The 55106-nt window shown below is 39.0% G+C and carries 53 protein-coding genes and 2 other annotated features; of the genes, 48 read left to right on the top strand and 5 right to left on the bottom strand.

All coding sequences use genetic code 11. The annotated features are described in order from the left end of the window. Window positions 1–48: 48 nt before the first annotated feature. Both rpsD and FD44_RS03040 read right to left on the bottom strand, forming a co-directional pair. Window positions 49–660, bottom strand: coding sequence for a 30S ribosomal protein S4 (gene rpsD / locus FD44_RS03045; RefSeq protein WP_010620671.1), 612 nt, complete (start codon window positions 658–660; stop codon window positions 49–51). A gap of 195 nt (window positions 661–855) precedes the next feature. Next, window positions 856–1323: a GAF domain-containing protein gene (locus FD44_RS03040; RefSeq protein ID WP_010620672.1), complete on the bottom strand. Its 468-nt coding sequence runs from the start codon at window positions 1321–1323 to the stop codon at window positions 856–858. 177 nt (window positions 1324–1500) lie between these two features. Between FD44_RS03040 and ezrA the strand changes: the two genes are divergently transcribed. From ezrA to trxA, 41 genes are all read left to right on the top strand, one after another. Then, the gene (gene ezrA, locus FD44_RS03035) at window positions 1501–3207 is read left to right on the top strand and encodes a septation ring formation regulator EzrA (protein WP_010620673.1); all 1707 of its coding nucleotides are present in this window, start codon (window positions 1501–1503) and stop codon (window positions 3205–3207) included. Window positions 3208–3338: 131 nt separating this feature from the next. Next, complete coding sequence (locus FD44_RS03030) at window positions 3339–4499, top strand: cysteine desulfurase family protein (RefSeq protein WP_010620674.1); 1161 nt, start codon at window positions 3339–3341, stop codon at window positions 4497–4499. Window positions 4500–4521: 22 nt separating this feature from the next. Continuing rightward, a complete protein-coding gene (gene thiI / locus FD44_RS03025; RefSeq protein ID WP_010620675.1) occupies window positions 4522–5739 on the top strand; it encodes a tRNA uracil 4-sulfurtransferase ThiI in 1218 nt (405 codons plus the stop codon). A gap of 102 nt (window positions 5740–5841) precedes the next feature. Next, the gene (gene tpx / locus FD44_RS03020) at window positions 5842–6351 is read left to right on the top strand and encodes a thiol peroxidase (RefSeq protein ID WP_010620676.1); all 510 of its coding nucleotides are present in this window, start codon (window positions 5842–5844) and stop codon (window positions 6349–6351) included. Window positions 6352–6379: 28 nt separating this feature from the next. Continuing rightward, window positions 6380–6589 (top strand) — a binding site (T-box leader). A 59-nt stretch (window positions 6590–6648) separates the two neighbouring features. Then, window positions 6649–9306 carry a valine--tRNA ligase gene (locus tag FD44_RS03015; protein ID WP_010620677.1) on the top strand — a complete coding sequence of 886 codons (2658 nt, stop codon included), beginning with the start codon at window positions 6649–6651 and terminating at the stop codon, window positions 9304–9306. A 67-nt stretch (window positions 9307–9373) separates the two neighbouring features. Continuing rightward, the gene (locus FD44_RS03010; protein ID WP_010620678.1) at window positions 9374–10684 is read left to right on the top strand and encodes a bifunctional folylpolyglutamate synthase/dihydrofolate synthase; all 1311 of its coding nucleotides are present in this window, start codon (window positions 9374–9376) and stop codon (window positions 10682–10684) included. Window positions 10685–10732: 48 nt separating this feature from the next. Further along, complete coding sequence (locus FD44_RS03005) at window positions 10733–11356, top strand: JAB domain-containing protein (protein WP_010620679.1); 624 nt, start codon at window positions 10733–10735, stop codon at window positions 11354–11356. A 165-nt stretch (window positions 11357–11521) separates the two neighbouring features. Next, complete coding sequence (locus FD44_RS03000; RefSeq protein WP_010620680.1) at window positions 11522–12526, top strand: rod shape-determining protein; 1005 nt, start codon at window positions 11522–11524, stop codon at window positions 12524–12526. A gap of 68 nt (window positions 12527–12594) precedes the next feature. After that, entirely contained in the window at window positions 12595–13446 is an 852-nt protein-coding gene (gene mreC, locus FD44_RS02995; protein ID WP_010620681.1) for a rod shape-determining protein MreC, read from the top strand. Between the two features lie 11 nt (window positions 13447–13457). Continuing rightward, window positions 13458–13979 carry a rod shape-determining protein MreD gene (gene mreD, locus FD44_RS02990; RefSeq protein WP_010620682.1) on the top strand — a complete coding sequence of 174 codons (522 nt, stop codon included), beginning with the start codon at window positions 13458–13460 and terminating at the stop codon, window positions 13977–13979. Window positions 13980–14004: 25 nt separating this feature from the next. Beyond that, window positions 14005–14676, top strand: a complete 672-nt coding sequence (locus FD44_RS02985) for a septum site-determining protein MinC (protein WP_010620683.1) — start codon at window positions 14005–14007, stop codon at window positions 14674–14676. A gap of 2 nt (window positions 14677–14678) precedes the next feature. After that, window positions 14679–15482, top strand: coding sequence for a septum site-determining protein MinD (minD, locus tag FD44_RS02980; protein WP_010620684.1), 804 nt, complete (start codon window positions 14679–14681; stop codon window positions 15480–15482). Window positions 15483–15528: 46 nt separating this feature from the next. Next, window positions 15529–15768, top strand: a binding site (T-box leader). A gap of 82 nt (window positions 15769–15850) precedes the next feature. Next, window positions 15851–16492, top strand: coding sequence for an amino acid ABC transporter permease (locus tag FD44_RS02975; RefSeq protein ID WP_010620685.1), 642 nt, complete (start codon window positions 15851–15853; stop codon window positions 16490–16492). 12 nt (window positions 16493–16504) lie between these two features. Further along, on the top strand, window positions 16505–17143 hold the full coding sequence (locus FD44_RS02970; RefSeq protein WP_010620686.1) for an amino acid ABC transporter ATP-binding protein: 639 nt from the start codon (window positions 16505–16507) through the stop codon (window positions 17141–17143). An 11-nt stretch (window positions 17144–17154) separates the two neighbouring features. Next, window positions 17155–18009 (top strand): amino acid ABC transporter substrate-binding protein, encoded by an 855-nt coding sequence (locus tag FD44_RS02965; RefSeq protein ID WP_010620687.1) that lies wholly within the window; start codon window positions 17155–17157, stop codon window positions 18007–18009. A 117-nt stretch (window positions 18010–18126) separates the two neighbouring features. Continuing rightward, a complete protein-coding gene (yfmF, locus tag FD44_RS02960) occupies window positions 18127–19398 on the top strand; it encodes an EF-P 5-aminopentanol modification-associated protein YfmF (protein WP_050899338.1) in 1272 nt (423 codons plus the stop codon). A 2-nt stretch (window positions 19399–19400) separates the two neighbouring features. Then, window positions 19401–20690, top strand: a complete 1290-nt coding sequence (yfmH, locus tag FD44_RS02955) for an EF-P 5-aminopentanol modification-associated protein YfmH (RefSeq protein ID WP_033445295.1) — start codon at window positions 19401–19403, stop codon at window positions 20688–20690. A gap of 115 nt (window positions 20691–20805) precedes the next feature. Further along, window positions 20806–21762, top strand: a complete 957-nt coding sequence (locus FD44_RS02950; protein ID WP_010620690.1) for a helix-turn-helix domain-containing protein — start codon at window positions 20806–20808, stop codon at window positions 21760–21762. A 67-nt stretch (window positions 21763–21829) separates the two neighbouring features. Further along, window positions 21830–22417 carry a CDP-diacylglycerol--glycerol-3-phosphate 3-phosphatidyltransferase gene (gene pgsA / locus FD44_RS02945; protein WP_010620691.1) on the top strand — a complete coding sequence of 196 codons (588 nt, stop codon included), beginning with the start codon at window positions 21830–21832 and terminating at the stop codon, window positions 22415–22417. Between the two features lie 47 nt (window positions 22418–22464). Continuing rightward, window positions 22465–23199: a nicotinamide-nucleotide amidohydrolase family protein gene (locus tag FD44_RS02940; RefSeq protein WP_010620692.1), complete on the top strand. Its 735-nt coding sequence runs from the start codon at window positions 22465–22467 to the stop codon at window positions 23197–23199. Window positions 23200–23288: 89 nt separating this feature from the next. Next, on the top strand, window positions 23289–24431 hold the full coding sequence (gene recA / locus FD44_RS02935) for a recombinase RecA (protein WP_010620693.1): 1143 nt from the start codon (window positions 23289–23291) through the stop codon (window positions 24429–24431). Between the two features lie 206 nt (window positions 24432–24637). Then, on the top strand, window positions 24638–26197 hold the full coding sequence (gene rny / locus FD44_RS02930; RefSeq protein WP_010620694.1) for a ribonuclease Y: 1560 nt from the start codon (window positions 24638–24640) through the stop codon (window positions 26195–26197). A 105-nt stretch (window positions 26198–26302) separates the two neighbouring features. Continuing rightward, complete coding sequence (locus FD44_RS02925) at window positions 26303–27106, top strand: TIGR00282 family metallophosphoesterase (protein WP_010620695.1); 804 nt, start codon at window positions 26303–26305, stop codon at window positions 27104–27106. A gap of 57 nt (window positions 27107–27163) precedes the next feature. Beyond that, window positions 27164–29770 (top strand): DNA mismatch repair protein MutS, encoded by a 2607-nt coding sequence (mutS, locus tag FD44_RS02920; RefSeq protein WP_033445298.1) that lies wholly within the window; start codon window positions 27164–27166, stop codon window positions 29768–29770. Between the two features lie 19 nt (window positions 29771–29789). Next, window positions 29790–31766 (top strand): DNA mismatch repair endonuclease MutL, encoded by a 1977-nt coding sequence (mutL, locus tag FD44_RS02915; protein ID WP_010620697.1) that lies wholly within the window; start codon window positions 29790–29792, stop codon window positions 31764–31766. Between the two features lie 72 nt (window positions 31767–31838). Beyond that, complete coding sequence (gene ruvA, locus FD44_RS02910; RefSeq protein ID WP_010620698.1) at window positions 31839–32426, top strand: Holliday junction branch migration protein RuvA; 588 nt, start codon at window positions 31839–31841, stop codon at window positions 32424–32426. A 27-nt stretch (window positions 32427–32453) separates the two neighbouring features. Beyond that, the gene (gene ruvB / locus FD44_RS02905) at window positions 32454–33473 is read left to right on the top strand and encodes a Holliday junction branch migration DNA helicase RuvB (RefSeq protein WP_010620699.1); all 1020 of its coding nucleotides are present in this window, start codon (window positions 32454–32456) and stop codon (window positions 33471–33473) included. Window positions 33474–33483: 10 nt separating this feature from the next. Then, on the top strand, window positions 33484–34518 hold the full coding sequence (gene queA, locus FD44_RS02900; protein ID WP_010620700.1) for a tRNA preQ1(34) S-adenosylmethionine ribosyltransferase-isomerase QueA: 1035 nt from the start codon (window positions 33484–33486) through the stop codon (window positions 34516–34518). A gap of 114 nt (window positions 34519–34632) precedes the next feature. After that, on the top strand, window positions 34633–35775 hold the full coding sequence (tgt, locus tag FD44_RS02895; protein WP_010620701.1) for a tRNA guanosine(34) transglycosylase Tgt: 1143 nt from the start codon (window positions 34633–34635) through the stop codon (window positions 35773–35775). 105 nt (window positions 35776–35880) lie between these two features. After that, entirely contained in the window at window positions 35881–36255 is a 375-nt protein-coding gene (yajC, locus tag FD44_RS02890) for a preprotein translocase subunit YajC (protein ID WP_050899340.1), read from the top strand. A gap of 70 nt (window positions 36256–36325) precedes the next feature. Then, on the top strand, window positions 36326–37432 hold the full coding sequence (gene dinB / locus FD44_RS02885) for a DNA polymerase IV (RefSeq protein ID WP_010620703.1): 1107 nt from the start codon (window positions 36326–36328) through the stop codon (window positions 37430–37432). A gap of 70 nt (window positions 37433–37502) precedes the next feature. Beyond that, a complete protein-coding gene (locus FD44_RS02880) occupies window positions 37503–38462 on the top strand; it encodes a DHH family phosphoesterase (RefSeq protein ID WP_010620704.1) in 960 nt (319 codons plus the stop codon). Further along, window positions 38459–39814, top strand: coding sequence for a DEAD/DEAH box helicase (locus FD44_RS02875; protein WP_010620705.1), 1356 nt, complete (start codon window positions 38459–38461; stop codon window positions 39812–39814). The genes FD44_RS02880 and FD44_RS02875 overlap by 4 nt, the downstream gene beginning before the upstream one ends. Window positions 39815–40079: 265 nt before the next feature. Then, window positions 40080–42725 (top strand): alanine--tRNA ligase, encoded by a 2646-nt coding sequence (alaS, locus tag FD44_RS02870; RefSeq protein WP_010620706.1) that lies wholly within the window; start codon window positions 40080–40082, stop codon window positions 42723–42725. 103 nt (window positions 42726–42828) lie between these two features. Next, window positions 42829–43098 (top strand): IreB family regulatory phosphoprotein, encoded by a 270-nt coding sequence (locus tag FD44_RS02865; protein ID WP_010620707.1) that lies wholly within the window; start codon window positions 42829–42831, stop codon window positions 43096–43098. Then, window positions 43095–43535 carry a Holliday junction resolvase RuvX gene (gene ruvX, locus FD44_RS02860; RefSeq protein ID WP_010620708.1) on the top strand — a complete coding sequence of 147 codons (441 nt, stop codon included), beginning with the start codon at window positions 43095–43097 and terminating at the stop codon, window positions 43533–43535. The genes FD44_RS02865 and ruvX overlap by 4 nt, the downstream gene beginning before the upstream one ends. 9 nt (window positions 43536–43544) lie before the next feature. Beyond that, the gene (locus tag FD44_RS02855; RefSeq protein ID WP_010620709.1) at window positions 43545–43874 is read left to right on the top strand and encodes a DUF1292 domain-containing protein; all 330 of its coding nucleotides are present in this window, start codon (window positions 43545–43547) and stop codon (window positions 43872–43874) included. A gap of 130 nt (window positions 43875–44004) precedes the next feature. Further along, the gene (locus FD44_RS02850) at window positions 44005–44265 is read left to right on the top strand and encodes a cell division protein ZapA (protein ID WP_010620710.1); all 261 of its coding nucleotides are present in this window, start codon (window positions 44005–44007) and stop codon (window positions 44263–44265) included. A gap of 9 nt (window positions 44266–44274) precedes the next feature. Next, window positions 44275–44799 (top strand): CvpA family protein, encoded by a 525-nt coding sequence (locus FD44_RS02845; protein ID WP_010620711.1) that lies wholly within the window; start codon window positions 44275–44277, stop codon window positions 44797–44799. A 158-nt stretch (window positions 44800–44957) separates the two neighbouring features. After that, a complete protein-coding gene (locus FD44_RS02840; RefSeq protein WP_010620712.1) occupies window positions 44958–47315 on the top strand; it encodes an endonuclease MutS2 in 2358 nt (785 codons plus the stop codon). A gap of 76 nt (window positions 47316–47391) precedes the next feature. Then, window positions 47392–47706, top strand: coding sequence for a thioredoxin (gene trxA / locus FD44_RS02835; protein WP_010620713.1), 315 nt, complete (start codon window positions 47392–47394; stop codon window positions 47704–47706). Window positions 47707–47740: 34 nt separating this feature from the next. Here trxA and FD44_RS02830 read toward each other — a convergent pair whose 3' ends face one another. Continuing rightward, window positions 47741–48259 carry a DUF2507 domain-containing protein gene (locus FD44_RS02830; protein ID WP_056973799.1) on the bottom strand — a complete coding sequence of 173 codons (519 nt, stop codon included), beginning with the start codon at window positions 48257–48259 and terminating at the stop codon, window positions 47741–47743. A 146-nt stretch (window positions 48260–48405) separates the two neighbouring features. Between FD44_RS02830 and racE the strand changes: the two genes are divergently transcribed. The 4 genes from racE to cbpB are packed head-to-tail and all read left to right on the top strand — an operon-like array spanning window position 48406 to window position 50841. After that, window positions 48406–49224: a glutamate racemase gene (gene racE / locus FD44_RS02825; protein ID WP_010620715.1), complete on the top strand. Its 819-nt coding sequence runs from the start codon at window positions 48406–48408 to the stop codon at window positions 49222–49224. A gap of 12 nt (window positions 49225–49236) precedes the next feature. Beyond that, window positions 49237–49842, top strand: a complete 606-nt coding sequence (locus FD44_RS02820; protein ID WP_010620716.1) for an XTP/dITP diphosphatase — start codon at window positions 49237–49239, stop codon at window positions 49840–49842. Next, window positions 49842–50354 (top strand): metallophosphoesterase, encoded by a 513-nt coding sequence (locus FD44_RS02815; protein WP_010620717.1) that lies wholly within the window; start codon window positions 49842–49844, stop codon window positions 50352–50354. The genes FD44_RS02820 and FD44_RS02815 overlap by 1 nt, the downstream gene beginning before the upstream one ends. 13 nt (window positions 50355–50367) lie before the next feature. After that, the gene (cbpB, locus tag FD44_RS02810; protein ID WP_010620718.1) at window positions 50368–50841 is read left to right on the top strand and encodes a cyclic-di-AMP-binding protein CbpB; all 474 of its coding nucleotides are present in this window, start codon (window positions 50368–50370) and stop codon (window positions 50839–50841) included. 39 nt (window positions 50842–50880) lie between these two features. On the opposite strand, the gene FD44_RS02805 is transcribed toward cbpB, so the two are convergent. After that, window positions 50881–51762: a mechanosensitive ion channel family protein gene (locus tag FD44_RS02805; RefSeq protein ID WP_010620719.1), complete on the bottom strand. Its 882-nt coding sequence runs from the start codon at window positions 51760–51762 to the stop codon at window positions 50881–50883. Window positions 51763–51933: 171 nt separating this feature from the next. On the opposite strand from FD44_RS02805, the gene FD44_RS02800 reads away from it, so the two are divergent. Both FD44_RS02800 and FD44_RS02795 read left to right on the top strand, forming a co-directional pair. Then, on the top strand, window positions 51934–52341 hold the full coding sequence (locus FD44_RS02800) for a DUF948 domain-containing protein (protein ID WP_010620720.1): 408 nt from the start codon (window positions 51934–51936) through the stop codon (window positions 52339–52341). 18 nt (window positions 52342–52359) lie between these two features. After that, window positions 52360–52725: a YtxH domain-containing protein gene (locus FD44_RS02795; protein ID WP_010620721.1), complete on the top strand. Its 366-nt coding sequence runs from the start codon at window positions 52360–52362 to the stop codon at window positions 52723–52725. A 39-nt stretch (window positions 52726–52764) separates the two neighbouring features. Here the strand turns inward: FD44_RS02795 and FD44_RS02790 are convergent, their stop codons facing one another. Continuing rightward, window positions 52765–53862, bottom strand: coding sequence for a M24 family metallopeptidase (locus tag FD44_RS02790; protein ID WP_010620722.1), 1098 nt, complete (start codon window positions 53860–53862; stop codon window positions 52765–52767). A 196-nt stretch (window positions 53863–54058) separates the two neighbouring features. Here FD44_RS02790 and ccpA point away from each other — a divergent pair, with 196 nt between their 5' ends. After that, on the top strand, window positions 54059–55060 hold the full coding sequence (ccpA, locus tag FD44_RS02785) for a catabolite control protein A (RefSeq protein WP_010620723.1): 1002 nt from the start codon (window positions 54059–54061) through the stop codon (window positions 55058–55060). Window positions 55061–55106: the final 46 nt, after the last annotated feature.

Here is a 55106-nt window from a genome sequence, read left to right as displayed (position 1 = left end):
ACAGGATTTGACAAAGAGCCAAATTTTGAAGTGATTTTTTTATGACAATTATGATAATTGGTTGTAGTATTCAACGATTAATGATTCGTCGATATCAGCTTCCAATTCTTCACGTTGTGGTAAACGTGAAAGTGAACCTTCAAGCTTGTCTGCATCGAACTCAACGTATTGAGGACGACCAACAACTGCTTCAACGGCATCCTTGATAATTTGTAAGTCTTTTGACTTCTCACGAACGCTGACAACTTGGCCAACTGTAACTTCGTATGAAGGAATATCAACGCGCTTGCCATCCACAGTAATGTGACCATGGTTAACAAGTTGACGAGCTTGGCGACGAGTTGTTGCTAAACCTAAACGGTAAACAACGTTGTCAAGACGACGTTCGAGTAAGATCATGAAGTTAACACCATGCTTACCTTCACGAATCTTACCAGCTCTAACGAACAAATTATGGAATTGACGTTCAGTCATTCCGTACATGAAACGAAGCTTTTGCTTTTCACGTAATTGAGTTCCATATTCTGAAAGCTTTTGACGACGGCCTTGACCGTGATCGCCAGGAGCGTATGGACGACGTGATAATTCTTTACCTGTACCTGAAAGTGAAATGCCAAGACGACGTGAAATACGCCAGCTTGGTCCTGTATAACGTGACATAAAGTAGTTCCTCCAATATTGTATTTGGAGTAAAATAATCCTCTGTGAACTTAGTATTCGTGCAGATCGCTTTGCAACTTTCGCCATATGCAGCCGCAGGTTACTTATTGAACCGCCTATTGGGCAGTGATCTGTTGACGAGCTTACCGCTCACCGCTGCATTATTTTACACAAAGAGCAGTATAACGCGACTAACTAGGCAATGTCAAGGTGTGATGCTAGGACTGACGCAAATTTAGTCAGTCCTGCTTGATCATCGTCAGAAAATCGATCGAGCGATTTTGAATCAATATCCATGACACCGATTAACTTTCCGGATACTTCAAGGGGAACAACGAGTTCAGCATTGCTGTCGGAATCGCAGGCAATGTGTCCAGGAAACTCGTGAACGTTTTTAACTCGGGTAACGGTGTTTGTTTTAAAAGCAGTTCCACAAACTCCGCTGCCGTTATTAATGTGCATGCAAGCAACTTTTCCTTGAAAAGGTCCAAGGTCCAAAGCTTCGGTTTCTTCATTATATAGATAGAAGCCAGCCCAGTTAATGTCGGTAATGGTATCAAATAAGAGCGCGGATGCATTTGAAAGATTTGCAACGGGATTAGTTTCTCCCGTGAGTAAGGCATCAATCTGTTCGTTTACAATTGAAAAATCAGTTTCAGTCAATTTTGAGTCCTCCGATAGTCATCAATTTAATTAATATCAGTAATAATGCCAAATTCAGATGAAGGTAAGCGCTTATCTATGATATAATTTAGATTAGCTTAGATTTTAGTGTGAAAATTCAAAAAAAGCAACAATAGTACATAATTTTATTATGCTGTAATAAAGGATGGGGTCCAAATGATAAGGGTTCTTGTGGGAATCATTGTTTTGGCCATCGTCATCTACATTGGCGTTTTGGCATATCAACATCACGTGAATCAGCAACTTAAAGAGTTACGTGATCGAAAAGAGAAATTAGATAAAGAGTCATTGAGTGCAGATATCAAAAAAGCGAATCGGCTTAGTCTAACTGGGAAGTCGTTACAGGATTTTAATGATTTGCAAAAAAGCTTTGAAGATATTGATTCAAATCGTGAAAAGCAATTTTCTGAACAACTAGAAGCTGGAGAAGCACAAACGAAAAACTTCCAGATTTTTGCTGCTAGGGAAACGCGCAATAAATTAGCAGAGTTAGTCACCGTAATGGAACAAGAATTCAATTCTGTGAAAACTGGATTGGCAGACCTCCAAGAAATTGATCGTCAACACCGTCAAGCAGTGTCTGATTTGGAAAGCAAGTATCAGGAAATTCGTAAAACGTTACTTGCTAAGAATTTTTCATATGGTCCGAGCATTGATAAGCTTGAAGATATGCTCAGTGGATTAGAAGCGGACTTTGATGACTTCTCTAAGTTTACGAGTGAAGGGGATCATGAACACGCTGAGAGTATTCTCGAAAGCTTAAGAACGGAGACGGGACGGCTAGAAGAACTTCTTTCTGCAATACCTGGTTTGTATAAAGATATTGCAACAGAATTTCCTGCTCAGCTTACTGAAATCAAAACTGGTAGTCAGCAAATGATGAAGCAACACTTCAATTTTCCTAAAATGGACTTTGAGCGGGAAATCGCTGGGCTTGGCAAACAAATTGAAACAAGTAAACAAGCACTTGAAGGTTTAAAAATTGAAGATGCTAGTGCTGCAAATGCGAGAATTGAAAAACAAATTGATCGCTTGTACGCCGCAATGGAGACTGAGTATCAGGCAAGAGGTCCTGTTGAAGAAAACTTGGACGTGCTTTCAAGGTTCATTGCACATGCTCAAAACCAAAATAGGGTGTTATTAAGAGAACTTGAACGACTTAATCAAAACTATACGTTAGATCATGATGAAGTTGCGACCGCAAGGGGATTAACAGAGCAATTGAAGCAGATTAACGATGGTTATCAACTAGATATTCAAAGTTTAACGGAAAAATCAGCTGTTTATTCTGAAATTCTAAAGAGACAAGAAAAACAAAAAGTAGAATTAACTCAAATTGAAAAGCAACAGACTGAAATAAATGATAGCGTTTCTGCTTTGAGTGACGAAGAAAAGAAAGCGAGAGAAACACTTCAACGCTTTGATTTCGAAATGCATAGTTTAAAGCGAAATATTGAGAATTTGAATTTACCAGGGCTGCCGAAAGATTACTTAGATTATTTCTTTGTTGTCAGTGATGAAGTTGATAAGTTGGCGGATGCTATTGGTCAAGTTCAAATAAATATGGAAGAAATCACGAAGCAATTAATCATGATTCAGTCGGATTTAGATACCTTAAAAGAGAAATCAACTGATTTGCGAGACAGCGCCAAACTGGCAGAACAGTTAATCCAATATGCTAATAGATTCCGATTATCTAAACCAGAAATTGAAACCGCAAGCCAAAAGGCAAAAGCTCTTTTTGATAGAGAGTACAAGTATACCGAAAGCCTTGAAACGATTGCGACGGCATTAGATAAAGTAGAACCTGGGTCATACAAACGACTAGAAGATAGTTACTATAAGTCGATACAAACCAAATAAGACGTCGAGCAACTAATGCTAGGCGTTTTTTGTTTGAAATCGGAACCCTTGAATGAAGTGACATATCTGTTATAATTGTTAGGATTTCGATTGGAGTCGAACCAATCTAAATAAAGAGGAATTTATATAAGATGATATATTTTGATAACAGTGCAACAACGCAGGCTGACCCAGAAGTCGTTTCTACATATGACGCGGTTAGCAAACAAATTTGGGGCAATCCTTCTAGTTTGCACAAGTTTGGCGAGCAGGCATTTGGCCTACTAGAGCAATCTCGTCAGCAAATTGCTGATTTACTTGGTGTTTCATTGAGTGAGATTCTATTTACGAGTGGTGGAACTGAAGGCGACAACTGGGTTCTAAAGGGAACTGCAATCGAAAAACGTGAATTTGGTAATCATTTGATTACGACTGCAGTTGAACATCCCGCCATTCACAATTCAATGGAACAGTTGAAACAACTGGGATTTGAAGTTACTTATCTACCAGTTGATGAGCATGGTCGGATATCAATAGATGATCTGAAAGCAGCTTTACGGCCAACAACAATTCTAGTTTCAGTTATGGCTGTGAACAATGAGATTGGTACGATTCAGCCGCTTATAGAGGTTGCGGATGTTCTTAAGGATTATCCAAAGGTCCATTATCACATTGATGCTGTACAGGGAATTGGCAAAGGGATTTCAGATTTAATTTTTAATGATCGTGTTGACTTCATTTCGTTCTCTGGCCATAAATTCCATGCACCTCGTGGTATTGGATTCATTTACGCGCGAAGAGGAAGACGAATTGCACCGCTATTAACGGGTGGTGGTCAGGAACGAAACCTAAGAAGCGGAACTGAAAACTTGCCAGCAATTGCAGCAATGTCCAAAGCACTTAGGCTTTTGTTGACAAATGAGCAGGATAAAGTTCAACGACAGCGGGCTGTTAAAGAACGAATTTTGAATCATGTCAAAGAGTTTCCACTCGTAACATTATTCTCTGAAGATAATGAAGGATTTGCACCACACATTCTTTGCTTTGCAATCAGAGGGGTTCGTGGTGAAACGATTGTGCATGCGTTTGAGGAGCATCAAATTTATATTTCAACGACCAGTGCTTGTTCTTCAAAGAAACACATGGTATCTAGCACACTGGCCGCAATGAACGTTCCGGAGGGAATTTCAACGAGTGCCATTCGGGTGTCACTTGATGAACATAATACGCTTGAAGAAGCTGATGAATTTAATCGAGTATTCGATGAATTATATGATCAATTTAAGAAACTTAGTAATGAAACGACAAACTAGTCTTTAGGGAAGGGAGTAAGCAATGAAATATTCTGAAATCATGGTGCGGTATGGTGAACTATCCACCAAAGGAAAAAATAGAAAAGATTTTATTCGTCAATTAGGGAAAAATGTGCGACAAAGTTTGCAAGAATTTCCTAATTTGGAGATAAAAGCGCAACATGATCGACTCCATGTCACCTTAAATGGAGAATCATCAAGTGCCGTAATCGAACGTTTAAGTGGTGTCTTTGGAATTGAAAATCTTTCGCCCTCGGTTAAGGTGGCTAAAGATATTGAGACGATTAAAGAGACCGCAGCAGCAATGGTGAAAGAACAGTTTAAAACTGGAACAACATTTAAGATAAATACGCGCCGTCAGGATCATGATTTTGAGTTTGATACAAATCAGCTAAACGATATGCTGGGGGGATATGTTTTGGAACATGTTCCAGGTATCGAAGTTAAAATGAAGAAGCCTGACATAACTTTAAGAGTGGAAATTCGATTAAATGGCGTTTATCTAACGAGTGAAATTATCCCTGGAGCTGGTGGCTTACCAGTTGGAACCGGTGGTCGTGCCGTCATGATGTTATCTGGCGGTATTGATTCACCAGTTGCCTCATATCTAGCAATGAAACGCGGAGTTAAGCTAGATATGGTCCATTTTTTTAGCCCGCCCTATACGAGTGAGCAAGCTCTTGCAAAGGCCGAGGAATTAACTGGAAAGATTGCAACTTTTGGTGGCAATATCCAATTTATTCAGGTTCCATTTAGGAAGATTCAAGAAGAAATTAAAGAAAAGGTACCAGAAGGTTATTTGATGACCATTCAGCGTCGTATGATGCTTAGAATTACTGCTGCAATTGCAGAATCTCGTCATACAAAGGGAATTTTTACAGGTGAGGCTTTGGGACAAGTTGCATCTCAAACCTTGGAGAGTATGATGGCGATTAACGATGTGACCACACTCCCTGTTTTGAGACCTTTAGTTTCAATGGATAAGGAAGAAATCATTAGAATCGCCGAAAAAATTGGCACTTATGATTTATCAATTCTACCGTTTGAGGATTGTTGTACCATTTTCACACCTCCTGCACCTAAAACCCGTCCGGCCTTGGATAAATCACGAAACTTTGAAAAACTAATTGATGTTGATGGTTTGGTTAAAGAAGCAGTTGAAGGTATTAAAATTGTGGATGTAAAACCAAATGAAAAGTTCCTAAATCAACAATCGGATGTTTTTGCAGAACTTCTATAAAGGCATTCACACAAAAAGTTTGGAATCTTTAAGAAAAGGTGCTTGAAAGACACTCAGTTACGCGGTATCTTAGGGTTAGCTATAAAGAAGGAGTGGATTTACGTGAGAGTAAATGACGATGGTTCACCTGTTGAATTAAGTGGCAACCCGCCCGAAGTTTCCGATAAGTTACCGAAGTTTAAGGTCTTTAGTGATACCGACGAGAAAATTAAGATGGCTTCACTAATTGGAAAGCCAATGGTCATTAGCGTTGTGCCGGATATTAATACTCGGGTATGTAGTATTCAAACTCGTAAATTCAATCAGCAAGCCGACCATTATCCTGATGCTAAATTTGTTACAATTTCTAACAACACAATCAAGGAGCAAGAGGCATGGTGTGCCGTTGAGGGTGTTGAAAACATGCAGGTTCTTTCTGATGAGGAATTGTCGTTTGGTTATGCAATGGGGCTCTATATTTCCGTAAACGGAAATTTAGCGCGATCAATTTTTGTGGTGGATGGTGAGGGTACTATTACTTATCGTGAAATCGTTTCTGAAATCCATCATGAACCTGACTATTTGAAAGCTCTCGATGCACTCGAAAAATTAACGCCGAGAGTTGACGAATAGGTCAAAAATAGCTAGTATGGGACTTATAAATAATGCTTTGAACAAGAGAGTAAACTAATTAAGCGGTTTAGAGAGCGAAGGAATGCTGAAACCTTTGTCCCTTACTTAGTTGAAGGTAACTTGTGAGCAAATTTACTGAACCTAGTAGGTAAATTCGGAGTAACGGCCGTTAAAACATGTTATTTAAGAGGGGTTAAAAGCCCAATTTAGGTGGTACCGCGAGCACTTCGTCCTATGTTTATGACATAGGCGGGGTGCTTTTTTTCTTAGATAGCGAAAAAATAGGGAGTGATTTTGATGTCAGAAAAAGAAATTGATATGTCGACCAAGTACGACCCTGCCGCAGTTGAAACCGGCAGATACCAAGAATGGCTTGATGAAGATGTTTTCAAACCAAGTGGTAATAAGAAAGCTCATCCGTATTCCATTGTTATTCCACCGCCGAATGTAACTGGAAAACTTCATTTGGGACACGCATGGGATACAACATTGCAAGATATGATTATTCGACAAAAACGAATGCAAGGCTTTGATACTTTATGGTTGCCAGGAATGGATCACGCTGGTATTGCCACTCAGGCAAAGGTTGAAGCAAAATTACGTGAACAGGGAATTAGTCGGTATGATCTCGGTCGGGAAAAGTTCATTGAAAAAGTTTGGGAATGGAAGGATGAATATGCCGGTACCATTCATAAACAATGGGCAAAATTAGGCCTTTCTCTCGATTATTCTCGTGAACGCTTTACATTAGATGATGGCTTATCAGATGCCGTTAAGAAGGTATTCGTTTCGCTTTACAATAAAGGTCTAATTTATCGTGGCGAATATATTATTAATTGGGATCCACAAGCAAGAACCGCGTTATCTGATATTGAAGTTATTCATAAGGATGATAAGGGTGCTTTTTATCATGTTAAGTATCCATTCGTAGATGACACAACTTTTAATGGTAAAAACTACATTGAAATTGCAACGACTCGTCCTGAAACGATGATGGGTGATACAGCGGTTGCGGTTAATCCTAGTGATGATCGTTATAAAGAATTGGTTGGAAAAGAAGTCATTTTACCACTTGCTAACCGAAAGATACCAATCATTGCTGATCAATACGTTGACCCTGAGTTTGGAACAGGAATGGTAAAAATAACGCCAGCTCATGATCCTAATGACTTTAAGGTTGGGAACCGTCATAACCTTGAACGAATTAACACGATGAATGAGGATGCCAGCATGAATGAAAAGGCTGGTAAATACGCTGGAATGGATCGCTTTGAAGCTCGTAAGGCAATGGTAAAAGATCTTGAAGATCAAGATTTGATGATTAAGGTCGTTCCAATTGTGCATTCAGTTGGCCATTCAGAAAGAACCGGCGTTCAAGTTGAAGCACGACTTTCAACGCAATGGTTCGTTAAGATGAAGCCACTTGCAGAAGCTGCTATCAAGAACCAATCGACTGATCAACGAGTTGATTTTGTGCCGGATCGCTTTGAAGGAACCTTTACACAGTGGATGGAAGGCGTTCATGACTGGGTTATTTCTCGTCAATTATGGTGGGGTCACCAAATTCCAGCTTGGTATAATAAAAAGACCGGTGAAGCCTATGTTGGTGAAACGGCTCCTAAAGATATTGAGAATTGGGACCAGGACAAGGATGTTCTTGACACTTGGTTCTCTAGCGCGTTATGGCCGTTTTCAACGATGGGCTGGCCAAATACAGATGCTGAAGACTATAAACGGTATTTCCCAACGGATACATTGGTGACTGGTTATGATATCATCTTTTTCTGGGTTTCTCGAATGATTTTCCAAAGTTTGGAGTTCACCGAGAAGCGGCCATTTAAGCATGTCCTTTTACATGGGCTAATCAGAGATGAGCAAGGCCGTAAGATGAGTAAGTCATTAGGTAATGGAATTGATCCAATGGACGTGATTGATAAATACGGTGCTGATGCACTTCGTTGGTTCCTTTCAAATGGCTCTACTCCTGGTCAAGATGTGCGTTTTAGCTACACAAAAATGGATTCTGCATGGAACTTTATTAATAAAATTTGGAATGCTAGTCGATTTGTCATTATGAATTTGGGTGACGTGAAGAAGCCTTCACTTCCCAATCAATCAGAATGGAATTTAGCAGACAAATGGATTCTGAACCAGTTAAATGAAACAGTTGAACAGGTTACTGATAAGTTTGATAAATTTAACTTTGGTGAAGCAGGAAGAGCCCTTTATGATTTCATCTGGAACGACTTCTGTGATTGGTACATTGAAATGAGTAAAGAAATTTTGAATGGTAATGATGAAAAAGCCAAAGCAAATACCCAAAATGTTCTAGCTTATGTTCTTGACCAAACCTTAAAGTTGTTACACCCAATTATGCCGTTTGTTACTGAGAAAATTTGGTTGTCTATGCCACATGAAGGTAAGTCGTTAGTAACGGCGGAATATCCAGTGACGCATACTGAATTTAAGAATGCTCAGGCAAGTGATGATATGGCATCATTGATTGAATTGATTAAAGCGGTTCGTAATATTCGGGCAGAAGCTAATGCCCCAATGGCAACGCCAATTGATTTACTGATCAAGACGAGTGATAAAAACGTTGAACGAATTTTGACCGAAAATCAAGATTATATTGAACGTTTTGCACATCCAAAGCAGCTTGAAATTGGCGCAAACGTGGAGGCACCTAAGCTTTCGATGACCGGTATTATTTTGAATGCAGAAATATACGTACCACTCGAAGAACTCGTGGACCTTGATGATGAGGCTAAACGATTAGAAAAAGAAATCGCTAAGTTTGAATCTGAGGTAAAAAGAGCCAAAGGAAAATTAGCAAACGAGCGATTCGTTTCAAATGCTCCGGATAGTGTGGTTGAGGCAGAGCGTCAAAAGCAAACTGATAACGAAGCGAAGCTACAAGCAACGAAAGATCGGTTAGCGGACCTAAAGAATTAAAAACATTAAAAATAGGGGCGGACTGTGGCTTAAAGCTCAGTCCGCTTTTTTAGGAGGATTTTTCAAATTGGTAAAATCTTATGAAGAGGCGTTAGCATTCATTCACGGACGAACACAATTTAAGAAAATTCCAACTCTTTCGCGAATGAAGATTTTTATGAAAAAGTTAAACAATCCGGAACAAGGACTAAAAATTATTCACGTTGCAGGAACCAATGGAAAAGGGTCTACCGTGGCTTTTTTGAGAAGCTTACTAATGGAAACGGGGCAAAAAGTCGGAACTTTTACTTCACCATTTTTGATGCGATTTAATGAACGAATAAGTGTTAACAATCAGCCAATTAGCGACGAAGACCTGGTTGATTTGGTCAATGAAGTTCAGCCAATTATTAAAGAACTGGATGAAACTTTAGAATCTGGCGGTCCCACGGAATTTGAAATAATTACCGCAATGATGTTTGTCTATTTTGCAAAGATTAAAGTTGATGTGGCGGTTGTTGAAGTCGGAATTGGTGGAAAATTTGATTCGACAAATGTTCTGACCCCGTTAGTTTCGGTTATTACGACAATTGGGTTTGATCACATGAAATTGCTTGGTAACACACTTCCTGAAATTGCCGGTCAAAAGGCCGGGATTATTAAAGATGGTGTGCCCGTGGTTGTTGGAAACGTTCCGATGGATGCACTTACAACAATTGAGCGTGAAGCAACTAGTAAATCAGCACCTTTATTTCATTATGCTACTGATTTTTTCGTGAAAATAGAATCACCGACTGGTTGGGGTGAAATTTTTGATTATCAATTTAAGGCGGCGCAATTGAAAAAGCTTCGAATTGATTTAATGGGTGATTATCAGGTGGAGAATGCAGCAACTGCGCTGACTGCTTTTATTTTATTTCAGGAACAGCTCAAAGGGATTAAATCTGATAAGGTTATTCGTGATGGGTTACAGAAGACTGAGTGGCCAGGTAGATTTGAATTAATCAATCAGAGTCCACAAATTATTTTAGATGGTGCTCATAATCCACCGGCGATGGTTGCTGTAACTAATTTTTTAAAAAACAGGTACAAGCAGCAAGAGCTTTATGTAATTTTGGCAATTTTAGCAGACAAAGAATTTGAAAAAATGGTGACTGAATTACTTTCAGATGCCCACATCCATTTAATTTTGACCACGTTTAACGGACCAGGCAAGCGGAAACCAGCCGATCCAAAGACGATTTTTAATCAATTATCTAAGCATGATCGGGTTCAGATTGCTGATAATTGGCAGTTGGCATTAACAATTGCAATGCATTCAATTTCGGCAGACGATGTGATTCTGATTACTGGGTCTTTGTATTTCATTTCTGAAGTTCGTCAAAATTTAATCGGTTAAATGAAACCCTTTTTCGTATTTACATTATGGAAAGGGGTTTTTTGTATAATGGAACGAACTCAAGAAGCAATGGAAATAAAAAGGGCGCTACATTGGTTAGGAGCACCTGGAAACTTATTGAAAGAGGAAGTCGCAATATTTTTCTTTCATTTTACGGACATGTATAAGTTAAAAGCAGCGACTGAGGACCAGTATGTTGATTATTGCGATGGAATTGATTATCGAATTCGACTTGTGAAGTTAATTAATTTTGGTCGTGCTATTCAAGCTGAGCCTATTAGTTATAGCGGCGTTATTTCCAGTAGTCAGCAAGTTGGTAATTGGTTATCAGATGAAATGGGCCAGCTCACGCAAGAACAATTGCGGATTATGTGTTTAAATACAAAAAATGAGGTCATATCTGATGAAGTAATTTTCAAGGGTGATTTAAATAGTTGTGTTGCACATCCTCGAGAAATTTTTCAGTTGGCAGTTAGGTTCAGCGCAAATAAAATCTTGATGGTCCATAATCATCCAAGTGGGCAATTGACACCTTCTAAAAATGATCTGATATTTTCAAAAAGATTATGTGATAGTGGCAAAATGATGGGGATTGATTTGCTAGACAGCCTGATTGTGAGTGCGACTGGTTATTTGAGTCTACGTGAAGAGGGAATTTTGACAGAATCATAACAGTTTTAATAAGAATATTTTAAATTCAGATAATTCCTTGCAGATCACAAGTGATTCAGCTATTCTTTCAATAGCGGCGTGTTTAATAAAGACTAGATATGGTATAATATCAATATTGAAATTGGTTAAATAAAATGATTGCTGTTTATGAAGGGATGGAACACAGTGTTCGGATTTGGAACGAAAAATATCGGTATCGATCTCGGTACTGCTAATACAATTGTCTACGTAGAAGGCAAGGGCATTGTTCTACGAGAACCATCAGTGGTTGCTAAAAACACTAAAACGGGAGATATTGTTTCCGTTGGTGGAGATGCGCGCGACATGATTGGGCGTACTCCAGCAAGTATTGTGGCAATTCGCCCTATGAAAGATGGCGTTATCGCTGACTATGACACAACGGTCGCAATGATGAAGTATTTTATTCAAAAGACGCTTGGACGTTCAAATGGTAAGCCATACGTAATGGTTTGTGTACCTAGTGGCGTTACTGAAGTTGAAAAACGTGCAGTTATTGATGCAACTCGAGTTGCCGGTGCAAGGGATGCTTACGTTATCGAAGAACCATTTGCAGCTGCAATTGGTTCAGGTTTACCTGTTATGGATCCTACCGGTAGTATGGTAGTTGATATTGGTGGTGGCACGACCGACGTTGCCACGATTTCATTGGGTGGCATTGTTTCAAGTCGCTCAATTAGAATGGCTGGCGATAAATTTGATGATGCAATCATTGCGTATATTCGTCAACACTTCAATTTATTGATTGGTGAAAGAACTGCTGAACAATTAAAGTGGGATATTGGTTCTGCTTCAAAAGAAGCAGCTGAAGAAATTGAAGGTGCTTCAATTAGAGGACGTGATTTAATTTCAGGCCTTCCGAAGACCATCGAAGTTTCGGCTGTTGATATTGCGACTGCTATTCACGAATCAGTTGAAGAAATTATTTCTGCAATTAAAGAAACGCTCGAAGAAACTTCTCCAGAAATTGCTGCTGATGTTATTGATCATGGTATTGTTTTAACTGGTGGTGGTGCTTTGTTAAAGAATCTTCCAGATATTATTGCAGATGCTACTAAAGTACCTGTTTTTATTGCAAACGAACCTTTGGATTGTGTCGCAATTGGAACTGGTGAATCTTTAAAGAGCATCGACGTTATGAAGAAGCGATAAAAGGGTTGCGGGAAGAAAGCTTCCCGCTTCTTTTATTTAGATAAAAACGGGTGGCATGGAGGACTATAATGCGTAGATTTTTCTCAAATCGGCGGTTAGTAATTATTATTGTGTGCATTATTGTGTGTATTGCATTAATGAATCTATCAGTCGTCATTCGTAACAAACGATCGACTCCACCTCTAATCCAACAATTCGGTAATGATATTGTTGGATTTACAGATCGGATTGTCGCATTGCCGGTAAATGGACTGCAAGGTACATCTGAAGCAATTTCAGGGTTACTTAATACGTACCAAGAAAACCAAAAGTTGAAGGGGCAAGTTGAAACATTAACTCAAACCCAAGTTCGAGACGAAACGTTATCGAAAGAAAACAAACAGCTAAAAAAGGAACTTAAATTAAATAGTTCATTAACTGACTATTCTGCGGTAACTGCTGCGGTCATTAGTCGAACACCTTCATCTTGGCAGAATCAAGTTATTATTAACAAAGGACAAGCATCTGGCATAAAGAAAAACATGCCTGTTTTGTCCGGTGCCGGGTTAGTTGGTCGAATTTCTGAGGTCAATAAAACTAATAGTAAAGTTGAACTTATTTCAGATAGTAACGATTCTTCAAACCGATTTGCCATTCAAGTCACTAACAAGAGCGGACAAACGGTTAATGGTGTTATTAATGAATATGATAAGGCAACAAATCGAATTGTAATGGGTAATGTCACCTCAAAGAAAAAGCTAGAAAAGGGTGACAAAGTTATTACAAGTGGTCTTGGTGGTGTAACGCCGAAAGGCCTGTATGTAGGTAAAGTTATTTCAGCTGGAAATGACGATTACGGACTAGCCTCAAAAGTTGTGATTAAGCCGGCTGGAGATCTTAGTAATTTGAGCGTCGTAACTGTGGCGGTATCAACAAACTAGGAGGAAGCAAAATGCTACGATTATCAAAGCTTCGCTATGGCTTTCCAATTGGCTTATTGCTATTCTTTTTTCTAGATGGATCTATTAGCCAAGTGTTTTCAAATCAAATGTTTAACTATCCATACACGATGGTAAGTTACCTTGTTGTGCTTTGGTTAGTTTTGGCTAATTTCTTTGAAAATCAAATTTCTATTCCACTTGTTCCGTGGGCAATTGCCATTGGAGTCATATTTGATTTATACTATACGGGGATATTTGGTGTTTTTATATTTATCTTTCCGTTAGTTATTTTACTGACAAGGGCATTAAGTCGGGCATTACCAAATACTTTTTTGGTTAATTTTCTGATTTATTTTATAGATATAACGATGGTTTCAGGGCTTAGCTACTTGGCAAACAGCACCATTCATTTAACATCGTTGACAAGTAGTGAATTCTTAATCTATTCACTGGCACCAACATTAGCCTATAACCTTGCCATGTTTGTTATTTTATATTTTCCTATTCAAGCATTGTTCAATCGTCTAAGATAGAGTGGGAACGAGGGGGACCTTCGCCATGCAGGCAGTTTTACTTAAAGGTAATCAAGATGGATATCAATTAATTTTGAATCAGTCGGCTTCATTCACAGAAATAATCGCTGAGCTTAAACGGCTTTTTGACAAACTTGCGGCCGAACCTAGCTCATTAGAAGCAGCAAGGCTTTCTTTTGACGTGCTAACTGAGGATCGAATCCTTAAATCTGGTGAAAAAAAGCAAATTGAGGATTTAGCGGCTACTTATCCTAAATTTTCAATTCATAAAATTAGCTCAAATGTGATGACCGTCACTGATGCGTATCAATTAAAAGAACGTGAAAACGTTCATTTAATTAGTCGAACTATCCGAAATGGTCAAGAGGTTAAACTGAATGGCGATATTCTCTTTTTAGGGACCATTCACGAAGGCGGTAAATTAATTACTACTGGGAATATTTTTTCGATGGGGAATATTGCTGGTATTCTACATGCTGGATATCCTAATTCTGAAGAAAAATTAATTCTTGGTAACATACATAATGCTCAACAGGTTAGAGTTGGTGAGCAGTTTGATGTTATTGATGACGAGAAAATTGACGACAACGATCAAGTAGTTGCATACGTCAATGATCTTCACATACTAGCGTACGGTAAGTTAAAAGAATTGAAACAAATTAATCCTAAGCTTTACAATCGAATCGGGGGTCAATAAAAATGGGAAAAGCAATTGTCATTACATCTGGTAAAGGTGGTGTTGGAAAAACAACATCGACTGCAAATATTGGTACTGCACTTGCACTCATGGGCAAACGCGTCTGTCTTATGGACTTAGATATAGGACTAAGAAACTTAGATGTCGTTCTTGGCTTAGAAAATCGCATCATTTACGATATTGTTGACGTTGCCAATGGTCGTGCAAAATTACCACAAGCACTTGTAAAGGATAAGCGCTTTGAGGATCGTTTATACTTGCTTCCAGCAGCCCAAACGACCGATAAAACTGCTTTAAATGAAGACCAAGTTCGTGACATCGTTGAAGAATTAATGCCTGATTTTGATTACGTTTTGATTGATTGCCCTGCAGGCATTGAGCAAGGCTTTTTGAATGCTATCGCTGGTGCAGATGCGGCTATTATCATTTCAACACCAGAAATTTCTGCTGTTCGAGATGCTGACAGAGTTGTTGGTATTTTGGAACAACATCCACTTGAAGAAGAACCAAGATTGATTATTAATCGAATCCGTCCACATATGATGCAAGAAGGCGATGTAATGGACGTTGATGAATTAACTCATCATCTTGGAATTGAATTGCTTGGGATTGTTTTTGATGATGATGCGGTTATCGCAACTTCTAATCATGGCGAACCAATCGTGCTGAATGAAAACAATCCAGTTTCGAAAGGTTATCGTAACATTGCTCGTCGCCTTGAGGGCGCCTCAGTTCCACTTATGAAAATTGAGGAGCAAAAGCCCGGCTTTTGGTCTCGAATGAAATTGTGGTTTAAGCGTGATTAATCACGCTTGACTATGAACCCATAAAGTTCTATATTTGTCTGTATATTAAAAAGCAATGAAGTAGAAGAGTAGCATTTGAATCAGTCATCAGAGAGCTAGCCGGCGGTGAAAGGCTTGCCTGATCAAGTGTGAAGCACATCTACGAGCTAATTTTCTGAAACAACTAATAAGAAAACTCGGGTTGGACTCGTTACCGTCCGTAAGTTGTTTATGATAACTTACTGAGGTTCACTGCGTAAGTAGTGGACGAATATGAGGTGGCACCACGAATTCAATCGTCCTCTTGGATATTATTTATCCAAGAGGACTTTTTTTGTTTCTTGAGTTTTTTAAAACTATCTGCAATATCAAAAAGGGGGATTCACGCTATGAAATACATTATGAAAATATTACCATCATTATTATCTGGAGCAGGTATGACCTTACAAATATTCTTTTGGACAATCGTCGTTTCGATTCCATTGGGAATTGTTTTAGGTTTAGGATTAACGTCGGAGTTTAAACCATTAACTGCCATATTAAAGTTTTATGTTTGGCTAATGCGAGGAACACCTCTCCTACTACAGTTAATTTTTGTTTTCTACGGTTTACCCATTATAGGAATTATTTTTAATCGATACGATGCAGCTATTTTTGCTTTTATTCTAAACTACACGGCTTATTTTGCAGAAATTTTCCGAGGCGGATTGCAGTCAGTTCCTAAGGGACAGTATGAAAGTGCAAAGGTTTTAAGGTTAACTTACTGGCAAACAATTCGGCGAATCGTGATTCCCCAAGTTGTAAAAATTGTTATTCCATCAATTGGAAATGAAGTGATTAATCTTATTAAGGATTCTTCACTTGTTTATGTCATTGGTATTGGTGACTTACTAAGAGCTGGAAATGTTGCAACAGCACGAGATGTTACGTTAGTACCATTACTGTTGGTGGGCGTTATCTATCTGTTGATGACAGCAATTGTAACTTACATTTTAGGAAAAGTTGAGTCACGCTATAACACCTGGAAATAGGAGGGAAAGCGTATGTTAGAGCTAAAGAATATTACGAAAAAATTTGATGATCGAATGATTCTAGACAATATTAATTTAACAGTTTCTGATGGTGAAATACTTTGCATTGTTGGCCCTTCAGGTGCTGGTAAAACGACATTGCTTCGTTGCATTAGTGGGTTAGAAAAGGCCAATTCGGGTGAATTCATCTTAGACGGTCAATCATTCAACCCATATGAAAATCGGGATAATGATTCAGTGATTGGCGTTGTTTTTCAAGATTTTCAATTATTTCCTAATCTATCCGTTCTCGATAATATTACGTTGGCACCAAAAATGGTGTTACATAAATCAGATAAAGATGCAATTGAAGAAGCCAAAATTCAAATGAAACAGTTGAATCTCGAAGGAAAAGAGACGTTGTATCCTTATCAGTTATCTGGTGGTCAGAAACAACGTGTCGCAATCGTACGAGCCCTTGCAATGAATCCCAAAATTCTTTGTTATGATGAACCAACATCAGCACTGGATCCCGATCTCAGACAAGAGGTAGAAACAATCATATTGAAATTAAAAGAGCAAAAGATGACACAAATAGTTGTCACCCATGATATGGAGTTTGCTAAAAATATTGCGGATCACCTATTTCAAGTTTCTCCAAGCAATGAATAGAGGGGTTACTAATGAAAAAAATTACTGCAAAATTGATTAAGGGATTTGCTTTGTTAGCAATTGTTCTTAGCGCAACCATCATGACCGGTTGCAGTCAAGTTGGGAAACGAGCTGATCAACAAGATAATTGGTCAAAAATTAATAAAGCTAAAAAAGTAACAGTTGGACTAGATGATAGTTTTGTTCCGATGGGATTTAGACAGAAAAGTGGAAATTTGGTAGGCTATGATGTTGATTTAGCACGAGCTGTTTTTAAACTTTACCATATTAAAGTTAGTTTTCAGACAATTGACTGGTCAATGAACGCTACAGAATTGAAGAATGGGACGATTGACTTAATCTGGAATGGATATACAAAAACACCTGAACGAGAAAAGAAGGTTGCCTTTTCAACCACATATCTAAGAAACAACCAGACGTTAGTTTCATTAAGAAAAGACAAAATTAAGTCCCTGAAAGATATGAAGGGGAAGTCACTGGGAGTCCAAACTGGATCCTCTGGTGCTAATGACATTGGTACGTATCCTTCGTTACTAAAGAATCGAATTAAAGGGAATCAACCCATTCTATATGACTCATTCACTAATGCATTTATTGATTTGAATGCTGGTCGAATTCAAGGCCTACTAATTGATAGTACGTATGCTGATTATTATGTTAAGCATGAGGCAGATCCAAGTAAGTATCGAATTATTTCAACCCCATTTCCTAAAGAAGAATTTGGAGTAGGATTGAGAAAAAGTGATACAACACTTAAGCGGAAGATTGATGATGGTCTTAAGGTTTTGGCGAAGAATGGGACGTTAAATTCCATCAATAAAAAGTGGTTTGGTAATGACGTTGATTCCCCATTGGTAGCTAAATAGTTTTAACCGAGTGATGAATGAGACTATTCATTGCTTTTTTTGTTGGATGGTGGCAACTTTACTTGTATTTAATTGATCTTTAATTTAAGATTGTTAGGACGCGAACGGAGGATGATTTTGAGAATCAATATTAGAAACGGCATTAATTTAAATATAAAGAAATCCGAAAAATTTAAGACGATTAAGATTTATATTGATTTTATGGCACCTGTAAATGTTAATGAAACATCAATGCGGGTACTACTAGCACAGATACTAGAAACATCTAGTGAAAAATATCCGACGCAAACAGCACTAGCTGAGCAGCTATCTTGGATGTATGGGGCAAGCTTTGGTGCTAGTGTCTTTCGATACGGTAACCAACAAGGAATTCGATTTACGTTCAATTTGGTGAATGGTAAGTATTTGGGACTTTCAAATGAGAAACAGGCGGAATTGATAAAATCTGCTTTTCAATTTTTAAATGAAGTCATCTTCCATCCACTTTTAGGCGATGAGGCGTTTGATCAGGAAACGTTTATTCGTCAAAAAGAAAACGTAATTGATTATCTAAACTCTGCATTAGACGACAAACAACAGCTAGCAGCTATTGAGCTAAGAAAGTTGTATTACGCAAATGACTTAGCATTTGCAAATGGTGTTTTGGGTAGTGTAGACCTGATGCAAGAAGTATCAAATTCAAAATTATTTGCATATTACAAGAACTCCTTAAATCACAACCTTGTTAACATCTCTGTTTTGGGAGATGTGGATGTGGACGTTATTAAGAAATTAGTACTTAAATTACCTTTTGACGAGAGAAATAGTGAGAAATTAAGTTCTCCTTTTAATCATCACCAAGATTTTAGTCTGGTTAAGCGGAATGAACTTGATCAACCTGTTTCTCAATCGAAATTAAACTTTGCTTTTTCTTTTCCCGTTTATTGGTCGGAAAAAGATTATTTTGCAGCGTTAGTTTTTAACGAGCTTTTAGGTGCCTCACCAATTTCGATGCTTTTCTCAAATGTTCGAGAAAAGGAAAGCTTGGCCTATTATGCACAAAGTGTTTATAGTCCATATACGGGATTACTTGTCGTTGAAACGGGGATTAATAGTCAAGACGCGCCTCACGTTGAGGAGTTAGTTTTACAGCAAATTCGAGATATTAATCAAGGAAAATTTACCAAGGATCAGTTTGATCGGGTCATTTCTAAAATTATAAGTGATCGCCAAATTGCTGATGACAATCAACAGGCTTTGATGGGTGCAATGATTTTGAAGGAACTCTTTGGTAGAGAACTTACAAATGAAGAATGGTTCGCAAATATTGAACATGTTTTGAAAGAGGATGTCATGACGATTGCTTCAAAGGTTAAACTTCAAGCAGTGTTCTTTTTGAAAGGGGCTTGATGATGCAAGAAAAAAATTATTCGGAACTGAAGGAAACAATTTTTAGCCAAGTATTGGATAACGGATTAACAATTCATCTTCTTCCAAAACCGGAGTTCAGTGAAACCTATGCCGTATTATCAACAAATTATGGATCAATCGATAATCAGATTATTCCGAATGGTCAAACTGACAGGGTTCAATTTCCGGATGGATTAGCGCATTTTTTGGAACATAAGATGTTTGAGAAAAAGGATTATGATGCTGCGGACGTTTTTGCAAAATATGGTGCAAGCACTAATGCATACACCAGTTTTACAAAAACGAGTTATTTATTTTCTGCTACAAATTATCTAAAAGAAAATTTGATGAACTTGTTAGATTTCGTTCAAACACCATACTTTAGTCATAAAACAGTCACCAAAGAAGTTGGTATTATTGGCCAGGAAATTCTCATGTATGAAGATGATCCAAATTGGCAGGCTTATTTTGGTGCGATTGCTTCAATGTACGATGGAACTGCTATGTCAACAGATATTGCGGGTACCGTGGATTCAATCCAGCAAATTACGCCAGAAACACTTTATCTCGCTCATCAACAATTTTATCAACCCAGCAACATGAGCCTTTTTGTTGTTGGTAAGTTTGATAAAGACACGGTTTTAGCATGGGTCGCAGAAAATCAAAATCAAAAGACTTTACTGACTCATATGAATCCGACCAGAATTAAAGAGGATTACTATGACAAGGAAATCGTCCATAATCAAACCTTAAAAATGAAGCTGCAAAGGCCTCGAGTTACAATTGGGATAAAAGGAATTGATCAGGTTCCGACTGGCTTTGATGGCTTAGTTTATGAAGAAGCAGTGAATACGATGTTAGATTTACTTTTTGGAGAGAGTTCTGATAACTACTTGAGCTTATATGACGAAGGCATCATTGACGATAGTTTTGGCTATAGTTTTGAAATTCAACGGGGCTCTCATTTTGCAATTTTTGCAGGAGAAACGAATCGTCCTGATGAGATGGCGACTAGAATTAAGAGTATTTTACTCAATGCAGAACAAGAATTAGAGCGATTGGCTGATCGTTTAGAGGTTATTAAAAGAGAAGCAATTGGGGCGACGCTACTTTCAATGAATTCATTATCAACGATTGCGAATGACTATGACGATAACTTATTCGGTGGAACGGGGTTATTTGATGAAATTGCCGCTATTCGACAACTTGAGATGCCAAATATTCTTAAAGCAGCCAAATCGTTCGTTAACGAAGAAATGATTAGTATAAGAAAAATTTTACCTAGCGAATAGAATTAAAATTTTCTAAAATATGGTCGTCTTAGGCATTCTACGTAAAAACCTAATTGGGCTTATGCTATACTGGAACTGGTTTTTAAAATTAAACATTTGGAGAAAAATTTTAATTATGAGTGAAAAGGATAACGTATCTATAGGAAAAACGTTGCGTGATGCAAGAATTGCTAAAGGTTTTACGATAGATGATTTGCAGCAAACAACCAAAATTCAAAAGCGATACTTAATTGCAATTGAAGAAGAGCGATTCGATGATTTACCCGGCGATTTTTACGTGCGGGCTTTTATTAAGCAATACGCGGATACCGTCGATTTAGACGGGGCTGAATTGCTAAATGAATTTAGTAACAAGTTACCTAATACCAAGACTCAAGAATATACTGATAAGGTTAATGAAAACAATCCAACGACTCGGTCAACTCAGCGAAAAGTTGATGACCGATACGAAAAACTTAGAAGAAAGATTCCGATGGTCGTTGCAATTGTGGTCGTAATTTTGGTTCTCGGTGGTATTTGGTATGCAAGCTCACTACATTCCCAGAAAAGTTCTCAAGATAACATTGATAGTAGCTCCGTTTCTGTTTCAGGGAGTTCTTCAAGTACTTCAAGCAGCAAAAAAGAGAGTCAAAAGAAAGCTTCTAGTTCATCTAAGAAGTCAAAAGTTAGCTTTGAAACTACCTCAAATTCTGGTTCAGCTGCAACATTAACAATGAAGAATGCACCAAAGTCCAAAGCTGTGACAATTAAAACGTCTGCAAATGCATGGACTTCTGTATCTTCAACAACTGCTCAGTTGTGGCAAGGAACGCTTCAGTCTAGTTCTCATACAGTAAAAGTTCCTACAGCAACGACTCAACTAACCTTTAGACTTGGTGGACCATCAAGTACGACAATTTCAATTGGTGGGCATAAGGTGCCACTTGCAAAATTGATAAGTAGTCAGACCTCATCTTCGACATCAGCGACCACAAGTACAAGTAGTTCAGCGACTACTCAGTATGGATCAAGTTCCACAAGCTCAACGACAACAACAGCACAATTGAGCTCTTTAACAATTATTTTTAAGTAAAATTGTATGAATGATTGACGGTTTCTTACTTAAGAAGAAACCGTCTATTTTTTAAGGGGGAAAAACGATGAATTTACCAAATCGATTGACTGTAGTGAGAATTTTCTTAATACCGGTGTTTCTGTTGTTATTAGCAATCCCTTTTAATTGGGGAATCGTTACTTGGGCTGGAACACAAATTCCGGTTGTTCAAATTTGGGCGGCATTGATTTTTGCGATTGCATCAATTACGGATTTTCTAGATGGGCAAATTGCACGGCATAGGCATCTTGTGACCAATTTTGGTAAATTCGCCGATCCGTTAGCTGATAAAATGATTGTGATGACAGCCTTTATTCTCCTTGTTGCACTGGGTAAGGCACCTGCATGGGTGGTAGCAATCATTGTCTGTCGAGAACTCGCAGTAACTGGGCTACGCTTGATTATTGTAGAAAACGATGGGCAAGTCATGGCTGCAGCTTGGCCTGGAAAGATAAAGACAACAACGCAAATGTTAGGGATTATTTTGTTGTTACTAAACAACGTTCTTTTTGATGCACTCAATATTCCTATGGGCTTAATTTTGCTTTATATTTGTTTATTCTTTACGGTTTATTCGGGAATTGACTATTTTGTCCAAAATCGCGGCGTTTTTGCAGATTCTTTTAACAAATAAAAAAATTCAAACCAATTTTTTCGTATATTAGATTAAGGAGGTAAAAGATGGTAGTTGAGGTGCTTCAATCAAAGAAATTTAGATTTATTGATGCCTTTGAAACCCAATTACAGTTGGCTGAGCGTATTAAAGGTGCAATAATGACTTCTGAAAATGTTTCTCATAAAATTCAATTATTAGCCAATGGTGAAGTGGCTGTCACTCTATTTGGAAACAATATGTCACAATCGGATTTTGAAGAGGACGTTTTAACGCAAAAAAATGAATTTATCAGTAAATTGCGGGAAGATTTTCTTGATATTGATGATGCGATTTCTTTTGAAACGTTTGTTGTCGGAAATCTCATTAGGCAAAACCAATCCATCACGGCCGCAGAAAGTCTAACTGCTGGCGAATTTCAAAGTACGATTGGAAATGTATCGGGTGTTTCGGCAATTTTCCCTGGTGGTTTTGTCACTTATGCCAATAAGACGAAGCACCAGTTGCTAGGAATTCCTGAAGAAATAATCTCTAAATACGGGGTTGTCAGTCAGCAGGTTGCGATGGCAATGGCAGCAAATTCGAAACGAATACTATCTACCGATTTGGCGATTTCATTTACTGGCGTTGCAGGTCCTGATAAGCTTGAAGGACAGGCTGCAGGGACCGTTTGGATTGGACTTGCCTTCGTAAATCAGCCAACCGAGGCGTGGGAGATGCATTTCTCTGGTGAAAGAGCAGCGGTTAGGAAACAAAGCGTTTACGCTGGATTAGATATCATCCGTCGTCAAATTATAAAATAAGAACTTTTGTTCGGCTTTTGCTTGCTTTTTAAAATTTGTATATGTATAGTAATTGTAACAACAAGTGTTAGAAATTGAGGAGGTTTGGAATGGCTGACGAGCGAAAAGCTGCTTTAGATGCGGCATTGAAAAGAATTGAGAAAAACTTTGGAAAAGGCGCCATCATGCGAATGGGTGACCAACCAGATACTAAAATTGCAACTGTTTCATCCGGTTCATTGGCATTAGATGATGCATTGGGTGTAGGCGGTTATCCAAGGGGCCGAATTGTTGAAATTTATGGACCTGAAAGTTCTGGTAAAACAACCGTTGCGTTGCATGCTGTTGCGGAAGTTCAAAAACAAGGTGGGACAGCTGCTTATATTGATGCTGAAAATGCTTTGGATCCTGCCTATGCGACAAACCTCGGTGTTAATATCGAAGATTTACTCTTATCTCAGCCAGATACCGGTGAGCAAGGTTTGGAAATTGCTGATGCCTTAGTTACCAGTGGCGCTGTTGATCTTGTTGTTGTTGATTCTGTTGCAGCTCTAGTTCCTAGAGCTGAAATCGAAGGTGAAATGGGAGATGCGCACGTTGGGTTACAAGCGCGGCTAATGTCCCAAGCACTTCGGAAGCTTTCTGGAACCATCAATAAAACGCATACTATTGCTATTTTTATTAACCAAATCCGTGAAAAAATTGGCGTTATGTTCGGTAATCCCGAAACGACTCCAGGTGGACGGGCCCTTAAATTCTACTCAACGATTCGACTAGAGATTAGACGAGCTGAGCAAATTAAGGATGGCACCAATATTATCGGTAACCGGACGCGAATTAAAGTTGTTAAGAATAAGGTAGCACCGCCTTTCAAACGTGCAGAAGTGGACATTATGTATGGCGAAGGAATTTCGCAAACTGGTGAGCTAGTCGATATGGCTGCTGATAAAGATATTATTGAAAAAGCCGGATCATGGTACTCATATGGTGAAGAAAGAATTGGCCAAGGCCGTGAAAACGCTAAAAAATATCTCGCTGATCATACAGATGTTATGAATGAGGTTCGATTAAAAGTTCGTAAAGCGTATGGCATGGATGAAGCCACTGAGGGTAAGAAGTCAGCGGATAAAGATGCTGTTAAGGATACAAAAGACACAAAAGACACAAAAGATGAAAAAACAAAATCGACTAAGACGACTAAAGCTTCAAAAGAAGCCAAAGAGACTAAGGATTCTTCAGAAGCAGCAAAATAGCCTTAATTGAGTGAAAAATTCTACTTAAATTAATTTTAGGTAGAACTTTTTTTAAATTCAAAAAAATCTGCAACAGCATCTGACTGACTTGTATTGACACGTACTAGCACAAACCTTAAAATAAGGGATGTAACAGTGTAAAAAAATAACATCTTAAAATATAAGATTAAGAAATTAATCTATTTTGATGATGCGGAGGTGGAATTATGACTGTTTCAGTTATAATCCTCGCAATCATCGCTATTGTTGTTGGTATTGGTATTGGCTATTTAATTCGTAAGTCGATTTTTGAAAAACGAATGGTAGCTGCTAAAAATACTGCTGAAGGAATCTTGGCTGACGCAAAAAAGAAGGCTGAAACAGATACAAAAGAAAAACTGTTAGAAGCCAAAGACGAAAGTCATCGTTACCGTGCAGAAGTTGAATCTGAACTCAAGAAACGCCGTGCTGAAGTTCAGAAACAAGAAGATCGCCTTTTACAACGTGAAGAGGCGCTCGACCGCAAGGATAACGCTTTTGAAAAACGTGAAAGCTCATTAAGCAAGCGAGAAAATAAGCTTACTAATGAACAGCAAGATTTAGTAAAGAAGCAACAACAAGCAGACTCACTTATAGAAAAGCGACAATCAGCTGTTGAAGAAGTTGCAGCCTTATCACGTGATGAGGCTCGTGACTTAATCATTAGTGAAACCCAAGCAAGTCTTGCCAAAGAACAAGCCCAAATGATTAAGGAAAGTGAAGCTGAAACCAAAAAGACAGTCACGCAAGACGCCAAGAATCTTATTGTCGAGGCGATTGAGCGTAGTTCTGCTGACATGGTATCAGAGACCACAGTTTCTGTGGTAACGCTTCCGAATGACGATATGAAGGGGAGAATTATTGGTCGCGAAGGCCGAAACATTCGAACCCTTGAAACGCTTACTGGAATTGATTTAATTATCGATGATACACCAGAAGCAGTTGTGTTAAGTGGGTTTGATCCAATTAGGCGAGAAGTTGCTAAGATAGCACTTGAAAAACTAATTCAAGATGGTCGAATTCATCCAGCTCGTATTGAAGAGATGGTTGAAAAGGCTCGTCGTGAGTTAGATGAACATATTCAAGATATTGGTGAAGAAACGACATTTGATTTAGGAATCCATTCAATGCATCCTGACTTGGTAAAACTTGTCGGTAAAATGAATTTTAGGATTTCTTATGGTCAAAATGTGTTAAGTCATTCAATTGAAGTTGCTAAATTAGCTGGGGCATTTGCTGCAGAATTAGGTGAGGATGTAACATTAGCAAAGCGCGCAGGATTATTGCACGATATTGGTAAAGCAGTTGACCAGGATACTGAAGGCTCACATGCTTCAGTGGGGGCGGACCTAGCTAAGAAGTATAAGGAAAGTCCAGTAGTGATTAATGCAATTGCAGCTCATCATGGTGATGTAGCTTCCAAGTACATTATTGCTGAGTTGGTTGCTGTTGCAGATAAAATTTCTTCTGCAAGACCAGGTGCTAGAAGTGATTCTCTTGATAGCTTTATCCATCGTCTTGAAAAGTTAGAAGACATTGGGAATCAGTTTGACGGTGTTGAAAAGACATTTGCCATTCAAGCCGGAAGAGAAGTTCGGGTCATTGTGAAGCCTGATAAAATTACCGATTTAGACGCTATTGTCTTAGCACGGGACATTAAAAAGCGGATTGAAAGTGAACTGGATTATCCGGGACACATTAAGGTATCAGTAATTCGAGAGGTTAGATCAGTTGAATATGCTAAGTAGAGAAGATCAGGAAACTGATCTTTTTTATTTTTATTTAAAAAGCATGGTAAAATAGTCGAGACTATGTAAATGATTAATAATTATATTTTAGACAAGAGGAAAAGAATGCGAATACTATTTGTTGGTGATGTTGTTGGTGATAAGGGTGTCGAAATGATTGAGTCCTATTTGCCACAGTTAAAACGTGATTTTAAACCCCAAGCAACTATTGTAAATGGGGAGAATTCTACATCGGTTGGACGTGGAATTAGTTTGGCCATCTATAAGAAATTACTTCAGGCAGGAGCCGACGTGATTACTATGGGAAATCATACCTGGGATAATCGCGAGATATTTGATTTTATGAATGACGCGGACAGACTAGTTCGACCGGCAAACTTTCCAGGAAAAAATGTTCCTGGTCAGGGCGACACAACGATTCGAATTAACGCGCAAACATTAACGGTTATTAATCTTCAGGGACGAATTTTTATGAATCCAATGGATGATCCTTTTCAAGTTGCAGAAGAACTCGTCGACCAGGCAAAGAAGACGTCACCGTTTATTTTTATCGATTTTCACGCTGAAACAACGAGTGAAAAACGGGCATTAGCTACTTATCTAGATGGTCAGGTTTCGGCAGTAGTCGGAACTCATACACATGTCCAGACAAGCGATGCAAAAGTCTTACCAAATGGAACAGCGTTTTTAACCGAAGTTGGTATGACGGGTCCGGCAGATAGCATATTGGGAATGAAATCTGAGGCGGTAATTGGGCGTTTCTTGAATCAACGGCCAACTCGATTTGAGGTTGAAGAAAGTGGGTCAGGGTTGCTTTCAGGCTGCGTAATTGATTTAGATGACAAAACTGGGCATGCAAAAAAGATTAAACCGATTTTGATTAGTAAAGAACATCCATATTTAAATTAGCTGATAAAAGGAGTTTTAGGAGTGGCAAAGAAAGAAAAAACACCAAGTCAAACACCTATGATGGTGCAATATCAAAAGATTAAGGATCAATATCCCGATGCTTTTCTGTTTTATCGCTTAGGCGATTTTTATGAAATGTTTAATGAAGATGCAATCAAGGGAGCTCAACTCCTAGAGCTTACTTTAACAACTAGAAATCACAATTCCGATAATCCAATTCCAATGTGCGGGGTTCCCCATCATGCCGTTCAAAACTATATTGATATTCTGGTTGATAAGGGATATAAGGTGGCTATTTGTGAGCAAATGGAGGACCCCAAGTTAGCCAAAGGAATGGTTAAACGAGAGGTTATTCAACTGATTACCCCAGGAACAAATACGGAAGTTGGGTCTGAGAGTGCCAAGTCAAATAACTACTTGACTGCTTTAGTGGCTGATACGAGTAATCACAAAATGGGATTTTCGTACGCAGACATTGCAACTGGAGAACTGAAGGCCGCAACCCTTGCAGATTCAAATGATTTAATTAATGAAGTAATGAGTTTAAAAACAAAGGAAATCGTTGTTAATTCAACTGTTTCGGCAACGATTCTTGACCAATTAACAAAAATAGGAATTTTAGTATCGCATCAAGAAGAGGTAACCGTAAAGGCAGAGACAAGTTACTTAATGCAAGGATTAGAAAATAAAATCCAAGAGAAATCAGTTTCACTCTTACTCACATACATTAATGTAACTCAAAAGCGCAGTTTAGCTCATCTGCAACGTGCCGTGAGCTACGAACCATCTCGTTATCTAAAACTAGATCATTATTCTCAATATAATCTAGAGTTAACTCAAAATATTAGAACTAAGAAAAAATCTGGTACCTTATTATGGCTACTAGATGAAACCAAGACTGCAATGGGAGCACGATTGTTAAAACGGTGGTTAGATAGGCCCTTACTTTCCAAAGCTGCTATAGAAGATCGACAGAATAAAGTAAAAGTTTTGTTGGAGTACTATTTTGAACGGAGTAATTTACAAGATGAACTTGTTTCTGTGTACGATCTTGAGCGATTAGCCGGTCGAGTTGCTTTTGGTAACGTGAATGGTCGGGATTTAATCCAATTAAAGACTTCCCTTCAACAAGTGCCTAAAATTAAGCATGTTTTAGATACTTTGGAGACGCCAGAATTCGATGAAATATTAAAGTCACTGGATCCTGTTGAAGATGTTGCAGTGGCAATTGAATCCGCAATTGTGGACGAGCCACCAATGTCGGTTACTGATGGGAACTTGATTAAAGATAACTATAACGACCAATTAGACCAATATCGGGATGCCATGCAAAATGGGAAACAATGGATTGCTGAGTTGCAGGCTTCCGAGCGAAAGATTACTGGAATCAATAATCTTAAAGTTGCTTATAACCGGGTCTTTGGCTATTACATTGAAGTAACAAAAGTAAATTTAAGTAAATTGCCAGAAGGACGATACGAACGAAAACAAACGCTAACCAATGCTGAACGTTTCTCAACTCCGGAACTTAAGGAGCGCGAGCAGTTAATTTTAGAAGCTCAAGAGAAATCTGCAGCACTTGAGTATACTTTGTTTACTGATTTGCGTGAGAAGGTTAAACTAGCAATCCAAAGGTTGCAAAAATTAGCACAAGTTATTTCAACGCTAGATGTTTTACAAAGCTTTGCTGTGGTGAGTGAAAACTATCGTTTGGTACAACCACAAATGACTCAAAACGCTCATGATTTACAAATTGTGCAAGGAAGACATCCTGTTGTTGAAAAAGTGATGGGTCGCCAAAGTTACGTTCCAAATGATATTCGAATGGATCCCCAAACCAGTATTTTGTTAATAACAGGACCCAACATGTCCGGGAAAAGTACTTATATGCGTCAATTGGCATTGACCGTGATAATGGCACAGATGGGCTGCTTCGTACCAGCAGAATCAGCTAAGCTGCCCATTTTTGATCAAATTTTTACGCGAATTGGCGCAGCAGATGATTTAATTTCTGGTCAAAGTACCTTTATGGTAGAGATGCAGGAAGCAAATCAGGCTGTTTTGCACGCAACGCAGAACTCACTTATTTTATTTGATGAAATTGGTCGAGGGACAGCAACTTATGATGGGATGGCATTGGCACAATCAATCATTGAATATGTTCATGATCACGTGCACGCAAAGACTTTGTTTTCTACCCATTACCATGAACTTACAGCGTTAGAAGATAATTTATCAGAGTTAAGGAACGTCCACGTTGGGGCTGTTGAAAAGAATGGCGAACTGGTCTTTCTGCACCAAGTTGAAAATGGTCCAGCCGATAAGTCCTACGGTATCCATGTTGCAAAGTTGGCTGGTATGCCAGAGGAACTATTAAACAGGGCATCAGATATATTAAGTCGACTTGAAGAAGAAAACCAAGGAAAAACCATTTCGGCAGTCACGGAGCCAAGAAAACAGTTAAAGATTAATGAAGAGGCTCAAGAGGCAGAAAAACCGACAACTGTAAATGAAGACGAACAGCTATCGCTTTTTTCAGAAAAATCAGTTGATCCAAAATCAGAGAAAGTTCTCACGGATTTAAAAACATTGAATCTAATGTCACTAACGCCAATGGACGTCATGAATTTGGTAAACAAGTGGCAACAGAAATTAGGTAAGTAAGAATTAGGGAGGAATTGTGTTGGCCAAAATTCATGAATTATCAGCAATATTGGCTGATCAAATTGCAGCAGGAGAAGTAATCGAACGACCAGCTTCAGTTGTTAAAGAACTAGTCGAAAATTCAATAGATGCAAATAGTACTGAAATTGATATTCGAATTGAGGAAGCAGGATTAAAACTCATTTCCGTTATTGATGATGGTGATGGAATTGACCGAGAAGACGTCCCAATGGCGTTTGAACGGCATGCGACTAGTAAAATTATTGACCGTCAAGATTTGTTCAGAATTCATTCACTTGGCTTTCGTGGCGAGGCCTTACCTAGTATTGCATCAATTGCTGATGTGACATTAAGCACTTCAACTGGCGGAGAGGGCGAAGAAATTCACATTTCCGGTGGAAAATTAGTGACTGAAAAACCAGCAATTTCGAGAAAAGGAACTTCTGTAACGGTTAAGGATCTATTTTATAATGTGCCCGCCCGACTAAAGTATCTGAAAGCGCCTAATACTGAGTTGGCTAGAATCACCGATATTGTAAATCGGTTGGCTTTAAGCTATCCTCAAATATCTTTTTCGCTGACGCACAACGGTCGCGAATTGATGAGAAGTGCAGGTCGCGGAGACCTTCTTCAGGTTATTTCTGGTGTATACGGTATTTCGAATGCCCGAGAGATGGTTAAGGTGGAAGGTCAGGATGATGATTTTTCTGTGACGGGCTATGTGTCACTTCCGGAATTGACGAGAGCTAGTCGTCAGTACATTTCGATTTTGCTAAATGGTCGATATGTCCGTAACTTCCAACTAACGAAAGCAATTGTTAATGGCTATGGATCAAAGCTCATGGTGGGACGCTTTCCAGTTGCAGTGATTAATATTCAAATGGATGCTTTGCTGGTCGATGTGAATGTTCATCCGACTAAACAGGAAGTTCGAATAAACAAGGAACCCGAGTTAATGGAACTCATTACAAAGACAATTTATAATCGATTGGCTTCAGAAAACCTAATTCCAGATGCAACTGAAAACTTAAACCGCAAAATTAATACCAAAATTAATACGGATCAATTAACGATTAATTTGAATGAGGCATCACAGCAATATGCCTTAAATTCAAACCAATCTGAATCGGCAAGCAATGGGTCAGAAAAGACAACCAGCAAGGAAGTTAATTCCGATGGTACTTTATTTGGCGCAGTTACTGATGCTGCACCAGTTTCCCCTCTAATTATTAAGAATAAATCGGATCTAAATAGTCCAGAAATGCAAACTTTTGAAGAAAAGTATGCCACCGTGGAAAAACGGGAACATGGCATTGACATTGAACAAAAAGCAGAAACAATCGATGACTCAATGCTCAGACAACCAAGAAAAAAAGAAGAACGTTTTCCAAACCTTATTTATATTGGCCAAATGCACGGTACCTATTTGTTAGCAGAGGATGATTCAGGTCTTTATGTTTTGGATCAGCATGCTGCACAGGAACGAATCAACTATGAATACTACAGAAAGCAAATCGGCGAAGTTTCAACGGATCAGCAAAATTTGCTTGTCCCCATCGTTTTGGACTATCCAACGACTGATGTGCTTAATATTCAAGCTAATTACGAAACTTTAAAAAGTGTGGGAATTGAATTAGAACCATTTGGTCAAAATAGTTTTATTGTGCGTCATCATCCAACCTGGTTTAAGGCAGGGCAAGAAGAGGATACAATCAAAGAAATGATTGATTGGGTAATTCAAGACGGTCATATTTCAGTTGCTTCTTTTAGGGAAAAGACGGCCATCATGATGAGCTGTAAACGGGCGATTAAAGCGAATCACCATCTTGACGACCAGCAGGCCAAAGCCTTAATTGCGAAGCTAGCAGAGGCAGAAAATCCATTTAATTGCCCTCATGGCCGCCCGGTTTTAGTCCATTTCAACAACCAGGACATGGAAAAAATGTTCAAACGGATTCAAGACTCTCACCAAACAGGGTTGAGTGATTTTGCATAAAAAGGTACGTCCCGACTTTAAGTTGTGATACAATTTTAAGCAAACGTATGTTTAGAATGGACGGAAATTAGCATGTATGAATACTTAGAAGGCACGGTTAGTAGTGTCCAACCAGATCACATCGTTGTTGATGTAAATGGCGTTGGCTATTTTATTTACACTGGAAATCCCTATCATTTTCAAATTGGTGAGAAATATAAAGTATATGTTCATCAAACGATATCGGATAGTGCGCAAAGTTTGTATGGATTTGCTACCTATGAAGAAAAGCAGCTCTTTGAAAAACTATTAAACGTTTCGGGAATTGGTTCAAAGAGTGCACTCGCAATTTTGGCGAATGAAGATCATCACGGAATCGTGAATGCAATAAACCAAGAAAACGTTTCGTTTCTAGTGAAGTTTCCCGGAATTGGTAAAAAAACGGCCCAGCAAATCATCCTGGATTTAAAAGGGAAACTGGGCGAGTTTGTTGATGATGCGGGTGACCAAATTGAGATCCATCTCACAGCTAATCAGCAGCTTGATGATGCTTTAGCAGCACTAGAAGCACTTGGATATAGTAGCAGAGAGGTATCAAAAATTAAGCCAGCACTAGATGAACTTGATGTCAGCACAACTGATCAGTACTTGAGTGAAGGCTTAAAGCGGTTGATGAAATAATATGAATTAGAGAGGGGAGAGAAGCCATTGGATGAAGATAACCGATTAGTTTCAAATGAAGTTGAAGACGATGAAACCTCTCTCGAGGGTTCATTAAGACCGCAATTACTTTCGGAATATATTGGTCAAAAGGAAATTAAGCATGAGCTGTCAGTTTATATTAAGGCCGCTAAACAGCGTGAGGAATCGTTGGATCACGTGCTCTTATACGGACCTCCTGGTTTAGGGAAAACGACTTTGGCCATGGTTATCGGCAATGAAATGGCGGTTAGCATAAAAACAACTAGTGGTCCCGCAATTGAAAAGCCGGGTGACTTAGTAGCGTTACTAAATGAGCTAAAGCCGGGTGATATTTTATTTATTGATGAGATTCATCGACTTCCTAAAATTGTTGAAGAAATGCTTTATTCTGCAATGGAAGATTTTTACGTCGATATCGTGGTTGGGCAAGGCCCAACTGCCCATCCGATTCATTTTCCATTGCCACCCTTCACCCTTATTGGGGCGACCACGCGAGCGGGACAGTTGTCGGCACCACTGAGAGATCGATTTGGGATTGTTGAGCACATGAGCTATTATGAGCCCGCGGAACTTGAACAAATCGTGCAACGAACAGCTAATATCTTTAATACGCCTATAGAAGAAGAGGGCGCACACGCAATTGCGAGTCGTTCACGAGGAACGCCTAGGATTGCGAATCGACTGTTCAAACGAATTCGGGATTTTGCCCAGGTATCTGAGGCACATGACAGTATCGATCAGGAAATTGTCGATCATGCATTAAAACTACTTGGCGTAGATAATATGGGACTTGATGGTACTGACGCTAAATTACTGAAAACTATGATTAACTTTTATAACGGTGGGCCAGTTGGGTTAAATACGTTAGCTGCAAATATTGGCGAAGAAGCTGATACCATAGCTGAAATGTATGAACCTTACTTGCTCCAAATTGGATTCATTAAACGAACCTCAAGAGGACGCGTTGTGACGGCGGCCGGTTATGAACATCTTGGCGTTCCGTATCCACAAAATTTAAACGATTAAAGGTGAAAAAATGACATTAACAACTGAAGATTTTGATTATGATTTGCCACATGAATTAATTGCTCAAACGCCAATTGAAAAGAGAGATGCTTCCCGATTATTAGTTTTAGATCATAAAACTGGTGAAATGGAAGATAAGCACTTTTACGACATTATTGATCAATTAAACTCAGGAGACGCTGTCGTGATGAATGATTCTCGGGTTATGCCAGCCAGAATTTATGGAGAAAAGCCTGAAACTGGTGGCCACGTTGAGCTGCTCCTTTTGCACAATACTCAAGGGGACGAATGGGAGACGCTTGCTAAGCCTGCCAAACGTGCAACTGTCGGGACGACAATCGTGTTTGGGGATGGAAAGCTAACTGCTACGGTCACCAAAGATTTGGAACATGGCGGTAAAATGATCGAATTTCATTACGCTGGTATCTTTATGGAAATTCTTGAGTCTTTGGGAGAAATGCCATTGCCACCTTATATCAAAGAAAAGTTGGATGATCCTGAACGTTACCAAACGGTTTATGCTAAGCAAGTTGGGTCGGCTGCTGCGCCAACAGCGGGTTTGCATTGGACTAAGGAATTACTTCAAAAGGTACAAGACAAGGGAATTAAACTCGTCTATTTAACGCTTCATGTTGGGCTGGGAACTTTTAGACCAGTTGATGAGGATAATATTGAAGATCATAAAATGCATAGTGAATTCTACCAACTAAGCGAAGAATCTGCTCGAACTCTGAGAGAGGTTAAAGCAAATGGTGGTAGAATCGTTGCAACGGGAACAACCTCAATTCGGACGCTTGAAACGATTGGAACGAAGTTTAAGGGCGAAATTAAGGCAGATTCTGGTTGGACGGAAATTTTTATCAAACCCGGCTATCAATGGCAGATTGTGGATGCTTTTATCACAAACTTCCATTTGCCGAAATCAACACTCGTCATGCTGGTTGCGGCATTTACGGGGAGAGAAAACATTTTAAATGCGTATGAACATGCCATTAAAGAGCATTATCGATTCTTCAGTTTCGGGGATGCAATGTTTATTAAATAACTAAATAAACCTAATGAGATTGACCGACTTTTTTTGGCCAATCTTTTTTTATGCTTTTTAATTGGAAATGAAAATGTTAAAGTAAAGCGAGATAAATTTAAAGGGGGTTCCATAATGGATCCAGCGATTAAATATCGCCTAATAAAAAAAGACAAGCATACCGGCGCTAGGCTTGGGGAGTTAATTACACCCCATGGTACTTTTCCAACGCCAATGTTTATGCCAGTCGGCACACAAGCAACTGTGAAGTCACTTGCACCAGAAGAATTAGATGAGATGGGCGCAGGCGTCATCCTCTCAAATACCTATCATTTATGGCTACAGCCTGGAGAAGACCTGGTTAAAGAGGCAGGCGGTCTTCACAAGTTCATGAACTGGGACAAGGGGATTTTAACTGATTCCGGTGGCTATCAGGTGTTTTCGTTAGCTAAGAACCGAAAGCTGACTGAAGAGGGTGTCCACTTTCGAAATCCATCTAACGGGGACAAGTTATTTCTATCTCCCGAAAAAGCAATCCAAATTGAAAACGATCTAGGACCAGATATCATGATGAGCTTGGACGAGTGTCCTCCTTATTATGAAAGCTATGACTATATCAAATCCTCTGTCGAACGAACCTCAAGATGGGCTGAGCGTGGATTACGTGCGCATCAGCATGCGGATTATCAAGGACTATTTGGTATTGTTCAGGGAGCGGGGTATGAAGATTTAAGAAAACAATCCGCCAAAGATCTAACTAGTTTAGATTTTCCCGGATACTCTATTGGTGGTTTATCAGTAGGTGAGCCCAAGAAAGAAATGAATCGCGTTTTAGATTTCACAACCCCGTTGCTCCCCGAAAATAAACCCCGATATTTGATGGGTGTTGGAACAGCAGATTCCTTGATTGATGGTGTTATTCGGGGAATAGATATGTTTGATTGTGTTCTGCCAACACGAATTGCTCGAAATGGAACTTGTATGACCAGTCACGGTCGATTAGTTGTAAAAAATGCTGTTTATGCACGTGATTTTTCACCAATCGATGATAATTGTGATTGCTACACTTGTCGTAATTACACTCGGGCCTATATCCGCCATTTATTCAAAGCGGACGAGTCTTTCGGAATGAGACTAACTAGTTACCATAACTTATATTATCTTCTGAATCTTATGAAACGCGTACGAGAAGCCATCATGAATGATCAATTACTTGATTTACGGGCAGAAGTCTTTGAAAATTACGGATTTAATAAGCCAAATGCAAAGAATTTCTGATGATATAGATAGACGATATTAAAGAAGTTTGGTAAAGTGGTAACTAGACATATTAAGGGGTGAACTATTTTGGCTAACTATTCAGGTATTATTTTAATCGTCATCATGTTTGTTGTTTTATACTTCTTGATGATCAGACCACAACGAAAGCAGCAACAAAAGCATCAAGATACTTTAAGCAAGCTGCAAAAGGGCGATCACGTTATCACAATCGGTCGTTTGCACGGTGTGGTTGATGAAATCAACAATGAAGACAAAACTGTGACACTTGATGCAGATGGGATTTTCCTTGTTTTTGATTTACGAGCAATTGCTCAGGTAACCCAAAAAACAGCAAGTACAACAGTAGCAACCGATGATACTGAAAAATCAGAAAATGAATCAACAGAGGACTCAACTGAAAAGGTCCAAGAAGAAGTCAATTCGGTTTCTGAATCGACTGAAAAAGAAACTTCTGAAGATACAGAAGAGTCCAAATAATCAGTGAACCAGCCAATTGATTTTGGCTGGTTTTTTTGGTTTAATAAGCTGATGAAGTGGGGGTGTGGCAGTGGTTGAAATAGTGCGTAAAATTATTCATGTAGATATGGATGCTTTTTATGCGTCAATCGAAATGCGGGATTATCCTGATTTTCGCCACCAACCTTTAGTGATTGCCAAGGATCCGCGTAAAAGTGGTGGACGAGGGGTCGTTGCAACTGCTAATTACCTAGCAAGGGCTGCTGGAATACACTCCGCGATGAGTGCCCAAGAGGCGCTGGAACTATGTAAAGACGCAATTTTTAAAGAGCCAGATTTTACAAAATACCGTGCCGTGTCTGAAAAGATTCATGATATTTTTCACGAGGTGACGGATAAAATAGAATCTGTTGCGCTGGATGAGGCTTATTTAGATGTCACAGAAAATAAATTGGAACTTGATAATCCGGTAGCAGTTGGCAAATTCTTACAACAAACTATTTGGGAACAAACCCGGTTAACCAGTTCAATCGGTATTTCCTACAATAAGTTTTTGGCAAAGGAAGCCTCGGATTTTCGTAAACCAATTGGAATGACCGTTATTTCTCAAGATGATGCTCATGATTTCTTGATGGCACTTCCTATTGAAAAATATCGAGGGGTGGGGAAAAAAACCATTCCGAAAATGCACGACTTAAAAATATTTAATGGGACTGATTTATTTGGACAGTCTGAAAGCAAGTTAATGGCGGATTTTGGTAAATTTGGCTATATCTTGTATCGCCGCGTTCGGGGCATAGATGATCGTCCAGTTGAATATCAGCGAGAACGAAAATCAATTGGTAAAGAGCGGACATATGGCCCAGTTCTATCGGATGAGACAACCGTTGGTGATCAAATTAAGCTATTGAGTGAGATGGTGGCTAAAACGGTTAAAGAACAGCAAAAGCACGGGCGCACACTCGTTTTAAAGATTCGTTATCAGGACTTTACTACGCTGACAAAGCGGTTAACAACCACTGATTTTATTCAAAATGACCCAAAGTTGTATGAAACGTATGCCAATCAATTGCTGGATGAAATGCCAGATATTGCGCAAGGTGTTCGTCTATTGGGAATTACAATTACTGGATTGGCGCCATTAGACTTTGATAATATTTCGCTACCTTTATTTGGTATTCAAGGGAAAGAGCTATGATGTCGGACACAAAAACGCTATAATTAAATGCGGTGTTAAAGAAACACGGGAATTGAAAGGAAAACTCTAAATGACAACTGAACAATCTATACTTGAAGCAATTAAAAAATATGACACGATTATTATTCATCGTCATCAACGACCAGATCCCGATGCAATTGGGTCACAATTGGGATTAGCAACGATCCTAAAAGCCAATTTTCCAAACAAGCGGATTTTATCAGCGGGAAAGTCTTACCCAGGGTTTGATTGGATGGGAAAATCCGATGAAATTGCGGATGACGACTACAAAAACGCGTTAGTCATTGTGACTGACACGGCAAATCAACCACGAGTTGATGATGACCGTTATGATAAAGGAAAAATGATGATTAAGATTGACCATCATCCAAATGAAGATAAATTTGGTGATATTATGTGGGTGAAACCTGAGGCATCCAGTACTTCTGAATTGATTACTGATTTAGCTGAAACGGTTACGCCAAAATTAACCATTCCAGCAGAGGCAGGTCGTCTGTTATACGCAGGAATCGTTGGGGATACCGGACGTTTTATGTATCCAGCGACATCTGCACATACGATGGAAGTTGCCGCTGAATTAATGAGACTTGATTTTTCGGCAAGTGATGTTAATCAAAAGGAAGACGAAATCACGATTCCACTTTCAAAGTTATCGGCTTACGTTTATGACAATTTAACGATTTTGGATAGCGGTGCAGCTTACGTAAAGCTAACCGACGAAGTTTTAGCACAGTACGGGATGCTTAAGGAAAGCTCTTCCGCAGTTGTTCCGTTACCAGGTAAAATTACTGCAGTAAGTGCTTGGGCAATTTTTGTTGAATCAAAGGATCATACGTTTAGAGTACGGTTACGTTCTAAAGGACCGGAAATTAATAAACTTGCGATGAACCACGGTGGTGGAGGCCATCCACTTGCCAGTGGCGCGGTTGCAAAGGATGATGCAGAAATTGAACAAGTTATTAAAGAATTAGATGAACTGGTCGCCAAAGATAAAGGAGACAATGAATGAGTTTTAACGAATTTAACCTGCAACCATTTTTAGTGGAAGCAATTGAAGAATTAGGATTTACGGAACCAACTGCGGTTCAAAAACGACTTATTCCCGTGATTAAATCTGGAAAAAGTGTTGTTGGTAAATCACAGACGGGTAGCGGAAAAACCCATACCTTTTTGTTACCAATTTTTGACAAGATAGATCCAGAGCTTGATGAGGTTCAGTCACTGATTACAACGCCCAGTCGAGAATTAGCCTATCAAATTTATGAAGCAGCAAAACAGTTGGCAAGCCACAGCGAGAAACCCATTAGAGTTGTAAATTACGTTGGTGGTACTGATAAGGCGCGCCAACAATCGAAGCTCCATCATGAACAACCACAAATCGTTATCGGAACACCTGGACGACTGCTTGATTTAGTTAAGGGTGGAGACTTAGACATTCATACTTCTCGGTCATTCGTGGTTGATGAGGCTGATATGACGCTTGATATGGGATTCCTAAGCGTTGTAGACCAGATTGCGAGTCGGTTACCTAACAAGCTACAAATGATGGTCTTTTCGGCGACAATTCCGCAAAAGCTGCAACCTTTTTTGAAAAAGTATATGTCTAATCCTGTGATGGAGGAAATTCCGGTTACCTCTGTTATCAGTCCTACAATTGATAATTGGTTGATTTCCACAAAGGGACAAAATAAGAACGATATTATTTACAACTTGCTGACAATGGGTGAGCCATACTTAGCCTTAATCTTCGCAAATACGAAGAGTCGAGTTAAGGAAATCACTAAGTTTCTAAAGCAAAATGGCCTCAAAGTTGCCATGATTGAAGGCGATTTACCGCCTAGAGAACGTAAGCGCGTGATGCGTGAAGTTCAGAACCTGGATTATCAATTTGTAGTGGCAACCGATCTTGCTTCTCGTGGAATTGATATCGATGGTGTTTCCCACGTTATTAACGATGGAATTCCAGAGGATTTAGACTTCTTCATTCATCGAGTTGGACGAACGGGCCGAAAAGGGATGGCAGGAATTGCCATTACACTCTATACGCCTGATGAAGAATCAAAAATCACTGAGATTGAATCGATGGGAATTAAGTTCCAGCCAAAGGCAATCCAAAATGGTGAAGTGGTTGATTCTTATGATCGAAACCGACGTAAACAGCGGAGCCACGGCCATGAGGAACTTGATGGTGCATTAAAAGCTAAAATCAATAAGACAAAGAAAAAAGTTAAACCAGGATATAAGAAGAAGATTAAAAAAGAGATTAATAAGGATCTTCTATTTAAACGCCGTCTTGAACAACGTCAAAAAGGACGGACTGAAAGAAAGCGGAAAAAACAGGATTCGAATCGTTATCAGTAATAAATTGACAAGTTTATAAAAAAATACTATTATTTTATAGGATAAGTTACGGATAATTAACCTAATTAGTTCAGAACAAGAGATGCTTTGGGTGGTGAAAAAAGCACTGTTGATTAGGCCAAGCTCCCGCAACGAACAATTGAATCGCTGCTCGGCGTAAACGAGCAATAAGAGGTTAACGATTAGCATCGTTGCAAGTAAAGTGGTACCGCGCCTAGGCGTCTTTACTAGCAACGGTGCTTTTATTATTGAAAGGAATGTCGTTATGAAAAAATTAAATAGTAGTGAAATTCGTCAAATGTATTTGGATTTCTTTAAATCAAAGGGTCATTCAATTGAACCCAGTGCGTCACTAATCCCAGTTGATGATCCATCATTGCTTTGGATTAACTCAGGGGTTGCCACGATGAAAAAATATTTTGATGGGAGTGTCGTTCCTGAAAATCCAAGATTAACAAGTTCACAAAAAAGTATTCGGACGAACGACATTGAAAACGTGGGTAAGACAGCACGTCACCATACGTTATTTGAAATGCTTGGAAATTTTTCCGTTGGTGATTACTTTAAGGAACAGGCCATTGAATGGGGCTGGGAGCTATTAACGTCTGACAAATGGTTTGGTTGGGATCCAGAAAAACTCTATATGACCGTTTATCCAGATGATACAGACGCCAAAAAATTCTGGAAACAAGTTGGCGTTTCAGATGATCACATCATTGAAGCTGAGGACAACTTTTGGGACATTGGTGAGGGCCCCTCAGGCCCAGATTCAGAAATTTTTTATGATCGTGGTGAATCTTTTAATGATTTAGCGCCTGATGATCCTGAAAATTACCCAGGTGGCGAGAATCAACGTTATTTGGAAGTTTGGAACATTGTTTTCTCACAGTTTAACCATGAGCCAGATGGAACGTATAAACCCTTACCTCGAAAGAATATTGATACTGGAATGGGTCTTGAACGAGTCGTTTCAGTATTTCAAAATGCAAAGACCAATTTTGAAACGGATTTATTTATGCCGATGATTGAGGAGACTCAAGGCTTAAGCTCAACAACGGAATATGGCAAAGACAGCAAGATTGACGTGTCTTATAAAGTCATTGCGGACCACTCGCGAGCAATTACATTTGCGATTGGTGACGGTGCCTTACCTTCAAATGAGGGACGAGGATACATTATTCGTCGACTCATTCGTCGTGCCGTTGTTAATGGTCAAAAGCTTGGTATCAAGGGTCCATTCTTATATAAGCTAGTCCCTGTTGTGGGTAAAGTGATGGAATCCTACTACCCAGAAGTGTTGCAACAAAGTGACTACATCGCCAAAATCGTAAAATCAGAAGAAGATCGGTTTAACGAAACATTAGCAGACGGATTACACTTATTAAATGACTTAATTAGTGAAACTAAGAAGGATAAAACGTATATTATTAATGGGGCCGATGCTTTTAAACTCTATGATACTTATGGGTTTCCTGTGGAATTGACGCGTGAATATACTGAAGATGAAGGCATCAAGGTTGATGAAGATGGCTTCAAAGTTGAAATGGAAAAGCAGCGAAATCGTGCGCGTAAAGCTCGTGGTTCTAAAAAAGCGATGGGACTTCAGAATGACCTTTTAGTAGATGTTAAAGTTCCTAGCCAGTATGTTGGTTATGAAGACTTATCCGTTAATGATGCGACTCTTGAAACAGTTATCGTTGACCAACGTTTGGTTAAAAAGACTGCGACAGGACAAGCTCAAGTAATTTTTGATAAGACACCGTTTTATGCTGAAATGGGCGGTCAAGTTGCTGATAAAGGCGACATTTTAGATGAAAAGGGCAATTTAGTCGCTGTCGTGATAGATGTTCAACACGCGCCAAATGGCCAAAACTTGCATACCATTGAAGTTAAGCGACCAATGGAAGTTGATGGGCATTACAAGTTAACGGTTGATCGTCATTTCCATAGCAAGGTTGAGAAGAATCATACGGCCACTCATTTACTGGATCAAGCACTCCGTAATGTATTTGGCGAACATACACAACAGGCAGGTTCACTTGTGGAGCCAGACTATCTACGGTTTGACTTTACCCATTTTGGTCAAGTAACGGCTGAAGATTTGCAAAAAGTCGAGCAAATTGTTAATGATCAAATCTTTGCTGAATTGCCAGTTACAACGATTGAAACTGATCCAGAAACTGGTAAGAAAATGGGTGCCATTGCCCTGTTCAGTGAGAAATATGGCAAGACCGTTAGAGTTGTTTCTGTTGGGGACTTTTCAATTGAATTTTGTGGGGGTGACCACGTTTCCAATACCAACGAGTTGGGACTCTTTAAAATTAAGAGTGAATCTGGGATTGGGGCCGGTACTCGTCGAATCGAGGCGGTTACTTCAAAAGAAGCTTTTGAGTTCTTGAATGAGCACAACACGATGTTGGAAAATATTGCGAGTGGCTTGAAGGCACCTCAACTTCAAGATGTTCCTCATAAAATTGACCAGTTGAATGATCAAGTTAAACGACTAGAAAATGAAAATAAGTCGTTGCATGCTAAACTTGCAGGCCAGCAAGCGGATAAAGTATTTGAAAAGATTCAAGAAATTAATGGGACTACTTTGATTGCAGGAACGGTTCAAGTTTCTGGAATGGATCAATTAAGACAACTTGCAGATACTTGGCGTCAAAAGGGATATTCTGATATTCTGGTCTTAGGCGCCCAAGTAGAAGATAAAGCTAACTTGATTGTGGCTGTCGCAGATGAAAAGGTAAAATTAGGCATCAAAGCTGGAGACCTAATTAAGGCTATTTCACCTAATATTAATGGTGGCGGCGGTGGTCGTCCTAATTTGGCCCAAGCAGGTGGTAAGAAACCAAGTGGACTAAATGATGCAATGGTGGCTGCCTCAGAATGGGTTAAAGCGTTAGCATAAATGAGGTTTTTATTACGAATCAGTTACATTGGGAGGCTATCATTGTAGTTTCCATAAATTTCTTGTAAAATTATCACAAATAGGAGCTTGGAGGTGGGTAAGGTTGAGTTCATTAGATAAAACGATGTATTTCAATTTTGATGAAAAAAAGCCAAAGGATGTTCATGATACGTTAGTAACGGTCTATCAGGCTTTGGAAGAAAAGGGCTATAACCCAATTAATCAAATTGTGGGGTATCTTATTTCGGGCGACCCGGCCTACATTCCACGTTTAAACGATGCAAGAAACCTGATTCGTAAGCATGAACGTGATGAAATAATTGAAGAGCTAGTTCGAGTGTACCTACATGAGAGTAAGGACCCAGAAAAATGAAGAGACTAATGGGATTAGACGTTGGATCAAGGACTGTTGGTGTTGCGATAAGTGATGCCCTTGGTTGGACGGCACAGGGAATTGAAATCATTCGAATTAACGAGGATGAGGAACAGTTTGGTCTTGACAGAGTAGGCGAATTAGCAGAGCAATATGATGTTTCTGGCTTCGTGTTAGGATTACCGAAAAATATGAATAATTCGCTTGGACCACGCGCTGAAGCATCGAAAAAATATGGTGAAATGCTCACCCAAAAATTTCAGCTTCCAATTGATTTTGAGGATGAGCGATTGACAACAGTTGAGGCAGAGCGTATGTTAGTGGAACAAGCCGACACATCCAGACGCAAGCGTAAGAAAGTAATTGATAAACTTGCAGCGGGGCTAATTCTTCAGAATTATCTCGATCGCAATGGAAAACTATTAAAGGCAAAGTGAGGGACACACATGAGTGAAAGTGAGAACCAACAAATTACCCTGGTTGATGAAGATGGAAATGAGGAACTTTACGAAGTCTTGTTTACGTTCAAATCACCAGACTATGGCAAATCATATATTTTAATGTATCCATCAGGCAAATCAGATGATGAAGAGGTTGACGTACAGGCATACCAATTACCTGATAACGATGATCCTGCAAATCCATCTGGTGGCGATCTTATTCCAATTGAATCAGATGATGAATGGAATATGGTTGAGTCAATGCTAAACACCTTCTTAAATGGTGGTGGCACGGATGCTTCCGATCAAGACTGGGGAGATCCAGACGCTAAGTAGCAGAATTGGATTACGTTTTTGCGTAATCCTTTTTTTGTATCCTTTTTAAAGATATTTCTAAAGAAACTACCTAGTAGTGGGCATTCATGATAGAATGGAATGTGTTAATTTCTAGGAGGATGGGTGAATTATGGCAGTACAAAAACGGCGCTTTAAGGCAGTTATTGGGGGTAAAACCTACACCATCGTTGGGACAAGTTCCGTTGAACATATGCAGGCGGTTACTGAGAAAATGAATCAGGAACTATCACAGCTAAAGGAATTGGTACCCGGAATAAATCAGGTGGATGCGACGACACTTTTAGCATTCAATGCAATATCAGATCAACTAATTGCAACTAATAAACTTAATGAGCTTAATTCAAATACTGAAGACGAGCAGAAAAATTAGGTACTGAAAATGATTTTATCGATAATTATTATAATGACGCTGGTTTGGTCTTTTAGTAGAGGGTACAGACGAGGCCTTTTACTGACTTTGATCGATTTAGTTTCCGTATCTATTGTGACAATTATGGCAAACCTTGCATCAAAGCCGGTCGGAGAGTTGTTAAAAAGCGTTATCCCCAGCCCCGGTCTAATGGAAAAAAGTGAAACTGGAAATGCGGCTGTCTCTACGATATTTTTTAATGGTTTGGCGTTCTTTTTAGTCATGATTGTTTTTTGGATTATTGTCAGAGCACTTCGAAAAACTAGTCGAATATTTACAAAGCTTCCCGTTATACACTTTATTAATGCAATTTTAGGGAGCCTCATCGGTCTTATAATTTCTTATTTTCTTATTTTTTTAGTGCTTCACTTAATAATTTTGCTATCAAACGATTGGCTTCAGAACCAATATCAAACTTCACAAATTGCTCAATGGATTGTGAAGCAGTCTCCCGTTTTGGCCAAATCAATTTATGGATGGTGGGTCATCAATTAGGGAAATGATGGCATTTACTTTGTATAAGTAAATGCTATTTTGCTTTATAACTGAAATAATAGTCGTGATTCTTTTGGTTCAATTACGATTGCGTTAAAATACTATTGAATGTGTTTTAGTAACTACTGTCAAAAAATAAAGGAGTTAGTTGGCAACTAATGAACGACAAAATATTATCAACATTAGCCTATAACGAAATCAAACAAGCAATTCACCAGTATCTTGTATCTGATGCTGGAATTAAAGAACTAAATGAATTAGTTCCCATTACGGATTCAGAGAAGATTCAGCGTTGGCTTGATGAAACAAAAGATGGTGCTGATATTCTTCGCTTAGAGGGTGGAATTCCATTGCCCAAACTATCGGACATTACGTCACAAATGAAACGTTTGGCAATTGATGGCGTACTAAGCGGGACGGAGTTGGCCCAAGTTGGGCGAGTTTTAAAGACAACCGAATCAGTCACAGAATTTTTCGACAAATTAAATGAAAAACAAATAGAGCTTCGGCTTTTATATAAATTTATTACAAATATTAGTTCTCTTCCTGAAATTAGTCAGCGGCTGACCCGTTCCATTGAGGAAGATGGTCGAATATTGGATACTGCGTCACCTAAACTTGCACAAATTCGGCATCAAATCGCTAGAACAGAATCGACAATCAGAAGTCGAATGGAAAACTATACAAAAGGAAATGAATCAAAGTATCTCAGCGAAGGAATTGTGACAATTAGGGATGATCGCTTTGTTATACCTGTGAAGGCTGAGTACAAGCAACATTTTGGCGGAATTGTCCACGATCAAAGTTCAACTGGCCAAACCTTGTTCATTGAACCTGGTGCTGTCGTTGAATATAATAACCAGCTTAGGCAACACCAATTAGCTGAAAAGCAAGAACAGCAATTGATTTTGGCTGAATTATCTGAATTATTAAAACCATACCAAACTGAAATTGAGAATAATGCCCATATTTTAGGACATCTCGATTTTATAAACGCAAAGGCACGGTATGCGAAACAGCAGAAGGCCACGGAGCCTATTATTTCTAGTCAAAATGTGGTCAAGCTTCGTGCTGCACGGCATCCGCTAATTGATCCAAAAAAAGTGGTTGCGAATGATTTAGAACTAGGTGACACTTATAAAGCAATTATTGTGACTGGGCCTAATACAGGTGGTAAAACGATTACTTTGAAAACACTTGGACTGGTCCAGTTAATGGGACAATCTGGTCTTTTTATTCCCGCAAATGAAAATAGTGAAATTGCCATTTTTGATGACATTTTTGCGGATATAGGTGATGAACAATCAATTGAACAAAACTTAAGTACTTTTTCATCTCACATGGATAACATTGTGTCCATTTTGGCTGATGCTGATGAAAAGAGTTTGATTTTATTGGATGAAGTTGGTGCAGGAACTGACCCTCAAGAAGGGGCTTCTCTCGCGATGGCAATTTTAGATGATATTGGATCGATTGGCAGTGCCGTTGTTGCGACTACTCATTATCCAGAACTAAAGGCCTTTGGTTATAATCGCTCAGACACAATAAACGCCAGCATGGAATTTGATACCAAAACGCTTAAACCGACCTATCATTTGTTAATTGGAATTCCAGGTCGAAGTAACGCCTTCGAAATTGCAGCAAGATTGGGAATCAAGGAATCGATTATTGCGGAAGCTAGGGAATTAACTGACCAAGACAACCAAGATATTAATAATATGATTGCTGATTTGACAGCGCAAAAGAAAGCAGCGGATGATGCTGCAGCACAATTAAAAGTTGAGTTAGCCGAAGCAAGTCAATTACATGATGAATTAAAAGTAAAGTATGACAAATACGAGAAGCAAAAGGATCGATTGATTGAGGATGCAAAGGATTCTGCTAATCAAATTGTCCGTGATACACGAAATCAGGCAAACGAGATTATTAAGGATCTTCACCAAAAGCAACAATTATCCAATCAAGCGGTCAAAGAAAATGAATTAATAAGTGCAAAAGGTGCTATTAATGCGCTTCAACAGAACCCCCAGTTAAAACAGAATCGAATTTTACGGCGTGAGAAGAAACGACACGACTTCAAGAAGGGTGACGAGGTTTTCGTTAAGTCATATGGTCAGATGGGAACCCTTATGGACAAACTGAGTGACCATGAATGGGAAGTCCAGCTAGGAATATTAAAGATGAAAATTGATGAGGCAAATCTTGATAAGACAAAACAGCCTTCCTCAAATACCAAGCCTGCACGAGCAACTATTAAACGTTCCTCATCAAGTGGCATGAGTCCTACCTTGGATCTTCGTGGTCATCGGTATGATGAAGCAATTGCGGAGGTTGATCGATATATCGATTCAGCCTTGCTTGCTGGGTATCCTTCAGTGACCATTATTCATGGTAAAGGGACTGGAGCTCTGCGAAAGGGTGTTACCAAATACTTGGAAAAAAATAAGCGGGTCAAAGAGTTTGGCTTTTCACCAGCCAATGCTGGTGGCGACGGTTCTACCATCGTTAAATTCTAAGGACAAGCGAAAAAATTGCAAAAAGTTAAATATCTGATACACTTACTAATTGTAAATAAGAGAAGGAGTGACTTAAATGAGTGTTGTAGAAACAACTGATAAAACATTTGAAAATGATACTTCAAAGGGCGTAACTTTGACTGATTTCTGGGCAACTTGGTGTGGCCCTTGTCGCATGCAATCACCAGTAGTTGAAAAACTCGCTGAAGAGATGGGTACACAGGTGACGTTCAACAAGATGGACGTTGACGCTAATCCTGAAACCGCACAAAAATTTGGTATCATGAGTATTCCAACTCTTTTAGTTAAGAAGGATGGCCAAGTGGTTGATTCAATCGTTGGATACCATTCAAAGGACCAGCTTTCACAAGTATTAAATCAATACGTATAATAAATAATAAAAAAAACGAATTAGACAAAAATGTCTAATTCGTTTTTTTATCGTCAAATTCAGTGCCTGAAACAATAATTTCTAAATTGTCAGTTGGTGTTGTTTCAGGTTCAAGCACATCTTTAGGATCGACATGAACTGTAATTTGGACACTTTCAGAATGTCCTTTTTTTTCTAGTTTAACCTCTGCTTCTGCTAAGAGGCCCAGTTGTTGTTGTGATTGCTGTGCGAGAAACCCGGCTTCGAGCATAAATGATTGCGGATTAGCCACTCGCGGCTGAACTTCTGTACCTGAGAGATTCCAAATGACTTGTTTCGCATTAATCTTAATTTGCGCAAGAGTGCCCAAGTTTGCTTGGCTAAAGAAGATTATGACGTCTGCTGGGTTTGCCAATGGGAAACGTCTAGCGAGTTGTTTGCCCTCAAAATACAAAATGTCGTTCATATCGTCCCCTAAGATGTCTGGTAAGATAATATCGCGAATGAGTGCTTGCCCAAAGTATGGTGAAAGATCTTTTTGATTTAAGTATTGCTGATAAATGTCAGTTTGCATGATAACATCCTTTTTATTCATATTAATAATAGATTACACTCATTTATTATAGAAAAGCAAGCTCTTTAATAAATTCAAAAACTTGAAAGTATCAGTAAAAAAAGAGATAATTAATTCTTAAAGTAAATCGAAAAAGAGGGTTAATTATGACTTCACAAGCAATTGGATACATGGATTCAGGCGTTGGTGGATTGACCGTTGTCAAGGAAGCACTCCGTCAATTACCCTATGAATCAGTTTGTTTCATTGGTGATCAAGCCCGTTTACCATATGGTCCTAGACCCGCAGAACAGGTTAGGGAATTTTCTGAACAATTAGGTCAATTTTTAACGGCAAAAAATATCAAAATGTTTGTTATTGCCTGTAATACAGCTACATCAGCTGCACTAGAGTATTTACAGAAGACATTACCCATTCCTGTAATCGGCGTTATTTCGCCTGGGTCGCGTGCAGCAATTAAAGCGACCAAGAATCATCGGATTGGAGTTATCGCAACTGAAGGTACGATTAAGAGCAATGCGTATGAAAAGGCTATTCTGAGTAAAGATTTGCAGAATAAGGTGTTTAGCTTGGCGTGTCCTAAATTTGTGCCAATTGTGGAAAGTAACGAATATAAAACTAAAATTGCTAAACAAATTGTTGATGAATCTATGGCATACTTTAAAGGGACCGACATTGATACGTTAATTTTGGGGTGTACTCACTACCCACTGCTTAAACCGTTTATTCAAGAAGCGGTTGGTCCTGATGTTAAATTAATTGATTCTGGGGCGGAAACGGTCAGTTCTGTTTCATTACTCCTAGATTATTTTAATTTGGCAAATGAATCTTCGCATAAAGAATTACCGGACCGCTATTTTTCAACAGGATCAGCGGACCGCTTTAAGTTGATTGCGGGTAACTGGTTAGAAATGGACGATTTGAACGTCACGCATGTTCCAGTTGAAAGTCTATCTTTGAAATAGAAGGAATTTAGAATGAAAAACGACAAGCTTGTAATTGCAACTAAGAATAAAGGGAAGACAGCTGAATTCAAAAAAATATTTAAGCCGCGAGGAATTGACGTATTAACGCTTGCTGACGTTAAAGAATTACCAGAAATTAACGAAACTGGCAGTACCTTCCTTGAAAACGCCATGATTAAAGCTGAGATTGTCTCTAAGCACACAAACTTACCAGTCCTTGCCGATGACTCAGGATTAATTGTTGATGCATTAGACGGTGCGCCAGGTGTCCATTCTGCTAGGTATGCGGGAGACCACGATGATATTGCTAACAATCAAAAATTGTTGCGTAATTTGGATGGCATTCCGATGGAGAAAAGAACGGCCCGGTTCCATACGACATTGGTTCTTATGCGGCCAGACGGGTCCAAACTTGTCAGTAACGGAGAAATTGCAGGAATTATTTTAAAAGAGCCGCAAGGAAACAACGGATTTGGATATGATCCCTTATTTTATGTGTCAGAGAAGAAGAAAACGTTAGCCCAAATGAGTCAAACTGAGAAAAATGAAATTAGCCATCGAGGTCGCGCAACCGTAGATTTAATGACCAAATTTGATTCTTGGTGGAGGCAGAAATAATGAAAATACTTGTTATTAGTGATAATCACGGAGACCAGGAAATTTTGAATAGTATTAAAGCGCAAATGACTGCAGATGCGATTTTTCACTGTGGTGATTCGGAAGGGTCCCCAACAGATTCTTTTTTTGATGGAACTTCCTATGTGAGGGGAAACAATGATTTTGCAACGGGATTTCCTGAGGAAGTGTCACGAAAAGTGGGTAAATTAACAGTTTATATGACGCATGGAGACAAATATGGTGTGAATTTTGATTTAAACCGATTGGCACTCAGAGCAGCAGAAGTGGATGCTGATATTGTTTTATTTGGTCATACCCACAAACTTGGGGTTGAGTGGCAAAATAATCGGTTATTTGTGAATCCGGGAAGTATCTTGCTTCCTCGGGGAGAATATTCACGGATTGGTGGCACATTTGCGATGATCACGGTCACTGATACGAATTTCAAAGTTGATTTTTACAACCGCGCCTGTCAAGAGGTTCCAGAATTGAAGACGATTATTAAACGCTAAATTGAGGTGCAGAATGTTAGATAAGGCAGTTGAAACGCTATTAAGAATGTCGAAGGATAGCTATATTATCCCTGGTGATGTCGTGGCAAATGTTTCGGATACCAATAATTGTTACCATGCACTACTCGTTTTAACCCAAACTGGTTATTCCAAAATTCCAGTTTTAAATAATAAAGAGCAGTTTTGTGGTTTCGTTTCTCTTGCAATGGTAACTAAGCAAATGATGGAAAGTGATCGAATGAATCCGGATCGATTGATGAAGATTCCAGTTAGTGAAATCATGGAAAGTGATGTTGCAGTAGTCGAAGATCCTAATGATTTAGAACAGGTTCTCAATCGACTAATTAATGAACCATTTTTACCGGTCGTAAATGAAGACCGTATTTTTACAGGTATCATTACAAGACGAGAAATTTTGAAACGAGTCAACTTTTTAGCACATAATTTGGAAGACTATTTTCAAGTTAGCGAAAATGCGGACAAATAAAGAAGGTTTAGGGGGCTAAAGTGCACCTCCAAACCTTCTTTATTTACCTGGATATATTGTTGGTAGTGAAATGCCAGCTTCTCTGATAGCACGAAGATAGGCGGAAAGAAACGCTCTTTGAACTGTGAACTGTTCTCCAGGAGTTGTGTACACAATGACTTGTAGCGCCAAATGGCCATCTGCTGAAATCGAAGTTCCAAGATAGGTCGGCCCCTTTGTGATTTCGGGGAATTTTGGTGTCAGCTGCTCGTTAACTTCCTTGATTATTTTGGTGATATCATCGATTGGCGTGTTGGGGTTGACTTTAATTTCAATCAAAGCCCGCATGGCGTTTCGAGAGAGATTACTAACAATTTGAATATTTCGGTTCGGAATGAAATTGAGGGTGCCATCATAGCTGGTTATCTGAGTTGTCCGTAATCCGATTGCGGTAACAGTTCCTTCAATCGCATTAATTTTTACAGCATCCCCAACATCAAGCTGCTGCTCAAGTAGGATAAAAAATCCTGTTACAATATCGGAAACGAAGCCTTGTGCACCAAGGCCTAATGCTAAACTGAATATTCCAGCGCCAGCAATTAGCGTTCCAACTGGAACCCCCATTAAAGTCAGCAAAGCGTATATCCAAAAGAACAAAATAATGTAAGTAAAGATATTTAGTACAAGGGAATGGATGGTATCAGTTCTATTAGCACTGACTGTCGCAAGTTTGGAATCGCGATATTTATTGAAAGCTTTTTGAATGATGGCCTTTCCCACCCAACGGATGATGAGGAACAAGATTGAAAGTAAGATAAATTGGAATAAGCGACTCGTAACGGTATTGAGCAATTTTTCCCAATCATAATGTTCAATAAACTTGGACCACAGATGCTGAAGAGACGATGATAAAAGGTGAAATTCTAAAAATTCTAGTTTCATGGTTAAACTTCCAATCTATTCAATGTTAAAATAAGTGTAGCAAAAATGACGCAAGTTTCAAAGATGCTATGGTATTTTTGCACAACTTAAATTGATGTCCATTTATATTGCGTGTAAACGCTGTAAATGCTATGCTAATGGTATAAATCGGTATCAGAAGGAGGCCTCGTGATGACGGGTGGACAGGTTGCTGGATTAATTGCAGCAGTAGCATTTTTAATTTTAGTCATTTTTATTGGAATTTTCTTGATGAGGATGACCAAAACGCTAGGTGAGGTTAATAAAAGTGTTAAAACGCTGACGGGTGATGTGGATGTTCTATCACATCAAGCAGAGAATTTAATGGCGAATGCGAATGAATTGTTAGAAGATGTTGGCGAGAAATCTGTAAAAGTTGATCCGGTATTTCAAGCAGCTGGAGATTTGGGCCAGAGTGTTTCCGACTTAAATGAGGCAACTCGTAAGTTAACTGACCGAGTTTCAGGTTCGCACAAAGGGAATCGTGGAAATTCACTTCTTACCAAAATTGGTGCCACCGCTTTCGGTCTTTACTTGAATCGACACAAGAAACAAAACTAAACGATTGGAATGATTAAAATGGCAAAAAAAGGATTATTTTTAGGGCTATTAGTAGCTGGTGCGGGAATTGCGTATTCAAAATATCGGTCACTCGATGAAGACGGTCAACGTGCCGTTCGTGAGGATATCTTGGACAAGGCAGATATTGTCCGTGACCGAGCGGTAGATTATGCGTTTTATGCAAATGACGTCTTGGATGATTTAAAGGATGCTTGGAATGATCATAAAGCAAATTCTTCAGATACAGAAACATATTCTGATGAAGAAGATACTGAAGAAAACGACGATATCGTGCTGAGTAGTGATGATTTAATTCAAGACCAAACGGGAAACGATGATGAGGGTACTGAAACTGTAACATTTAACCCAAATACGGACAAATAAAAAAAGTTTGACATCAACATGATGTCAAACTTTTTTTGATTACCCAACGTAATTTAATTTCTTAGGAGTGTGTGTAAATGGTTTGTTTCCATTTTCGGTAATATGAATACAATCCTCAATTCGAACACCAGCAACTCCAGGAATATAAATACCTGGTTCAATCGAGAAACACATACCAGGTTCAAGAACAAGGTCATTTCCTTCCATAATTGAAGGAAATTCATGCTCGCTCATTCCCATGCCATGTCCTAAACGGTGAATGAAGTAGTCGCCATAACCGGCCTTCGAAATAATATCTCGCGCAATTTTATCAAGAGATGCAGCGGTTATACCTGGCTTTGCTGCATCTTGGGCAGCAAGCTGTGCTTCTAAGCAAACGTTATAAATATCTAACTGCTTTTCGGTTGGCTTACCAAGTGCAACAGTTCTTGAGGCATCGCTAATGTATCCATCCCAGACCGTTCCTAGGTCAAATAGGATTAATTCGTTATTTTTAAATTTAGTGCCATTCGTTGCACCGTGTGGTTCAGCCGCGTGAGCTCCAGCTTGAACGAGGGTGTCAAAGCTCATTTCCATGATTCCTTTTTGCATCAATGCGTATTCAAGTTCGGCAGCCACTTGTTGCTCGGTTCTGCCAGCTTTAACGGCCTCGAATCCTCTTTCGAATGCAAAATCAGCCCATTTTCCGGCAATATCTAATTTTTCAATTTCGTCATCCGACTTGATAAGACGCATTTTTTCAAAGAAAGGTGAGATATTTAAATCAAAGGTTGCATCTGAAAAAATAGATTTAAGAGAATCTAGACGATCTACTGACAAATGATTCTTTTCCAACCCAACTGTGTGCACATTGGGCTGTCGCTTGGAAACTTGTGCTGCAATTTGTTGCCATGGATTCTCATGATCTAAATAACCATATACTGGATACTTAAAGCCTGTATCCTTGATTGCCTCAACTTCGAGAGCTGGAGCAAACATAAAGGGATCCTGATTAGGAAAAACAATAAGGGCAAGAACCCGTTCAACAGGATCACTGTAGAATCCAGTTAGATACTGAATCGTTTTTGGATCACTTACATAAACAAGGTCAGCGTGTTGCTCGTCTGACCATTTTTGAATCTGTGTTAATTTTGACATCTAATCACCTCTATAGAATTGCTTACATTATAGCATAGGCAGATATGTAGTTAAGCTTGAACATTTAACAATTAAGGGTTATCATCTTAATGAAAACGTTTTCAATTTGCAATTGTTTTCATTGTTTGCTATATTGTTCAAGTTAGTGAAAAAATTTATGAAAACGTATAATACTAGTTAAGAAAGGGCTATCACGATGGACAAACAAACTGTAACTATTTATGACGTGGCCCGGGAAGCTGCCGTATCAATGGCAACAGTTTCTCGTGTGGTCAACGGGAATCCCAATGTTAAACCAGCAACACGCAAAAAAGTTTTGGAGGTAATTGATCGATTAGATTACCGACCAAATGCTGTTGCACGAGGCTTAGCAAGCAAAAAAACAACCACAGTAGGGGTCATCATTCCAGATGTCACCAACGTCTACTTTTCTTCGTTAGCACGAGGGATTGATGATATTGCAATGATGTATAAATACAATATTATTTTGGCCAATTCGGATGAAAATGGTCGAAAAGAAGTACAGGTGCTAAACACTTTAATGGCGAAGCAGGTTGATGGCATTATCTTTATGGGTAATGAAATTACCGACGACTTACGCAAGGAATTTGAACGCTCAAAGGCACCCGTTGTTTTGGCAGGTTCTGTTGATGACACTGGAAAGACTCCTAGTGTCAATATTGACTATGTTGCAGCCGTTAAGGAAGCAGTCAAGAATCTAATTGATCGCGGAAGTAAACGGGTGGCATTTGTGTCCGGACCAATGGACCAGGCAATTAACAGTCAGTATCGTCTAAAGGGGTACAAACAGGCTTTGGCAGGTGCTGGCATTGATTTTGACGAAAGCCTAGTTTTTGAAACAGATTATTCATATCAGGCAGGTCAATCGTTAGAACCTGCATTACTTGCTGCTAATGCTGATTCTGCTTTTGTTGGCGATGATGAATTAGCTGCAGGTGTGTTAAATGGTTTGACGGATGCCGGAATCGACGTTCCAAATAAATTTGAGATTGTGACGAGTAATGATACGAAATTGACTGAACTTGTTCGTCCAAAGCTTTCTTCAATTACCCAACCACTTTACGATATTGGTGCGGTAGCGATGCGTCTCCTTACCAAATTGATGGAAAATGACGAAGTTGAAGAAAACAACGTTGTGCTTCCATACGGTTTAATGAAACGACAATCTACTAAGTAATTTTAAAAAGGCGCCTTTGCGTCTTTTCTACGATTAGTCAAGAGAA

It is taken from the genome of Secundilactobacillus malefermentans DSM 5705 = KCTC 3548, assembly GCF_001436395.1.
GTDB classification, from domain to species: domain Bacteria; phylum Bacillota; class Bacilli; order Lactobacillales; family Lactobacillaceae; genus Secundilactobacillus; species Secundilactobacillus malefermentans.
This window is presented reverse-complemented; position numbering and strand designations above follow the sequence as displayed.

Excerpts from the sequence above, each read along its gene's own strand:
- rpsD (WP_010620671.1), bottom strand. The coding sequence starts at position 660 with ATGTCACGTTATACAGGACCAAGCTGGCGTATTTCACGTCGTCTTGGC.
- ezrA (WP_010620673.1), top strand. The coding sequence starts at position 1,501 with ATGATAAGGGTTCTTGTGGGAATCATTGTTTTGGCCATCGTCATCTAC.
- FD44_RS03030 (WP_010620674.1), top strand. The coding sequence starts at position 3,339 with ATGATATATTTTGATAACAGTGCAACAACGCAGGCTGACCCAGAAGTC.
- thiI (WP_010620675.1), top strand. The coding sequence starts at position 4,522 with ATGAAATATTCTGAAATCATGGTGCGGTATGGTGAACTATCCACCAAA.
- FD44_RS03015 (WP_010620677.1), top strand. The coding sequence starts at position 6,649 with ATGTCAGAAAAAGAAATTGATATGTCGACCAAGTACGACCCTGCCGCA.
- FD44_RS03005 (WP_010620679.1), top strand. The coding sequence starts at position 10,733 with ATGGAACGAACTCAAGAAGCAATGGAAATAAAAAGGGCGCTACATTGG.
- mreC (WP_010620681.1), top strand. The coding sequence starts at position 12,595 with ATGCGTAGATTTTTCTCAAATCGGCGGTTAGTAATTATTATTGTGTGC.
- mreD (WP_010620682.1), top strand. The coding sequence starts at position 13,458 with ATGCTACGATTATCAAAGCTTCGCTATGGCTTTCCAATTGGCTTATTG.
- FD44_RS02985 (WP_010620683.1), top strand. The coding sequence starts at position 14,005 with ATGCAGGCAGTTTTACTTAAAGGTAATCAAGATGGATATCAATTAATT.
- minD (WP_010620684.1), top strand. The coding sequence starts at position 14,679 with ATGGGAAAAGCAATTGTCATTACATCTGGTAAAGGTGGTGTTGGAAAA.
- FD44_RS02975 (WP_010620685.1), top strand. The coding sequence starts at position 15,851 with ATGAAATACATTATGAAAATATTACCATCATTATTATCTGGAGCAGGT.
- FD44_RS02970 (WP_010620686.1), top strand. The coding sequence starts at position 16,505 with ATGTTAGAGCTAAAGAATATTACGAAAAAATTTGATGATCGAATGATT.
- FD44_RS02965 (WP_010620687.1), top strand. The coding sequence starts at position 17,155 with ATGAAAAAAATTACTGCAAAATTGATTAAGGGATTTGCTTTGTTAGCA.
- yfmH (WP_033445295.1), top strand. The coding sequence starts at position 19,401 with ATGCAAGAAAAAAATTATTCGGAACTGAAGGAAACAATTTTTAGCCAA.
- FD44_RS02950 (WP_010620690.1), top strand. The coding sequence starts at position 20,806 with ATGAGTGAAAAGGATAACGTATCTATAGGAAAAACGTTGCGTGATGCA.
- pgsA (WP_010620691.1), top strand. The coding sequence starts at position 21,830 with ATGAATTTACCAAATCGATTGACTGTAGTGAGAATTTTCTTAATACCG.
- FD44_RS02940 (WP_010620692.1), top strand. The coding sequence starts at position 22,465 with ATGGTAGTTGAGGTGCTTCAATCAAAGAAATTTAGATTTATTGATGCC.
- recA (WP_010620693.1), top strand. The coding sequence starts at position 23,289 with ATGGCTGACGAGCGAAAAGCTGCTTTAGATGCGGCATTGAAAAGAATT.
- rny (WP_010620694.1), top strand. The coding sequence starts at position 24,638 with ATGACTGTTTCAGTTATAATCCTCGCAATCATCGCTATTGTTGTTGGT.
- FD44_RS02925 (WP_010620695.1), top strand. The coding sequence starts at position 26,303 with ATGCGAATACTATTTGTTGGTGATGTTGTTGGTGATAAGGGTGTCGAA.
- mutS (WP_033445298.1), top strand. The coding sequence starts at position 27,164 with ATGATGGTGCAATATCAAAAGATTAAGGATCAATATCCCGATGCTTTT.
- ruvA (WP_010620698.1), top strand. The coding sequence starts at position 31,839 with ATGTATGAATACTTAGAAGGCACGGTTAGTAGTGTCCAACCAGATCAC.
- queA (WP_010620700.1), top strand. The coding sequence starts at position 33,484 with ATGACATTAACAACTGAAGATTTTGATTATGATTTGCCACATGAATTA.
- tgt (WP_010620701.1), top strand. The coding sequence starts at position 34,633 with ATGGATCCAGCGATTAAATATCGCCTAATAAAAAAAGACAAGCATACC.
- yajC (WP_050899340.1), top strand. The coding sequence starts at position 35,881 with ATGTTTGTTGTTTTATACTTCTTGATGATCAGACCACAACGAAAGCAG.
- FD44_RS02880 (WP_010620704.1), top strand. The coding sequence starts at position 37,503 with ATGACAACTGAACAATCTATACTTGAAGCAATTAAAAAATATGACACG.
- FD44_RS02875 (WP_010620705.1), top strand. The coding sequence starts at position 38,459 with ATGAGTTTTAACGAATTTAACCTGCAACCATTTTTAGTGGAAGCAATT.
- alaS (WP_010620706.1), top strand. The coding sequence starts at position 40,080 with ATGAAAAAATTAAATAGTAGTGAAATTCGTCAAATGTATTTGGATTTC.
- ruvX (WP_010620708.1), top strand. The coding sequence starts at position 43,095 with ATGAAGAGACTAATGGGATTAGACGTTGGATCAAGGACTGTTGGTGTT.
- FD44_RS02855 (WP_010620709.1), top strand. The coding sequence starts at position 43,545 with ATGAGTGAAAGTGAGAACCAACAAATTACCCTGGTTGATGAAGATGGA.
- FD44_RS02850 (WP_010620710.1), top strand. The coding sequence starts at position 44,005 with ATGGCAGTACAAAAACGGCGCTTTAAGGCAGTTATTGGGGGTAAAACC.
- FD44_RS02845 (WP_010620711.1), top strand. The coding sequence starts at position 44,275 with ATGATTTTATCGATAATTATTATAATGACGCTGGTTTGGTCTTTTAGT.
- FD44_RS02840 (WP_010620712.1), top strand. The coding sequence starts at position 44,958 with ATGAACGACAAAATATTATCAACATTAGCCTATAACGAAATCAAACAA.
- trxA (WP_010620713.1), top strand. The coding sequence starts at position 47,392 with ATGAGTGTTGTAGAAACAACTGATAAAACATTTGAAAATGATACTTCA.
- FD44_RS02830 (WP_056973799.1), bottom strand. The coding sequence starts at position 48,259 with ATGCAAACTGACATTTATCAGCAATACTTAAATCAAAAAGATCTTTCA.
- racE (WP_010620715.1), top strand. The coding sequence starts at position 48,406 with ATGACTTCACAAGCAATTGGATACATGGATTCAGGCGTTGGTGGATTG.
- FD44_RS02820 (WP_010620716.1), top strand. The coding sequence starts at position 49,237 with ATGAAAAACGACAAGCTTGTAATTGCAACTAAGAATAAAGGGAAGACA.
- FD44_RS02815 (WP_010620717.1), top strand. The coding sequence starts at position 49,842 with ATGAAAATACTTGTTATTAGTGATAATCACGGAGACCAGGAAATTTTG.
- cbpB (WP_010620718.1), top strand. The coding sequence starts at position 50,368 with ATGTTAGATAAGGCAGTTGAAACGCTATTAAGAATGTCGAAGGATAGC.
- FD44_RS02805 (WP_010620719.1), bottom strand. The coding sequence starts at position 51,762 with ATGAAACTAGAATTTTTAGAATTTCACCTTTTATCATCGTCTCTTCAG.
- FD44_RS02800 (WP_010620720.1), top strand. The coding sequence starts at position 51,934 with ATGACGGGTGGACAGGTTGCTGGATTAATTGCAGCAGTAGCATTTTTA.
- FD44_RS02795 (WP_010620721.1), top strand. The coding sequence starts at position 52,360 with ATGGCAAAAAAAGGATTATTTTTAGGGCTATTAGTAGCTGGTGCGGGA.
- FD44_RS02790 (WP_010620722.1), bottom strand. The coding sequence starts at position 53,862 with ATGTCAAAATTAACACAGATTCAAAAATGGTCAGACGAGCAACACGCT.
- ccpA (WP_010620723.1), top strand. The coding sequence starts at position 54,059 with ATGGACAAACAAACTGTAACTATTTATGACGTGGCCCGGGAAGCTGCC.